Source organism: Curtobacterium sp. MMLR14_006, from assembly GCF_001864985.1.
Classification (GTDB): Bacteria; Actinomycetota; Actinomycetes; order Actinomycetales; family Microbacteriaceae; genus Curtobacterium.
Window position 1 is genome coordinate 1 of the sequence record NZ_MJGU01000002.1, and the last position, 57671, is coordinate 57671.

A 57671-nucleotide genomic window follows, 5' to 3' on the forward strand; every position below is an offset into this window, starting at 1 on the left:
CTTGACCGGATCGTCCCCCTGATCGACGACGTCCCACCCCGACGGTCGCGCCATCATTCCTCCCCAGGTCGGCCCGAGCACCTCGTTCTCCACAGGTGCGCGGGTGTGACCATATCAGGGGACAACGCAGAGGTCGACTGGGTAGTACGGCGACGACCGCAACGCCGTGTCATCCAGCCCCCGCGCCACGACGAGCCCGGCAGCCTCCCACGCCCAGTACCCGAAGTACTTCGCGAACCGGTCACCCTGCACCGCCTGCAGTGCGGGCGCCCACCAGATGAACGAGATGTTCTTCTCCCACGACTGCACGTACCGCAGCAACGCCGCCTCCGCACGAGCGGGCTCCCCCACCGCAGCCGTCAACAGGTTCTGGAAGGGCCGCTTGTGCCACACCGAATCCCGCACAGGCTCGATCCCCAACAACACCCCCAGCACCGGATCCGCTCCACCAGCAGCAGCGACCACCTCGACCAGCCGATCCATCAGAACCGACTCGACCCCCACGCACCGGGCCACCGACGCCAACCACAACGCGTTGTAGTAGGTCGACTTGTTGTCGAACTCCAAGGGATCCAACGGGAACCCCGCATCTGGTACCGCCGCGTACCGGTTCCAGGTCTCCCACACCGTCACCACCGACTCGACATCCACCGCCAGCGCAGCAACCGGCACACCCGCCGAGTACCGCGCCCCCGACAGTGAAAGCGCGCTGTTGAAGTTGGTGGTCGTCCGCATGATCCCGGCCCGCACGTCATCGGAGCGGAACGCATGACTGAACGGACGGAACTGCTCGACGTTGCGCGACAGGATCCGCAGCGCGTCGTCCCAGTACGCGGCACTCACCCGACGGTCACGCGGCTGCATGCGGCTCAACGTAGGGGAAGGCCCAACGAGCGGCTGCGCTCAGAGCGCGCCGCGGACCGCCTCGAGGTCCGGGAACCCGCGGAGCCGGTAGCGCGTCGGGCGCACCTCGAGTTGCTCGATCAGCTCGGATGCCAGCTCCCGCAGCCGACCGAACGGCACGGGCTGCGTCTGTCCGTCGAGGGTGACGAGCACCACGGTGTCGACCGCGGCGACGACGGTGTCGACGTCCTCGGTCCACGACGAGTACGAGAAGGCCGGGTCGTCCACGGCGAGCCGCGCGACCGAGACCATCCCGACGTGGACGTCCTCACCCCGACGGTCGAACGAGGCCTGCAGCGCCTCCTGCTGCAGGTTGGCGGCTGTCGCCGTCCACAGCGCCCGGACGGTGCGGAGCTCCCCGTCGAGCGCGGCGTCCTCGTACGGGCGCCAACCGTCTGCGCGAAGGACCATCGGCGGGCCGCTGAGGACCTCGCCCTCGTCGTCGCCGAGGATCTGCTGGGCGACCCCGACCGCAGTCGCGAGGCCGTCCTGGTCCTCGTCGCCCGTGACGATGAAGGTCGTCGGTGCCACCGGGAAGACGACCGGGGCACCCCGGAACTCGATGCCCCCGAGCGTCTGCGGCGCGAGGACGAGCAGCACGGCGAGGTCGGGGTCCTGGATGACGATCGTGCCGGGCTGGATCACCGCCACGTCACCGCCGGCCTGCGCTTGTGCAGCCGCAGCGGCAGCCTGCAGCACGTCGTCGTCGGCCCAGCCCATCTCACGCAGGGCCGGTGCGGTCAGGATCGCGCCGGTCTCGTCCGCCAGGATCACGCCGAGGTCGGGCGCCACCGGCACGACGTGTGGCAGCCGGTCGGCTGTGCCGTCCGCCTGCGCGTGCAGCGTGCGGATGCCCGCGGTGTCGAGTCCGACGATCCGTGCCGTGGTGACAGTCATGCTCCGACCCTACGCAACGGGGCGCCGCCGGACGACCGGCGACGCCCCGAGGAGACGGACAGGGGTCCTGCTCAGAACCACTTCTCCGCACGGTGGTCCGCCTGGATCCGGCGGATCGTGTTCGAGCGGGAACGGAGCACGAGCGAGTCCGTGTGGATGACGCCGCGCGACCGGCGGACGCCGTCGACGAGCACGCCGTCGGTGACGCCGGTGGCGACGAAGAACGTGTTGTCGCCGGTGACCAGGTCGTCCTGGTCGAGGACCTTGTCCAGGTCGTGGCCGGCGGCGATCGCGCGCTCGCGCTCCTCGTCGTCCTTCGGCTGGAGCTTGCCGAGGATCACGCCGCCGAGCGCTTTGATCGCGCACGCGGTGATGATGCCCTCGGGGGTACCGCCGACACCGACGCACATGTCGATGTTCGAGCCGGGCAGGGCCGCCGCGATGCCACCGGCGACGTCACCGTCGAGCAGGAGTCGCGTGCCGGCACCGGTCGCACGGATGGCGCGGATCAGTTCGTCGTGGCGCGGACGGTCGAGCACGGCGACGACCATGTCCTCGAGGTCCTTGCCCTTGGCCTTCGCCAGCGCGCGGATGTTGTCGCCGATCGGCTTCTCGAGGTCCAGGACGCCGCGACCCTCGGGGCCGGCGGCGATCTTGTCCATGTAGAAGACGGCGGAGGGGTCGTACATCGAGCCGCGGTCCGAGACGGCCATGACGGAGATGGCGTTCTGCCGGCCGGCGGCGGTGAGCGAGGTGCCGTCGATCGGGTCGACCGCGATGTCGCAGGCCGGGCCGTGACCGTTGCCGACGTGCTCGCCGTTGTAGAGCATCGGGGCGTTGTCCTTCTCGCCCTCACCGATGACGACGACGCCGTCGAAGTTCACCGTGCCGAGGAACTTGCGCATCGCGTCGACCGCGGCACCGTCGGCGAGGTTCTTCTCACCACGGCCGACCCACGGCTGCGCACGGATCGCGGCGGCCTCCGTCGCACGCACGAGCTCGAGCGCCAGGTTGCGGTCGGGCTGGAGGAACAGGGAGCCGGTTTCCGTCGTAGGAGTCACGACCCGAGCGTACCGGCCGGCGGTCGATCCGCGGTCCGGACGCGGGGGCCGTGAACGCACGTGCACACCGGGAGTGAGCGAACCGCCCAGCCCGCACCGCGCCTCCAGAGCTTCTGACTACGATCGGCGGGGACACCACCGAAGTCGAAGGAGATCCACGTGCCCATCGCAACGCCGGAACAGTACGCCGAGATGATCGAACGCGCGAAGGCGGGCAAGTTCGCGTACCCCGCGGTCAACGTGTCCTCGTCCCAGACCATCAACGCGGTCCTGCAGGGGCTGCAGGAGGCCGGTTCGGACGGCATCCTCCAGGTCACGACGGGTGGTGCCGACTACTTCGCCGGGCAGACGATCAAGAACCGTGCCGCCGGTGCCCTCGCGATGGCGAAGTTCGCGCACGAGGTCGCGAAGAACTACGACATCACGGTCGCCCTGCACACCGACCACTGCCCGAAGGACGCCCTCGACGGCTTCGTCCTGCCGCTCATCGCCGCGAGCGAGGAAGAGGTCCGTCAGGGCCGCAACCCGATCTTCCAGTCGCACATGTGGGACGGTTCGGCTGTGCCGCTCGACGAGAACATCGAGATCGCGAAGACGATGATCGAGAAGACGCGGAACATCAACGCGATCCTCGAGGTCGAGATCGGCGTCGTCGGCGGCGAAGAGGACGGCGTCGAGCACGAGGGCACGAACGACGCCCTGTACACGACCCCGAACGACGTCGAGAAGGTCGTCGACGCACTCGGCCTCGGTGACAAGGGCCGCTGGATCGCGGCGCTCACCTTCGGCAACGTGCACGGCGTCTACAAGCCGGGCAACGTCAAGCTCCGCCCCGAGCTCCTCGGCGAGATCCAGGCGTCGGTCGCGGCGAAGCACGGCACCGGCGAGAACCCCCTCGACCTCGTCTTCCACGGCGGCTCCGGTTCGACCGACGACGAGATCCACGAGGCCGTCCGCAACGGCGTCATCAAGATGAACATCGACACGGACACGCAGTACGCGTTCACGCGCTCGATCGCCGACTCGATGTTCCGGAACTACGAGGGCGTCCTGAAGATCGACGGCGAGGTCGGCAACAAGAAGCAGTACGACCCCCGCGCCTGGGGCAAGATCGCCGAGACCGCCATGGCGGCTCGCGTGGGCGAGGCCGCGAAGGTACTCGGCTCCGCCGGTCACACCCAGGGCTGAGCAGGTCAGTCCGGTCGGGTTCGCCAGCCGGGAGGAACGGGGCGCGTCCGACGGACGCGCCCCGTTCTGCGTCGGGTCGCCTCCGCCGCGTGCCACGATGGAAGGGTGACCGTCGACGCCATCGCCTCCGAGTTCGCCCAGTTCGTCACCGACTCCCCCACCGCGTTCCACGCGGCAGCGGCGGCTCGTGACCGACTCGTCGCCGCCGGGTTCACCGAGCTGTCCGAGCTCGACGCCTGGCCGTCCGAGGCCGGCGCGTACGTCGTCGTCCGCGACGGGGCGGTCATCGCGTGGCGACTGCCGGGCGGTGCCGGTCCGACGACGCCGTTCCGCATCCTCGGCGCCCACACCGACTCCCCCGGCTTCCGCGTGAAGCCGAACCCCGGCGTGCGCACCGGCGGCTGGGAACAGCTCAACGTCGAGGTCTACGGCGGCGCACTCCTGTCCACCTGGTTCGACCGCGACCTGCGGATCGCCGGCCGGGTCGTCGACGCCGACGGCTCCGTCCGACTCGTCGCCACCGACGCCGTCGCCCGCATCCCGAACCTCGCCATCCACCTGGACCGCGGGGTGAACGACGGCAAGGAGATCGACCGCCAGCGGCACACCCTGCCCGTTGTCGGGGTTGACGGCGACGCCGGTGGGACCTCTGTCATGGAGTGGCTGCTCGCCCGGCTCGGCGAGGGCGCCGTGTCGTGGGACCTGTTCCTCGCCGACACCCAGGCACCGTCGCGCATCGGCATCGACCGGGAGTTCCTGGCGTCCGGCCGGATGGACAACCTGACGAGCGTGCACGCCGGGCTCCGGGGCATCGTCGACGCCCCGGCCGACGGCGACCACATCCCGGTGTTCGCGGCGTTCGACCACGAGGAGATCGGCTCCTCGACCCCGTCCGGTGCCGGCGGCCCCTTCCTCGAGGACGTCCTCGGCCGTGTGCAGGAGGGCCTCGGCGCCACCCGCTCCGAGGCGGCCCGGGCGTTCCGCGCCTCGTGGCTGCTGTCGAGCGACGCCGGTCACCTGGTGCACCCGAACCAGCCGGAGAAGCACGACCCGACCAACCGTCCGCGCCCCGGGGCCGGACCGCTGCTGAAGATCAGCGCGAACCAGCGCTACATGACCGAGGCGAAGGGCGAGGCCGTCTGGGCCGCCGCCTGCGAGACCGCCGGCGTGCCGTGGCAGCCGTTCGTCAACGTGAACACGATCCCCGGCGGCTCGACCATCGGCCCGATCGCGGCGACCCGGCTCGGGATCCCGACGATCGACATCGGCGTCGGCCTGCTGTCGATGCACTCGATCCGCGAGCTCGTGCACGTCGAGGACCTGGCATCGCTGCACGACGCGGTCGCGGCGTTCCTGGCCGGCTGAGCCGGCTGAGCCGCGGGGCTCGCGACCACCGGCCGAGTCTGGGCCGGATGCGGGCCGGGGTTCGAGCCCGGTGCTGGCCGGCCGGGGTCGGGCCGGCGTCGACGGAGGACGACAACGTCGACGTCGCACGACGTCGATCATGTCGCACAGCAACGCCGACGGGGATCCGCTGGCCAGCGGCACGAGACCGGTGCCGAGCCGACCGGGTCACCGCCGCCGTAGGACGACAACGTCGCCGTCGCACGACGTCGATCATGTCGCACAGCAGCGCCGACGGGGATCCGCTGGCCAGCGGCAGGAGACCGGTCACCGCCCGCACCAGGCCGCCACCGCCGCCGTACGACGAAAGCGACGAGAGCGACGACAACGTCGCCGTCGCGCGACGTCGATCATGTCGCCGAGCGCCCGCCGGGACCCCGGGACCCCTGGCCGCTCGTGGGGCAGCGCGGACCGGACTCAGGCGCCGCCGGCCTGGCGCAGCATGAACTCGACGAAGTGCGGGTCCTGGAACACGACGACGACGAACGCGATCGTGCTGACGAGCGTGGCCACCACGGCGCCGAGCAGCGGCACCCAGAACGTCCGGCGGCGGGCGCGGAGCCGGCGGACGGACCACCACGCCACGAGCACGAAGACCACCAGGTTCGTCAACGCCCCGACGACCGCCGCGACGCCGAGGCCGCTCGGGTCGGTGAGCGCGGTGTACTGCGTCTCGAGGGTCCGTCGCACGGTGGCCGCGACGTCGCGCACGGCGAGGGACTGCAGCACCGAGACCAGCCCGAACGCGAGCAGCGCGACGGTGGCGATGAAGTCGCCTGGGGTCTTGCCGAACCGGCTCGCCGGCGCGGTGCGCGGTGCGCCCCCGGTCGACGGCTCCGCACCCTGGTCGTGCCGCCCCGCGGGTCCGACGTCGGACGGGGTGCGGCTGCCGGCACCCCGGATCGTGTGACCGCCGCGGACGGCCTCGGCCGCGGCCTGCTCGCGGAGTGCACGGGAGCGCTCTTCGCGCTCCTGGCGTTCCTGTTCGACGAGCACCGGGTTCACCCAGCCCTCCGGTGCGTACTCGCCGTAGTGCGGCGCGGGCCGACCGTGCACCCGGCCGTCGCGGCGGGTGGAGGTGTCACCGTCCGCGCGACCGGCGGCCGACGTCGGGGACGCACCCCGGGCCTCCTGGCCGGAGGGGTCGTCGACCGGACCGGACTCGCGTCGCGGCACCGAGGACCAGCCGTCCGTCCCGCTCACGACCGACGCCCGCCGAGCGCACGCGTCGCCTTGCCGGACGCGTCGGTGCGGAGCTCCTTGGGGAGCGAGAACATCAGGTCCTCGTGGGCGGTGACGACCTCTTCCACAGAGCCGTACCCGGCGTCGGCGAGCTGTTCGAGGACCTCGGCCACGAGTTCCTCGGGCACGGAGGCGCCGCTCGTGACGCCCACGGTCTGCACGCCGTCGAGCCACTCCTGCTGGATCTCCGCGGCGTAGTCGACCCGGTGGGCGGATCGTGCACCGTGCTCGAGCGCGACCTCGACCAGGCGGACGCTGTTCGACGAGTTCGCCGAACCGACGACGATCACCAGGTCGGCGGCGGGCGCGACCTTCTTGATCGCGACCTGGCGGTTCTGGGTGGCGTAGCAGATGTCGTCCGACGGCGGGTTCTCGATCGCGGGGAACTTCTCGCGCAGCAGCCGGACGGTCTCCATCGTCTCGTCGACGCTCAGGGTCGTCTGCGAGAGCCAGACGAGGTTGTCGGGGTCCGGGACCTCGAGCGCGGCGACGTCCTCGGGGCCGTTGACCAGGATCGTGCGCTCGGGGGCGTGGCCCATCGTGCCCTCGACCTCTTCGTGGCCGGCGTGCCCGATGAGGATGATGGTGCGCTCGGCGCGGGCGAAGCGCGTGGCCTCGCGGTGGACCTTCGTGACGAGCGGGCAGGTGGCGTCGATGGCGTGCAGGTCGCGGTCGGCGGCGCCGGCGACGACGGCCGGCGAGACGCCGTGCGCGCTGAAGACGACGTGCGAGCCGCGCGGGACCTCGGCGACGTCGTCGACGAAGACCGCACCGCGCTGCTCGAGGGTGGAGACGACGTGGACGTTGTGGACGATCTGCTTGCGGACGTAGACCGGCTCGCCGTACTGCTCGAGGGCCTGCTCGACCGCGACCACCGCGCGGTCGACACCGGCGCAGTAGCCGCGAGGTGCCGCGAGCAGCACCTTCTTGGTGCCGGCGACCGGCTCGTCGCGCAGCCGCCCGCGGGCCGCGAGGACGCGCGGCGGGGCGAGCGGGACCGAGTGGCCGTTGGTGATCGTCACGTCCCCGATGATAGGTGAGCGCGACGCGCGCGACCTGGGCGCGCGGCACGCCTGTGGACGACGCGTCCGACGGCCGCTGTCACCGGGCTCGGGCACGATGGACCCACCGCACGACAAGGAGCGACATGGCGATCGAACAGGGCCCGCCGACGGCCGACAACCCGTGGCCCGTCGCGCTGCTCGGCGCGAAGATCCGCGACTGGATCGACCGCCTCGGCACCGCCTGGGTCGAGGGCGAGATCACCCAGTGGAACGTCGCCGGCGGCAACGTCTACGGCAAGCTCAAGGACGTCGAGGTCGACGCGACGGTGTCCTTCTCGATCTGGTCGAGCGTGCGCTCCCGGGTGCCGTCGGACATCAAGCAGGGCGACCGGGTCGTCGCGGCCGTCAAGCCGAACTACTGGGTCAAGGGCGGCTCGCTGACCATGCAGGTCGTCGAGATGAAGCACGTCGGCCTCGGCGACCTGCTCGAACGGCTGGAGCGGCTCCGGCGCACCCTGGCCGACGAGGGACTGTTCGACCCGGCACGCAAGAAGCGCCTGCCGTTCCTGCCGCACCGCATCGGACTCATCACCGGCAAGGACTCCGACGCCGAGAAGGACGTCAAGCGCAACGCGCAGCTCCGGTGGCCGCAGGTCGAGTTCCGCACCGTGCACACCGCGGTGCAGGGCGAGCGCACGGTGGCCGAGGTCACCGCCGCCATCCTCGAGCTCGACGCCGACCCGTCCGTCGACGTGATCGTCATCGCCCGGGGCGGCGGCGACTTCCAGAACCTGCTCGGCTTCAGCGACGAAGGGCTCGTCCGGGCCGCTGCGGCCGCCGCGACCCCGATCGTCTCCGCGATCGGGCACGAGGCCGACCGCCCCATCCTCGACGAGGTCGCCGACCTGCGGGCGTCGACGCCCACCGACGCCGCGAAGCGCGTGGTGCCCGACGTCGCCGAGGAGCTCGCGAACGTGCGGCAGGCCCGCGCCCGGCTCGGCCTCCGGCTGTCCCACACGCTGTCGGTCGAGGCCGACCGGATCGCCGCGCTGCGGTCCCGTCCGGCGCTGGCCTCGACCGCGTGGCTCGTCGACACCCGTGCGGAGGAGGTCGCGCGCGACCTGTCCCGGGCGCGCGAGCTGCTCGACCGTCGCCTCGAGCGCGGGCACGCCGAGGTCGGACACCTGACCGCCCGGCTCCGGGCGCTGTCACCCCGGGACACCCTGCGTCGCGGCTACGCGATCGTGCAGCGCGCCGACGGGGGCGTGGTGCGGGCCGCCGACGACCTGACCGGCCCGACGCCGGTGCGGGTGACGCTCGGCGTGGGAACCGCGACCGGCACGCTCGAGCAGGACGGCACCGGGCCCGACGGCGCCTGAGCCCGGAACGCGGGGCCGAGACCGCGGCGCACCCGTTCTCCACAGGTCCTGCCGGGGCGACCGCGCGTCGGTGGGCGCTCGGTAGGATCGAGTCGTGCCATCCCAGCAGGAACCCGAGCAGACCGACGTCCAGTCGCTGAGCTACGAAGCGGCCCGCGACGAACTCGTCCGCGTCGTGAGCGAACTCGAACAGGGGTCCGCCACGCTCGAGCGTTCGCTGGCGCTCTGGGAGCGCGGCGAGCTCCTGGCCGGCCGGTGCGAGGAGTGGTTGGTCGGCGCGCGCGCCCGCCTCGACGCCGCCCGCGCGACGACCACCGAGGACGGCTCCGCCCGATGACCGACGCAGACGGCCGCCCGATCGTCGCCGAGCTCGGTCGTGCCGAGACGGCGGAGGAGACCTGGGCGCGCAAGGACGCCGCACGCACCGCCCGTCGGCAGCACCAGACGGCGTTCAACCTCGTCATCGCGCTCATCGCCTCGCTCGGCATCGTGCTCTTCCTCGTCGCCGTGGTCGTCCGTCCGGACACCACCGTCGACCGCTCCGTCGACTACCAGCAGATCGCGGCGAAGGCACACGTCGACGGCGTGACGCTGGCGGCGCCGACCCTGCCGGACGGGTACACCGCGAACCGGGCGGACTTCTCCGACAAGACCTCGGACGGCGTCGACGTCTGGACGCTGGGCCTGCTGACCCCGGACAAGCAGTTCATCCGCGTGCAGCAGGGCATCTCGGCGAACGGCACCTGGGTGTCGAACCAGCTCGACCAGCGCGCCTCGACCGGCTCCCGCACGATCGACGACACGAAGTGGACCGTGTACGACCGCCGCTCCGAGGGGCGTGACGCCGGCAACCTGTCCTACGCGCTCGTCACGACGATGGGCACGAACACGATCGTGCTCTCCGGCACCGCCGACGACCGGTCGTTCCGCACGGTCGCCACCGCCGTCGCCGAGCAGCTCGACCGGTAGCGGCCGGCCGCACCCCGAACCAGACCGACCCGAAACGACCCGACCCCACCCGAGGAACCCATGCCCGACCGCGCCGCCGCCACCCCGTCCGAGGCCCTCCGACTGCTCGTCGAGGGCAACGCCCGCTTCGCCGCCGACAAGCGCCGCATGGGCCGCGTCGACCCGGACCGCCGCACCGAGCTCGAGGGCTCGCAGGCGCCGTTCGCCACCGTCCTCGGATGCTCCGACTCGCGCGTGCCGTTCGAGCACGTCTTCGACGCCGGCATCGGCGACCTGTTCGCCATCCGCAACGCCGGCCAGATCGTCGACGACGTCGTGCTCGGGTCCATCGAGTTCGCCGTCGTCGCCCTCGGCACCCCGCTCGTCGTCGTCCTGCGGCACACCCGCTGCGGCGCCGTGGCGGCCGCCCGCTCCGGCGAGCCGGTGCCGGCCCCGCACCTGCAGGCCCTCGTCGACGCCATCGCCCCGAGTGTCGAGAAGGTCCGCCGGACCGACGCCGAACTGCCACAAGAGGCAGTCGGCGCCGCACACCTCGAGGCCACGCTCGCCCAGGTGATCGAGCGCTCCGGCGCCGTCTCCGACGCGGTGGCCGAGGGTAGATTGGCCGTCGTCGGGGCGACCTACGACCTCGCCACCGGAGAGGTCACCATCGACACCGTCGTCGGACAGGCCTGACCGACCCCGATGACGCCCGCCCCGGCGACCCCGGGGCACCCGCACGGGCCGGCGCGACCGCGACCGGCGAGCACCCAGGAAGGACCACGACGACGTGACCGACACCACTGCGACCGACACCGCCGAGACCGAGTTCCGCATCGAGCACGACACCATGGGCGAGGTCCGGGTGCCGAGGTCGGCGCTCTACCGGGCCCAGACGCAGCGCGCCGTCGAGAACTTCCCGATCTCGGGCACCGGGCTCGAGTCGGCGCAGATCGTGGCGCTCGCCCGCATCAAGCGCGCCGCGGCGATCGTGAACGGCGAACTCGGCATCGTCGAGCCGGCCGTCGCCGATGCCATCGCCGGTGCGTCCGACCTGATCATCGGCGGGCAGCACCACGACCAGTTCCCCGTCGACGTCTACCAGACCGGCAGCGGTACCTCGTCGAACATGAACATGAACGAGGTCCTGGCGACGCTGGCGTCGGACATCGCCGGCTCGGCGGTGCACCCGAACGACCACGTCAACGCGTCGCAGTCCTCGAACGACGTCTTCCCGACCTCGGTCCACGTCGCCGTGACCGAGGCGCTGCTCCGCACCCTCGTGCCCGCGCTCGAGCACCTCGCCGAGTCGCTCGAGGCGAAGGCCACCCTGTGGGCCGACGCGGTGAAGTCCGGCCGCACGCACCTGATGGACGCGACCCCGGTCACCCTCGGCCAGGAGTTCGGCGGCTACGCGCGCCAGATCCGCCTCGGCATCGAGCGCGTGCAGGCGACGCTCCCCCGCGTCGCCGAGGTCCCGCTCGGCGGCACCGCGGTCGGCACCGGCATCAACACCCCGACGGGGTTCCCGCAGCGGGTGATCGCCCAGCTCGCGAGCGACACCGACCTGCCGATCACCGAGGCGGTCGACCACTTCGAGGCGCAAGGAGCACGCGACGCCCTGGTCGAGGCGTCGGGTGCGCTCAAGGTGCTCGCGGTCAGCCTGACGAAGATCAACAACGACCTGCGGTGGATGGGCTCCGGGCCGAACACGGGCCTCGGCGAGCTGCACATCCCCGACCTGCAGCCGGGTTCGTCGATCATGCCCGGCAAGGTGAACCCGGTGATCCCCGAGGCCACCCTGATGGTCGGCGCGCGGGTCATCGGCAACGACGCCACGATCGCCTGGGCCGGCGCGTCTGGTGCCTTCGAGCTCAACGTCGCGATCCCGGTCATGGGCACGGCGCTGCTCGAGTCGATCCGCCTGCTCGCGAACAGCTCGCGGGTGCTCGCCGACAAGACCATCGACGGGCTCCAGGCGAACCTCGAGCGGGCGCGGGCCTTCGCCGAGTCCTCGCCGTCGATCGTGACCCCGCTCAACCGCGTGATCGGTTACGAGGCCGCCGCCAAGGTCGCGAAGTACGCGGTCGCCGAGGGCATCACCGTGCGCGAGGCCGTCGTCGCCCTCGGGCACGTCGAGCGCGGCGAGGTCACCGAGGCGCAGCTCGACGAAGCCCTCGACGTCCTGAGCATGACCCACCCGAGCTGACGCAGCGAGACGTCACGACGGACGGGAGGCGCGGTGCCAGCTGGCACCGCGCCTCCCGTCCGTCGCGACCGCGGCAGACCGCGGCCGAACCACGGCGCACCCGCTGCGGAACCACGGAACGGACACAGCACCGCGGACGTCCGCGGTGCTGTGTCCGGAACCTGGTTCCGAAGCCGGCCGGAGCCGAGGCCGGCCGGAGCCGGAGCCCGGGCCGGGCCCCTACACGAGGTCGGGCGAGTCGAGCAGGTCGGTCACGAGCGCGGCGATGGCCGAGCGCTCGGACCGGGTCAGCGTGACGTGGGCGAACAGGGGATGCCCCTTCAGCCGCTCGATGACCGAGGCGATGCCGTCGTGCCGGCCGACCCGCAGGTTGTCCCGCTGTGCGACGTCGTGGGTGAGCACCACCCGCGAGTTCTGTCCGATGCGGGACAGCATCGTGAGCAGCACGTTGCGCTCGAGGGACTGGGCCTCGTCCACGATGACGAACGCGTCGTGCAGGGACCGTCCGCGGATGTGCGTGAGCGGGAGCACCTCGAGCATGCCCCGCTCGACGACCTCGTCGAGGACGTTGTCCGACACCAGGGCGCCGAGGGTGTCGTAGACCGCCTGCGCCCACGGGTTCATCTTCTCCGAGGCGTCGCCCGGCAGGAACCCGAGCTCCTGGCCGCCCACGGCGTAGAGCGGGCGGAAGACCATGATCTTCTTGTGCTGCTGGCGTTCGAGCACCGCCTCGAGCCCGGCGCACAGGGCGAGCGCCGACTTGCCCGTGCCGGCGCTGCCGCCGAGCGAGACGATGCCGATCTCGGGGTCGAGCAGCGCGTCGATCGCGAGCCGCTGCTCCGCCGACCGGCCGCGGAGGCCGAAGACCTCGCGGTCCCCGCGCACGAGCGCGACGGCGCCCGCGGTGTGCACGCGGCCGAGTGCCGAGCCCCGCTCCGAGTGGATGACGACGCCGGTGTTCACGGGGACGTCCGCCAGGTCGGCGGAGCGGATCTCCTCCTTGTCGTAGAGGTCCGCCATCTGGTCGCCGGACACCTGCAGGTCGGTGATGCCGGTGTAGCCGGAGTCGACCGCGAGTTCGGCGCGGTACTCCTCGGCCGCCATGCCGATCGACGAGGCCTTGACCCGGAGCGGCAGGTCCTTCGACACGACGACGACGTCGAGGCCGTCGTTCTTGAGGTTCGACGCGACGGCGAGGATCCGGGAGTCGTTGTCCCCGAGCTGCAGACCCGACGGCAGCACGGACTGGTTGGAGTGGTTCAGCTCGACGCGGAAGGAGCCGCCGTCACCGATCGCGATCGGGAAGTCGAGTCGTTCGTGCTCGATGCGCAGCTCGTCGAGGAGCCGGAGGGCCTGCCGCGCGAAGTACCCGATCTCGGGGTCGGCGCGCTTCGCCTCGAGTTCACTGACGACCACGACGGGCAGCACGACGGCGTGCTCGGCGAAGCGGAACAACGCCCGCGGATCGCTGAGGAGCACCGAGGTGTCGAGCACGTACGTGCGCTGGGCGACCGGTGCGGACGAGTCCGCGGTGCGCTGCTGGGAGGTACCGCGTGAGACGTTCTGAGAGGTCACGACCACTCCATCCCCGGGCCGCGTTCGGCCCGGTCCATGTCCTCGAACGCGGCCGTGGAGCGGGTCTGCGAAGCACCGACTGTGGCCGCTTCGATCGGGCGCGGTGCCCGATGGGGACAAGCTACGTCCGGCCCCCGACAGTGCGCCAGCGACACGCGGTCCGCGCAGTGACGCCCACGTGAACAACGCGGCGCGTGGCGCGCGACGCGGTCGGGCTGATCGGCCGACTGGTCACGAACTGTCGGCTGCGGCCGCTCCGGCCGACGAGTGATGACCACCCGGCGGACGTGAGCGGCGTGTGGTGACCGCTCGCCTGCTGCGGACGGGAGGCCCGTGGCGGCCTGGCACCGCGCCTCCAGTCCGTCCGTTGGTCGCGACTCGTCGCGCGGGGTGCCCGGACCGGTCACGAACTGTCGGGTGGGACGGTGCCGGCCGACAGGTGGTGACCACCCGGCGGACGTGAGCGGGGTGTCGTGACCGCTCGCCTGCCCCGGACGGGCGGGACGCGACGCTGCTACCGCAGCGTCGCGTACGAGACGCAGGCGTCCCGGAACATGTCGAGCGTCTCGTCGGTGGTCGAGGCGAAGACCGACACGCGCGCGACCCCGAGCCGCGTCGTCGCGGTGACGCCGTGGTTGTGCAGCGCCGCCGACAGCGCGGTCAACCCACCCTGCGGCGGGCGGAGCACGACGATGCCGGCACGCTCGGCGGGGTCGCGGCTCGACTCGACCTCGAGGCCGAACTCGTCCGCGATGTCGAACACCCGCTCGACGCGCTCGGCGACCCGCTGCTGCACGGTCGCGGTGCCGACCTCGGTCAGGCGGTCGAGCGACACCGCGAGCCGCGCCTGGGCGACGGGGTCCGTGCGGGTCATCTGGTAGCCGGCGGCCCCCGGGCGGACCGACGGCACCTCGAGCGGCCACCCGGTCGTGCCGTGCGGGCCGGAGAGCGCGGGACGCAGCCGGTTCAGGGCGCGGTCGCTGAACGCCGCGAAGCCGGTGCCCCAACCGGCGTGCAGCCACTTCTGGCCACCGGTCGCGACGACGTCGGCGAGTTCGTACGGGGCGTCGACCACGCCGAAGCCCTGGATGGCGTCGAGGACGAGCAGACGGTCGCCGATGACGTCGCGGATGCCGGCGAGGTCCGCCAGGTAGCCGGTGCGCCAGTCGACCAGGGACACCGCGACTGCGGTGACGTCGTCGGTCAGGCGCTCGCGGATGAGCGACGGGGTCATCCAGCCGGCACCGGACTCGATGACGACGGGCTGCACCCGGCCGCCCGTCGCCGACGCGGCGCTGGCCAGCGCGAGGGGCAGCGACGGGTACTCGTCGGCGGACACGAGCACACCGCCGGTCATGCCGAAGGCGGCGTGCAGCAGGCCGGGCGTGGTCGCGGTCTGCGAGACGACCTGGTCCTCGCGGCGGCCGACGAGCCGGGCGGCGACCGTGCGGACGCGGGCGTCCTGCTCGTCGAGGGTCTCCATCGCACCGAAGCGCATGTGGGCCTGGATGGTGCCGAGGACGCGCTGTTCCTCGAGCACGGCGGTCTGCACGGGGCCGAACGCGGCGTGGTCGAGGTAGCCGGGGTCCTCGGAGAAACCGGCGGCGTACTCGTCGATGTTCACAGGGGCGCACCTTTCGCAGGACAACCCGGTGAGCTTACTGGGAGCCGGTTCCGACCGACGAACCGGGGTGCGCCGAGTGGCCTGCCCGTCGGCGACGCGGCGGTGGGGATCCGGCCGCGCTCAGCCGCCGAAGCGCCGCGACCGCAGCCCGAAGTCGCGCACGGCGCGCAGGAAGTCGACCTCGCGCAGGTCAGGGTAGAGCGCCTCGACGAAGTAGAACTCGCTGTGCGCGCTCTGCCAGAGCATGAAGTCGGACAGCCGCTGCTCGCCGGAGGTGCGGATGACGAGGTCGGGGTCCGGCTGCCCCTGGGTGTACAGGTGGTCGCCGATGAGCTCCGGCGTCAGGACCTCGGCCAGGGTGTCGATCGTGCCGCCGCCGGCGCCGTGGGCCTGCACGATGCTGCGCATGGCGTCGGCGATCTCACGGCGTCCGCCGTACCCGACCGCCAGGTTGACGTGCAGCCCGGTGCGTCCGGTGGTGCGGGCCTCGGCCCGTTCGAGCGCGGCGACGAGCGGGGCGGGCAGCCCCTCGTTCGAGCCGACGTGCTGCACACGCCAGTCCCGGTTGTCGGCGAGCACCCCGGCGAGGTCGGCGATGATGCCGACGAGCTCCTCGAGCTCGCGGCCGCCGCGGCCGGTCAGGTTGTCGGCGGAGAGCAGGTAGAGCGTCACGACCTCGATGCCGAGGTCGTCGCACCACGTCAGGAACTCCGGGATCTTCGCGGCCCCGGCGCGGTGGCCGTGCGCGGCGGACTCGAGCCCGAGCTGCTTCGCCCAGCGACGGTTGCCGTCGACGATCATGGCGACGTGCTTCGGCTTCGCGGAGCCGTCGATCCGACGCCGGATGCGGCTCTGGTAGGCGCGGTAGAGGATCCCTCGTCCTGCCCATCCCAGCCTGCCGGTCACGGCACCGAGCGTAGTGCACCCCCGCACGGCACGTCCCGAGTGCCAGCCGACGTCCCGTCGGTCCCCCGCCGACTCGGGGCGGGCGTCCGGCCGCTGGCCCTAGGGTCGGACCATGCAGGACGAGCACGACACGACGACACTCCCCCACGTCCCGTTCACCGACGAGGCCGCGTCGGCCGGTCCGGTCGCCGACGAACCGCGGCCCGCCTGGCGCGGCTGGATCCACCTCGGCGCGTTCCCGTTCGCCGTCGCGATGGGGATCGTGCTCATCGTGCTGGCCGACAGCACCGCCGCGAAGGTCGGCAGTGCCGTCTTCATGGCGACGTCGCTGGCGATGTTCGGGGTGTCGGCGACCTACCACCGGTTCCCGTGGGGGCCGACGGTCAAGCGGGTGCTCAAGCGCATCGACCACACGAACATCCTGCTGCTCATCTCGGGTACGTACACGCCGATCGCGATCTGCGCCCTGCCCCACGGTCTCATGGTGGGCGTGCTCTGGGTGATGTGGTCCGGCGCAGCGCTCGGCATCGCGTTCCGGGTGCTCTGGGTCGACGCACCGCGGTGGCTGTACGTGCCGATCTACCTCGTGCTCGGGTGCGCGGCGCTCGGGCTGCTGCCGCAGTTCTTCGCGGCCAGCGTGCCGATGACCGTGCTGGTGCTCTCGGGCGGGCTCGCCTACGTCATCGGGGCCGTCGTGTACGGCTTCAAGCGGCCGGACCCGGCCCCGACGGTGTTCGGCTTCCACGAGGTCTTCCACGCGCTGACCGTGGTGGCCTTCGCCGCGCAGTGGGCGGGCGTCCTCATCGTCGCCCTCGACCCGGTGCGCTGAGCACCTCGCCCGGCGCGCTCCGCGCGCTCGCCCCGGGTCGTCGTGCAGTGGCGGCTAGCCGCGCTCGGTGTCGTCCCCGACGTCGGCGCGCCCGTCCTCGGTGGCCCGGCGCTCCGGCTCGTCCGTCGCGGCACCGCCCTCGGCGGACCCGTTGACCGCCGCCTCGAGCCGCTCGCGCACCTCGGCGCGGTAGCGGGTCCGGCGGATGCGCCGCGTCATGTCGACGACGAGCAGGATCGTCACGATCGCGACGAGGGCGATCGCGACGAAGCCGACGACACCGGGGGTGACGTCGACGTCCGGGACGACCGACGGGCTGGGGCTGGGGGTGGCGGCGAGTGCCGCCGCGATGGTGCTCACGCGGTCGTTTCCTTGTCGGCAGGGATCCCGGCGAACAGGTCGGTCTCCGGGAGGTCGGTCGGCACTCGCGACTCGACGAGCTGGTAGTCCTCGGTCGGCCACACCGTCGCGAGCAGGTCGTTCGGCCAGTAGAAGAAGGCGCTGTCCGGCGGCACCTGGCTGGCGTGCGCACGCAGCGCGGCGTCGCGGGCGTCGAAGTGCTCGTGCACGTCGACGTGCGTGGTGGCGAGGTCCGGCCGGTCCGCGAACCGCTCGACCCACTCGCGCAGCTGCTCGACGGCGGGGCTGTCCGGGTCGCGGTCGCGCAGCGCCTCGAAGATCGTGCGGAACCGACGCGGGTTCATGGTGCGCTCGTAGTAGAGCTTCGCGATCGACCACGGCGCACCGGCGTCCGGGTACGCCGAGGGGTCGGCGGCGGCGCTCCACGCGGCCATCGAGACCTCGTGCGTGCGGATGTGGTCGGGGTGCGGGTAGCCGCCGTTCTCGTCGTAGGTGACGAGCACGTGCGGGCGGAACCGCCGGACCACACGGACGAGTGCCTCGGTCGAGTACTCGAGCGGGACCGTCGAGAACGTGCCGGGGCGCACGGTCTCGCCCTTCTCGGCGTCCGGCAGTCCGGAGTCGTGGTAACCGAGCCACAGGTGGTCGATGCCGAGCGCGGCCTGGGCGGCGGCCATCTCGGTGCGACGGAACCCGGCCATGTCGCGGTGGGCACGGCTCGTGGCGGGTTCGCCGAGCTGGTCGTTGAGGATGTCGCCGGCCTCACCACCGGTGCAGGAGACGACGAGGACCTGGTGGCCGTCGGCGACGTACTTCGCGGCGGTCGCCGCACCCTTGCTCGACTCGTCGTCGGGGTGGGCGTGGACGGCCAGCAGGCGGTACGGCACAGGACTTCCTCACGTGGCTGAGCGGGCTGGGCAGGGGACGAGCAGCGAGGGCGCGGAGCGGGGACCCCGCGCGCGGGCAGCGCACAGCGACACGTGAACTACCCTGGGATCAGGATAATCACCCCGGGAGCCCCGAACTGTCCGATCAGCTGCACACCGCCACCCTCGACGAGCGCTACGGCCGCACCCCGGCCCGGGCCCGTCGCAGCAAGGTCGTCGCGATCGCCGCCGCGATCGGCGTCGTGGTGGTGTTCGGCGCCTGGGTGGTCTGGGCCGGCCTCGACCAGTCCGACCGCGGGCTCACCGACGACGTCATCGGGTACGAGGTCCTGTCCGACCACAGCACGGTCGTGCACTCGCAGGTCTCGGTCGACCCGGGCGTCGAGGCGAAGTGCGCCGTGCAGGTCCTGGACAAGAGCTACTCGATCGTGGGGTGGAAGGAGATCACCCTCCCCGCCTCGGACCAGCGCACCCGCAGCGTCAGCACCGAGGTCACGACCACGATCCGTGGCGTCACCGGCTTGATCCACGACTGCTGGGTTCCCTAGACTGTCGTGATTCGCCCCTCGAGACCGACCACTCGGCCGGTCTCGTTTTTTCTTGGTCGAAGGGACTGAAGATGAGCAACGACACGCAGGTCACCTGGCTGACCCAAGAGGCGCACGACCGCCTCCAGGCGGAGCTCGACGAGCTGAGCGGCGAGGGCCGCGCCGAGATCGCGCGCCGCATCGAGGCCGCCCGCGAAGAAGGCGACCTCAAGGAGAACGGCGGCTACCACGCCGCGAAGGACGAGCAGGGCAAGATCGAGGCACGCATCCGCGTCCTCACCGACCTGCTCAAGCACGCCACCGTCAGCGAGGCCACGTTCGACGGCACCGTCGAACCCGGCACCGTGGTGACCGCGGTCATCGCCGGCGACGAGTCGACGTTCCTGGTCGGCAGCCGCGAGATCGTCGCCGAGGGCTCCGACCTCACCGTCTACAGCCCGGTCAGCCCCGTCGGCGCCGCCATCGTCGGACTGAAGGCCGGCGACGAGGCGACCTACACGGCGCCGAACGGCAAGGAGATCGCCGTCAAGGTGGTCGCCATCGAGCGTTACGAGCCGTAGACCCGGCCCACTGCAGACAGGAGGCCCGTGGCGACACCGCCACGGGCCTCCTGTCCGTCTGCCGGTCGCGTCCACGCGACACGGTGGACGTCGTACGACAGCGATGTCGTCGCGGACCCGCCGCTGGGCAGCCCGCACCGCACCCGCGCGACAAAGTGGACGTCGTACGACAGCCATGTCGTCGCGGACCCGCCGGGGGCAGCCCGCACCGTTTCCGCGCGACAAAGTGGACGTCGTACGACAGCCATGTCGTCGCGGACACCGGTTCGCGGGGCCGAGGCGACCGTCGCGAGCTAGTGCTCGAGCAGCTCCGGACGGAACCCGACCTCGTGCAGGCGCTGCATGACCTCCTGCGCGTGCTCCGGGCCGCGTGACTCGATCGACAGGTCGAGCGCGACCTCGTTGATGACGAGCCCCTGGCCGTGGCGGGTGTGCAGCACCTCGACCACGTTGGCGCCGGCGTCGGAGATGACCTGCGCGACCCGTGCGAGCTGCCCCGGACGGTCCGGCAGCATGATCCGGATGCCGATGTAGCGCGACGCGGCGACGAGCCCGCGGGTGATCACGCGCTCCATCATGAGCGGGTCGATGTTGCCCCCGCTCAGCAGCACCACCGTGCGACCGGTGTCGCGGACGGCACCGGACATGATGGCCGCGACCCCGACGGCCCCGGCGGCCTCGACCACGAGCTTCGCCCGTTCGAGCAGGACGAGCAGCGCGCGGGCGGTCTCGTCGTCGGAGACCGTGACGATGTCGTCGACCAGGTCGCGGATGATCGGGAAGTTCCAGTCGCCGGGTCGCGCGACCGCGATGCCGTCGGCGATCGTCGGCGTCGTCGTGATGGTGACCGGCTCGCCCGCGCGGATCGACGACGGGTAGGCGGCGGCGTTCTCGGCCTGCACCCCGATGACCTTGATCTCACGGCCGAGGCGCTCGGCCATGCCCTTGACGGCCAGCGCGATGCCGGAGATCACGCCGCCGCCGCCGATCGGCACGACGACCGTGTCGACGTCGGGCACCTGGTCGATGATCTCGAGTCCGAGCGTGCCCTGGCCGGCGATGACCGCGGGGTGGTCGAACGGCGGGATGAAGACGGCCCCGGTGTGCGCGGCGAAGTCCTTCGCGGCGCTCAGTGCCTCTTCCACGGAGTGCCCGCGCAGCACGACGTCGGCGCCGTAGTGCCGCGTGGCCTGGAGCTTCGGCAGGGCGACGCCGACCGGCGTGAAGATCGTGGCGGGGATGCCGAGCTCGCGGGCCGCGAGCGCGACGCCCTGGGCGTGGTTGCCGGCGCTGGCCGCGACGACGCCCTTCGCCCGCTGCTCGGCGGACAGGGTGGACAACCGGTTGTAGGCGCCGCGGACCTTGTACGCGCCGGTGCGCTGCAGGTTCTCGCACTTCAGGTGCACCGGGGAACCGAGGACCTCGGCGAGGAACTGCGAGGTCTCCATCGGGGTGACCCTGGCGACACCGGCGATGGTCCGCTGCGCTGCCTCGATGTCCGCCAGGGTGGGGGTCGCGGCGAGGGTCTGCGGCGCGGGGCTCGTGTCGGTCACGGGACCATCATCGTCGTTCCCGGCCGCCGCGGCGAACTCGTGACGGCAGCTCAGCCCGCGGTGCCCTTCTCCGCGGTCGGCTGCTGGTCCGAGCCGGGCGGCGGGACGTCGCCGTTGCGACGTCGGAGCTTGAGGACCCGGCGGCGGCGCTTCGAGGCGACGTTCGCGTCGTGGGCGTCGCGCTTGGCCTCGAGCACGTGGTCGGAGTCCATCGTGCGCCACCGCCCGCTCGAGATCGTCGTGACCATCGAGTTGACGGTCGCGATGAGCGGCACGGCGAAGAACGCCCCTGCGATGCCCGCGATCCCGGACGCCGCCGTGACGCCGAGGACGACGGCGAGCGGGTGCACCTTGACCGCGCTGCCCATGACGAGCGGCTGCAGGATGTGCCCCTCGACCTGCTGCACGATGAGGATGACGAGCAGCATCCAGACGGCGGCCGCCCACCCGTTGAAGACGAGGGCGACGAAGACGGCCAGGAACCCGGTGACGATCGCACCGACGACCGGGATGAACGAGCCGAGGAACACGAACACGGCGATCGGGACGACGAGCGGGAGCTGCAGGATCGCGGCGCCGAGGCCGATGCCGACCGCGTCGACGAACGCGACGAAGATCTGCACGCGGATGAAGCTCGTCAGTGTCGTCCAGCCGGCGACGCCCGCGCCGTCGATCGCGCTCCTGGCGTTCTTCGGGAACAGCCGGACGGTCCACCGCCAGACGTTCTTGCCGTCGATGAGCAGGAAGATCACGGTGAAGATGACGATGAACAGGCCGGTCAGCAGGTGCGTCAGCGACGACCCGGCGCTCGCGACCCCGGACAGGATCGAACCGGAGTTGCTCTGCAGCCAGTCGGTCGCCTGGTTCAGGTACGAGTTCAGGTCCTTCTGGCTGATGCCGAGGCCCGAGTCGAGGACGAACCGCCGGATGTTGTCGTACTGCGAGAGCGTGCGGTCGCGGAGCGAGGGGTAGGCCGCGGCGATCTGGTCGACGACGAGCCAGACGAGGGCGCCCACGGCGGCGATGCCCCCGACCAGGCTGACGACGACCGCGATCCACTTCGGCACGTGGTGGCGCTGCATCCAGTTCGACAGCGGCACCAGGAGCGCGGCGACGACGATCCCGATGAGGAAGGGGATGAGGATCTCGCTGAACAGCGTCACCAGGTAGACGAACACCGCGACGACCCCGACCACGACGAGCACGCGCCAGGACCACGCCCCGGCGATCCGCATGCCGGCGGGTACCGCGTCGTCGACCACGACCGGTTCGGTTTGCGTCTTCTTGCCCCATGCCATGCGGCCGAGCCTACTGGCGTGCAGCCGGTCGGGTACCGGGAGCGGCATGGACGCCCCGGCGGGGCTGTCGGCGCGACCCGGTACCGTCGGGGCATGGTCAGGACGACGCTCTCCGCTGCCGAGGCACGACGGGTCGCACTCGCCGCGCAGGGCTTCGGACGGCCCCCGTCGACGGACGTCCCGACCCGGTCGGTGAACGTCGCGATCGCGCGGCTCGGGCTGCTGCAGATCGATTCGGTCAACGTCTTCGAGCGCAGTCACTACCTGCCGCTCTTCGCCCGGCTCGGTGCCTACGACCGGTCGACGCTCGACCGGCTGACCCTCGGCCGCACCGGGCCGTACACGGAGTACTGGGCGCACGAGGCCGCCTTCATCCCGCGCGACGACCTGCGGCTGTTCCGCTGGCGGATGGACGCGTTCCGCGAACGCGACGCCGGACCGACCCGGGCCGAGGGCGTCGCCCGCACCGAGTCCGTCCGGCACGAACTCCGCGCGCTCCTGCGCGCCGAGGGTCCGATGCGTGCCAGCGCCGTCGAGCACGAGTCGAACGTGCGACGCGGGCCCTGGTGGGGGTGGAGCGACGTCAAGACCGGGCTCGAGCAGATGTTCCGCTGGGGCGAGGTCGTCAGCGCCGGCCGCTCCGGCTTTGAACGGGTCTACGCGCTGCCCGAGCAGGTGCTGCCCGCCGGGTTCCTCGAGACCGCCCCGCCGCGCGCCGAGGCGGTGCGCGACCTCGTCCGGCAGGCCACCCGGGCGCTCGGCGTCGGCACCCGTGCGGACGTCGCCGACTACTACCGGTTGCGGGCGGACGACACCGCGACCGCCATCGCCGAGCTCACCGCCGCCGGGGAGCTCCTGCCGGTCACGGTCGAGGGGTGGCGCGAGCGGGCCTGGCTGCACCCCGGCGCAGCGGTCCCCCGGCGGGTGCGCGCCGACGCCGTCCTGAGCCCCTTCGACCCCGTCGTCTGGTTCCGCCGACGTGCCGAGCGGATGTACGGGTTCCACTACCGGATCGAGATCTACACGCCGGCGCCGAAGCGGGTGTTCGGCTACTACGTGCTGCCGGTGCTGCAGGACGACCGGCTGGTGGGTCGCATCGACCTGAAGAGCGACCGGCAGCGCGGGCTCCTGCGGGTGCGCACGGCCTGGCAGGAGCCGGGCGAGCACCTCGACCCCGACCGCCTGGCGGACACCCTCCGCCGCACCGCCGCCTGGCAGGGCCTCGACGGCCTCGAGGTCACCGACCGCGGGACCGCTGCCGCGCCGCTCGCCGCAGCCCTCGGCCTCGCGCTCGTGCCGCACGAGGTCACCGACGACACCGACGCACCGGCCCCGGAGACGACGGCCGACGGCGATTGAACGCGCGGCGACGTCGGCCGCTCGTCAGCGCCGACCCGGACGTCAGTGTCCGTCCGTCAGAACTGGACGCGCGGGGGTTCCGCGATGGCCGCCGGCTCGGCGGTCTCGAAGAACGTGGCCTCAGCGAAGCCGCGCTTCTTCGCGATGGTCGAGTTCGGGAAGACGCGGATCTTCGTGTTGAGCTCCCGGACACCGCCGTTGTACGAGCGCCGTGCCGACTGGATCTTGTCCTCGGTGTCGACCAGCTCGGACTGCAGCTGCAGGAAGCCCTGGCTCGACTGCAGCTGCGGGTACCCCTCGGCCACGGTGAAGACGCTCTTCAGCGCCTTCTGCATGTGCCCCTCGGCCGCCGACGCGGCGGAGGCGTCCCCGGCGTCGAGGGTCTCGGTGCGGGCCCGGCTGACGTCGTCGAAGACGGACTTCTCGTGGCTCGCGTACCCCTGCACCGTGTCGACGATCGTCGGGATCAGTTCGGCTCGCTCCTGCACGTGCACGGCGATGTCGCTCCAGGCCTGGTCGACGCGGCCCTTGAGCGAGACGAGCGCGTTGTACGTCACCCAGAGGTAGATCCCGATGATCACCAGGACGACCACCACCACTCCGACGACGATGAGCGTCGTGACGAGTCCGGTGTCCATGAGGGCGTACTCCTTTGCGCGTCGGGATCCGCGGTGCTGCGAGGCCGGAACGGCCAACGAGGAGTCTATCGACGCCCGGCCGGCCCTCTCGCCCGCCCCCGGGGTTCACGGTCGATTCCCGCGTCACGCACACCCGGCGTTCGGACAGCGGCCCGCCGCGGACGGTTGCCGGACATCATCCGTCAGGTGTATTGACCCGACGCGCCACATCCCGTGGGATGGAGGCAGTGAGCACACGCGGGGAGAACGTGGACGAACGGGCCGTCGGGGGCGACGGCCCTCGTCGTCGTCCCCGGGTGACCGTCGTCGCGGCGGCCACGGCGACCCTCGTCGCCGTGCTGCTCGGTCTCGCGGTCGCCCCGGCAGCGGCGTCCGCGTCGGCCTCGCACGCCGTGGGGTCCTCGGTGTCGACGGCGACCCCGCAGCCCCCGCCCGTCCGGGTGGCCCCGCCGCCGTCCGCCCGACCCGTCGTGCCGACGCCGACGCCGTCCGGCGGGACGGTCGCCGCACCCACCGTCGCCGACCCCGGCGACGTCACGAGCAGCACGGCGCGCTTCCACGGCACCGGCGTCCCCGGCCACCGGGTCCGGGTCGGCGGTCCCGCGTCGACCGGCTCCGCCGGGTGCACCGCCGTGGTGTCGGCCAGCGGCGGCTGGTCGTGCTTCGCGACCCTCCGGTCCGGGCCGCAGCAGGTCTTCACGGTGCACGACGTCACCGACCCCGCGCTCCCGCCGTCGAGTGCCCCGGCCGCCGACGTCATCGTCCCGCCGACGGTCACCGGCGACCGGGTCACGAGCGGCACGGTCGCCGGCACCGGGTTCCCGGGGTCCGACGTGACCGTCTCCGTCACCGGGTCGTCGGTGCAGGCCACCGGCGTCGTCGGGTCCGACGGTCGCTGGGTCGTCGCGCTGCCCGCCGGGTCCGACTCCCGGCTCACCGTGACGGCCACGCAGACCGCCAGCACCGCCCGCGGCTACCGCTCCGACCTGCGCAGCGCCTCGTCCGCCCCGGTGGTGCTCACCGTCGACCGCTCCGCGCCGGCGGCGCCGCGGATCACCTCGCCCGGCACCGGCGAGCGGGTCGGTACCCGTGCGACCACGGTGCGCGGGACCGGTGAGCCCGGCGCCGGCGTCACCGTCTACGTCGACCGTGCCCCCGTCTGCCGGACCGACGTCGGACCGGACGGTTCGTGGTCCTGCTCGACGGCGGGTTCCACCCTGCACCAGGGCGTGCACGACCTCACGGCGACGCAGCACGACGCCGCCGGCAACTACTCGCGGTCGTCCACGGCGGTCCGGATCCTGGTCGCCGGGGCGGCCGGCCTGCCGACCGGCCCGTCCGGCACGACCGACGACCCGACGAGCGGCGCCTCCACCCCCACCGACGGGGAGCAGCACGGGACTCCCGGCGCGAGCAGCCGACCGACGGACACCGCCGGCACCCCGGGTCCGGGACGGCCGACGAGTCCCGGTGGCACCGGAACGCCGGGGAGCACCGGCAGCGCCGGCGGGGTCGGCGCGGTCAGTGGCGGCGGGACGGGCGGTCCCGGCGGCGCGGTCACCGGCGGCCGGCCGGACTGGACGGGCACGGCGGGCGACTGGACCGCGACCACCACCTACGACCGCACCGTCCCCCCGATCCAGGCGGTGTTCTCGTGGCGGACGGTCCTCGTCGCGACGGCCGTCGCCGCAGGCTTCCTGCTGCTCGTCGCGGCGCCGCTCGCCCTCGCCGCCGGGGTCGCCCGCGGGCGCATCCGATCGCCCTTCGCCGGGCTGCTCGGCCGCAACCGCGCCCGTTCCGACCGCTCCCGCGCCGACGACGTCCTGCCGACCCGGGCCTCCATCGCGATCGCGGTCGCGGTCGCCTCGCTCGTCGCGCTGCTCGGCGTCGGGGTGTCCCTCGAGGCACGCTACGTCCGGCTCGCGGTCGCCGTCCTGCTCGGCACCGCCGTCCTCACCGCGGCCGTCGTGCTCGTGACCCGCTGGGCGGCCGGACCGGAGCACCGCACCGTCGGGTTCCGGGTCTCGCCGTGGCTCGTCCTCGCCGCGCTCGTCGCGTGCGGGGTCACCCGGGCCGCCGACCTGTCCCCCGCGCTCGTCGTCGGCATGGTGCTCGTGCCGACCGGGCGCCCCGACCTCGGCACCGGGCCGCTCCGCCTCGGCTCCGGCATCGCGGCGAGCGCCCGGAGCGCCGTGTGGCGCACGGTCGCGCTCCTCGGACTCGCGGCCGCCGGGTGGGTCGTGCACAGCCTGACCGTGAGCGACGGCTTCTGGACGGCACTCGTCTCCGAGGTCGCCACGACGCTCTGCCTCGGCGGCGTCGGGGCCGTCGTCGCCACGGTGCTGCCCGTCGCCGGGTCCGCCGGCAGCGCACTGCTCGCGACCTCGCGGACCGGGTACGCCGCCCTCGCCGTCGTCGCCGTCGCCCTGACGGCGGCGGTCTACTCGGGCACCGGCGGCACGCCGGTCCCGCCGGTCCTGCTCGCGACGGCAGCCGCAGCCTGCGTGGCGGCGGCGATCGTCGCGGTGGTCTGGGCGCGCACCACGCGGCCGGACGCGCACGCCTGAGCCGCACCGGGCCTCCCGTCCGTCCAGCGCGGGTGCCGCACCGCGCACGCGACCACGTGGCTAGTGTGACGATCTGCGCACGTGCGAAGGAGTGACGATGAGCGAGCACCGATCCGACTACGACCCCACCCGCTTCCGCGAGGTCTTCGAAGGCAGCTACACCTACGCGAACGGCTTCGCGCGGAACACCCACCGCTTCGCCGGGCGGCCCGCGCTCCGCGACCCGGACACGGGTCGCTCGTTGACCTACGCCGAGCTCGGCGACGCCGTCGACCGCGTCGGCGGGTGGCTGCTCCGACACGGCGCCGGGCGCGGCTCGGTCGTCATGGTCGAGCTGTTCAACTCCCCCGAGTTCGCGGTGCTCTACCTGGCGTGCCACCGCATCGGCGCGGTGTTCTCGCCGACCAACTTCCGGCTCGCCGCCGACGAGGTCGCGTTCATCGTCGACGACTCCGGGCCCGTCGTGCTCGTTCACGACGCCGTGCGGAACGGCGAGATCGTCGCTGCGCTCGAGTCGGCGACGCACCGGCCCGCCCACGTCGTGACCGTCGGCGGGGCGCACGACGACTTCGCCGAACTGCTCGCAGCCGACCCCGTCACCGCGGACGAGCTCGCCGCGACCGAGCCGCGCAGCACCTACGACGAGACGACGCGGCTGTACACGAGCGGGACGACCGGGCGGCCGAAGGCGGTCCCGCTGCCGAGCCTGGTCGAGGTGCTCAGCGCCCACGACGTGGTCATGCACTTCCCACTGACGCCGTTCGACAAGACGCTCAACATGTCGCCGCTGTTCCACCGCGGCGGCCTGTACTCCGGCGGGCCGAACCCGGTGTTCTACGTCGGCGCCGAGCTGACGACCCTGCGGCACTTCGACGCCGACCGCGTGCTCGACCTGGTGGCGTCCGAACGGCTGACCTTCCTCATCGGAGCGCCGCCGAACCTCGTGCAGCTCGCCGACGCGCAAGAGGCGCGACCCCGCGACCTGTCCTCGCTGCACGGCATCGTCACGATGGGCGCCCCGCTCGACCGTGCCGCCGCGCTCCGCTACCAGGAGCTGCTGTCCCCGCGGATCTTCAACGGGTACGGCACGACCGAGACCTTCTGGAACACCTTCCTGCGCCCTGAGGACTTCCCCGACGGCGCCGGATCCACCGGGCGCGCCTCGACCGACGACGACGTCGCGGTGGTGCGGGTCCTCGAGGGCCGGCTCGCCGACCCGACCGACACGGTCCGGAAGGACGGCACCGAGATCGGCGAGTTCGCGGTGCGCACCGTGAAGTCCGGCTACTCGTACCGGAACCCGGCCCTCGAGGCGGAGAAGTTCGCGAACGGCTGGTTCTACCCGGGCGACCTCGCGACGTGGGACGAGCACGAGCGGGTCACCATCGTCGGCCGCAAGGACGACATGATCATCTCGGGCGGCGAGAACGTCCACCCCGTGCAGGTCGAGGCGGCACTGCAGGAGCACGCGGGCGTCGCGGACTCGATCGTGGTCGGCGTGCCCGACGAGCGCTGGGGCCAGGTCGTCACGGCCTACGTCGTCCGGGCCCGCGACGGCCTGCCGTCGTCCGACGAGGCCGCCGTGGCCGCGCTCGAGGAGTGGACCGGCTCGCACCCCGGCCTCGCCCGGTACAAGCGGCCGCGGCTGTACCGCTTCGTCGACGAGCTGCCCTACAACGCCACGGGCAAGAAGGTGCACTACGTCGCCCAGGCCTCGGCGGAGTCCGACCTGGCGGCGGGGCTGCTGCTCGCGCCGTAGGGGTGGCGCGGGGCGGGGTGCTGGGTGCTGTTTCGCGCGTGGGGGGTCGTTTCGCGCGTGGGAGGCCGATCCGCGCGTGGGGAGCAGGTTCTTCCTGCCTCGTACGCGCGGAACCTCTTCCCACGTCGGGCGCGATGGGACGGAACGTGCGGGCTGACGGACGGGAGGCCCGGGTCGCGACACCATGGGCCTCCTGCCCGCCTCCGGTCCCGTCACGAGCTGCGCTGCCCACTGCACGCGGAAGGCTGCGTGCCGTGCGCCCGGACGGTCCTGCCCATTGCGCGCGAGATGGGAAGCAGTTCCGCGCGTGGGAGGTCAGGCGGCGAGGCCACCGATGCGCGAAAGGACTCCTCACGCGCGAAAGGACTCCTCACGCGCGAAAGGACCTCCTGCGCGCGAAACTGCACCTCACGCGCGGAACAGCACCCCACGCGCGGAACAGCACCTCACGCGCGGAACAGCCCCGACGCGCGGGCCTGCTCAGGCGTGCGACGGCGCGGAACGCGCGAAGAGGCCGGGCAGCAGGCCGCCGATCTTCGTCCCGATGCACAGGCTGACGAAGGTCGCGAGCGGGGTCGCGAGGGCATCGGGGTCGAAGGTGGCGACCGCGACGAGCCCGACCGTCCCGGGCACGAGCAGCAGGAACGCCGGGAAGAACGACACCGTCGCCGGGATCACCGGGACGAGCCGCTCCAACAGCCGGGTCGCGACGAACAGCAGTGCGGCCGTGGCACCGGTGGCGACGACGCTCCCCCACAGCGGTGTCGTGCCGCTCACCAGGGCGTAGGCGGTGACCATGACCGCGATCGACACGACGGTCAGCCGCCACCCGGAGCGGAAGACCAGGCCGAGGCCGACGGCCAGGCCGACGACGGCGACCCACGAGACCCAGTAGGACGGCACCGCCTCCCACCCGCCGCGGTCGGTCCCGACGGCGGCGACCTCGCCGACGAGTGCCGCCGACGACGGATCGACGCGCAGGCCGGTCAGTGCGCTGCCCGCGGCGATGCCGGCGGCCATGAAGCCGAGCATGATGAGGCCCTGCACGAGCCGCGACGCACCGGTGACGATGTCCGCCGCGGTGAGCTCGAGCAGCGCGTTCGTGATGAGCGCGCCCGGCACGAACACCGCCACGGGGGCGCACACCGCGAAGAGCGGGACGTGGTCGAACCCGGTGCCGGCGGCGACGAGTCCGACGATCGTGGTCGACACGAAGGCGGCGAGGAACGGGATGATCGCCACGGCCTCGCGGAAACGACGGAGCACGAGACCGATCACGCCGACGAGGGCGCCGACCGCGAGCGCGACGAGGATCGCCCACCAGGGGCAGCGGAACACGACGGCGAGTCCGGCCGAGGTCAGGGCGTTGCCGACGATCCAGGGCAGTGCGGGCGGCGGGACGGTGCCGGCACGGATGGCACGGACGCGTGCCGGGATCTCGGCGAGGGCGATCGAGCCGCTCTCCAGTCCGAGGACGAGCCGGTTCGCGCGGGCTGCCTGCCGGCTCGAGAGCTCGACGCCCTCGGCGTTGACGATCGTGGCGGCGCCGGTCGCCGTCTCGCTGACCATGACGAGCGCCGGGAGCACTCCGACGGCGAGCGTCGGTCCGACCCCGGCTGCGTCGCGGGCCTTCTCGAGGGCCGAGCGGACGTCGGTGACGGAGCTGCCGGCGTCGAGGAGCAGCGCGCCGAGCGTGCCGAGCAGCATCCCGACGGGGACGGTCTCGCCGTCGACGACCTCGACGTGGGCCTCGGGCCCGCGGAGGGCGTTCCGCAGGTTCGCGAGCGCGCTTCCGAGTCCGACCACCCGAGCATCGTACTGGCGCACGCGAACCGATCGCTGGCGGAGCCGACCGGACGAGCCCGCCACAGCACGGACGCCTCCGGCAGATCGTCCGATCTGCCGGAGGCGTCCCGCAGCGTCGGCTACTGGCAGTAGATCCCGCCGTCAGGGCTGAACGCCTTGAGCGTCTTGGACGTCGTGGGTCCGCTGATGACGACTCCCGTGTCGCGGTACGTCGTCGACCGGAGCTTGTACGAGTACGTCTTGCCGGTCGGGTACGCCGTCCAGTGCTCGCCCTTCTTCAGCTTCGGGCTGGTGCACGACACCTGGACCGAGACGGAGTTCGACGCGCTGACGTTGAGCTTGCCCGCGACCTCGGCCCGCGAGAAACCGAGATCGACCGCGATGCTGCGCGTGGCGGTCGTCGTCTTCGCGACGGAACACGTCGCGTTGTCACGCGCGACGACGCAGTAGGTCAGCTTCTGCGATCCGTGACCCGATTTGCTCGTCTTGTTGATCATCTCGTGCTTGGTGTACGTGCCGATGTCCGAATTCACGTGAGCAGGAACAGCCGAAGCAGCCTGCGTCCCCGCCAACACGAAACCCGCCGCCATCGCAGCCCCCACGACCGCTTTCAGTGCCTTGTTCATGATTCCCCTGTCTCGATGATCTCGATGCACGTCCAGCGAAGGTCCGAGCGGTGATCACGAAGCGGACGACGATCACCGTCGCTCGCCGTGCCGCCGTTCCGCGCAGGTACGTCGCGCGTCGATGCACGACGTCGTCCTGTGCATTTCGGAGCATGCGTGACGAATGCACGGGCACTCGGCACACTGCAGAATGTCGCCAGCATCCCGGAACAATGTCCCGGAGCGCGACCGACCCCGATTCTCGTTCCCCTCGAAGAATGTGCTCCGATGAAGTTAGCACTGCCGGAGCGGCGGAATGTCGAAGCTGAATCACGCTTCAGCCTCGACGCTCCCCGATCTCGTCGAGGCCGTTCCGCAGGTCCACGTTCGCCTTCGAGTCGGAAGACCGCAGCACCGGACCGGCACGAGCGGCGGCACGAGCGCGGCTAGCGGTACCGACGACCCCCTCCGCCGTCGCCGCCGTCACCGTCGGACCGCGCGCGCACGTCGGTGTCCTTGCCGGACGCCACCAGTGCCGCGACCCAGGCTGCGGCGAAGACGAGCAGGCTGGTGACGAAGAGCGGCCCACTGCCGGCCCAACCAGGGAGCCCCCACCACTGCGTGGCGTAGGACGCGGAGGACGACACGTCGCCGCTGCCGTCGAGGAACACCGGCGGCAGCCACGCGACGACCCACAGGAGCGGGACCGCCCACGCCGACGCCCGGGACACCGCGAGCACCTGCCGGTTCACCCGGTTCCGGGCCGAGATCAGCGCGGTGATCGCCACCGCGATGGCAGCCAGGCTCCCGAACAGCATCATGCCGAGGGCGTTCCACCCCGGGTCGCCGGCACCCGGGGCCCGCACCCACCAGATCGGGATCGCGACGACGGGCACCCACTGTGCCCAGTAGACGAACTTCTGCCAACCCTCCACGGCGATGCCCCTCCCTGCGTGGCGTGACGTCGGTCACGGCGTCGTGCCGGCGTCGTGCGCACTCCGGTGCCGACCGGTCGTACCCCCGGTGGGACTCGAACCCACAACTCGACGATTTTAAGTCGCATGCCTCTACCGATTGGGCCACGGGGGCGGGCCGGACCAGCCTACCGAGACGACGAGAGGCGGCCGCCCCAAGGGGACGACCGCCTCTCGGAGCGGGGGTGTGCTGCTACTTGGCGTCCGCCTTCACGGGCTCGGCCTCGTTGGAGACGTCCTTCGCGGGCTCGCCGTACGCGGGACCGGCGGCACCGGCGGGCTGGCCCTCCGGAGCGGCAGGAGCAGCGGCGGCCGGGGCAGCGGCGTCCGCAGCGGGCTTCGGTCGCGACGCGAACGCCTCGAACGCGGCACGCGGGGTCTCGCGGTCGTCGAGCGACACGGTGTCGCGGCCGAGGAAGAAGCCACCCACCCAGTCGCCGATGACGCGCCACTTGCGCTCCCACGACGGCATGGCCAGGCCGTGGTAGCCGCGGTGAGCACCCCAGGCCAGGAAACCCTTCATCGCGAACTTGCCGGACTGGAACACACCGGTGCCGAGTCCGAGGCCCGCGACGGCGCCGAGGTTCTCGTGCTTGTAGTCGGTCGTCGCCTCGCCGCGGATGGTCGCGACGAGGTTCTTCGCGAGCTGCTTGGCCTGGCGGACCGCGTGCTGGGCGTTCGGCACGCAGAAGCCGCCGACGCCGCCACCGGTCAGGTCCGGCACGGCCGCGACGTCACCGCAGGCCCACGCGTCGGCGATCACGCCGTTGTCGTCGACGACCCGGAGGTCGGGCTGCACGCGGATGCGGCCGCGCTGCTCGAGCGGGAAGTCGGTGCCCTTGACCATCGGGTTCGCCATGACGCCGGCGGTCCAGATGATGAGGTCGGACTCGATGGTCTCGATCGAGTCGTCCTTGGCCTTGAGCTGGCAGACGCCACCCTCGGCCGAGGCGAGCTGCGTGTCGAGGTGCACGACGGCACCGCGCGACGCGAGGTTCTCGAGCACCCAGTGCGACGTCTCGAGGGAGACCTCGGGCATGATGCGCCCCATGGCCTCGACCAGGTGGAAGTGCGTCTCGTCGAAGGACAGTTCGGGGTAGCTCTTCAGCAGGTCCGAGGCGAACGAGCGGAGCTCGGCGAAGACCTCGATGCCGGCGAAGCCGCCACCCACGACGACGACCGTCAGCAGGCGCTCCCGCTCGGGGCCGGCCGGCAGGTTCGCGGCCTTGTGGAAGTTGGTGAGGATCTTGTCGCGGATCGCCGCGGCTTCCTCGATGGTCTTGAGGCCGATGGCCTCGTCCGCGACGCCCGGGATCGGGAACGTACGCGACACGGCGCCGGCCGTCATGACGATCTGGTCGTAGGACTCTTCCCACGCAGCGCCCTCGGTCGGCGTGATGGTCGCCGTCTTCGTCGCGTGGTCGACCCCGGTGACCTTCGCGGTGACGACGCGCGTGTTCTTGAGGTGGCGGCGGTGCGAGACCACGGCGTGACGCGGCTCGATGGAACCGGCGGCGACCTCGGGCAGGAACGGCTGGTACGTCATGTACGGCAGCGGGTCCACCATCACGACCTCGGCTTCGCCCTGGCGAAGGTGCTTCTCGAGCTTCCATGCGGTGTAGAAGCCGGCGTAACCGCCGCCGACGACGAGGATCTTGGGCACGGGGAATGTTCTCCTTGGGTGGGGGTGCGGGAGTCGAGTCAGACTTCGCCGCCACCCGCCCCGACTCCAGCGTCTGCACCGTCATCATACGCCCGGCACTCACACCGGGCGGGCGACCAGTCCGCGCGCTCGAGCGCGAGGTCGCCGATGGGGTTGACGCCGGGACCGGCGGCGAGGGCGTGACCGACGAGGGCGTGCAGGCACTTCACGCGGGTGGGCATGCCACCGGCGCTGATGCCGACGATCTCGTCGACGTGCTCGATCGACTCACGATCGGCCAGGTAGGACTCGTGTGCTGCGCGGTACTGCGCAGCGACGTCGGGGTCCTCGAGCAGGGCTGCCAGCTCGGGCATCACCTGGTTGGCCTCGAGGGTGCTCACCGCGGCGGTCGCTGCCGGGTGGCAGAGGTAGTAGAACGTCGGGAACGGCGTGCCGTTCGACAGCCGGGGCTTCGTCGAGACGACGGTCGGGTTGCCGCAGACGCACCGCGCCGCGATCCCGATGACGTCACGCGCCGGTCGGCCGAGCTGCGCCGACACGACCCGGACGTCGCGGTCGGAGGGCGGGTCGAAGGGAGGGGTCGTCACGGGAACGTGAGCCTACCGGAGTCGCGCAGCCGCGCGCACCGTCCCGTCGGACGGCTACTTGCTCTCGCCGGTGCCGGACACGTCCGGCGCGACGAGGTCCGCCGCGGTCTCGTCGCTCAGCCCGGACTGCAGCACGGAGGACAGCATGGCCTGCACCCAGTCCACCTTCGGCGTCTGGACCTTCGCGCTCACCGGGGTCCCCGAGTCGGTCGTCGGGGTCGTCGCCGCGCTGCGGGACGAGCTGCGGCCCTCGGCACCCATGACGAGGTAGCTCTCCTCGCCGGGGTAGACGTAGAGCAACCGGTCGCGGGCCTGGGCCTCGATGTACGCGGGGTCGTCCCAGCGCGCGACGTCCTTCTTCTTCTGCGCCACGTCGGCCTTCTGGGCCGCCACGTCGTGCTGCTGCTGGGCGATCTGCTCCTGCTGCTGGATCAGCGTGCGCAGGGAGGGCGCGAGCACGACGACGAACAGCACGATGATCGCGAGCATCAGCAGGCTGAAGCCCGAGAAGTGGATCGAGCGGTACCACGGCTGCTCGGTGGTGCCGCCGTCGGGCATCGCCACGGGGACGCGGCGCACACGGGGTTTCTGGCTGGGCACCGTCCGACGATAACCCGCCGGCGGGGCTGCGCGTGGTCGGCACGCGGCCGTTCGGTGCCCTCTCAGCGTTGCCGACCCGGGAGGCACGGCCCGACCCCGGCACGCGACCCGCGCCCGCCCCGTGGCCGGGTCCACCAGGTCGGCGCGGTGCGCCGAGGTCGCCGCGGGCGGCCGAGGTCGCAGTACCGGTCGCTTCCGCCCGGGCGGAGCGGCCGTTCGTGCGACCTCGACGTCCGGCGCACGGCGGGTCGTGCGACCAGGCTGGCGAAGCCGTCGCGGGCAGGGCCCCCGAGACGACGAGACGCCGCCCTCCCGGAGGAGGACGGCGTCTCGTGGAAGGCGCTGCCTAGAGCGCGGCGGCCCGCGGGAAGGCCGAGCGACCGGCGTACACCGCGGCGTCGCCGAGCTCTTCCTCGATGCGGAGGAGCTGGTTGTACTTCGCGACGCGGTCCGAACGGGCCGGTGCGCCGGTCTTGATCTGACCACCGTCGACCGCGACCGCGATGTCCGCGATCGTGGTGTCCTCGGTCTCGCCGGAGCGGTGCGACAGGATCGAGGTCAGGCCGTGACGGTGCGCGAGCGAGACGGCGTCGAGCGTCTCGGTGAGCGTGCCGATCTGGTTGACCTTCACGAGGATCGAGTTCGCGGCGCGCTCGTCGATGCCGCGCTGCAGACGCTTCGGGTTCGTGACGAACAGGTCGTCGCCGACGATCTGGACCTTGTCGCCGAGCTCGGCGGTCAGGTGCGACCAGCCCTCCCAGTCGTCCTCGGCCAGCGGGTCCTCGATGGTCACGAGCGGGTAGTTCGCGACGAGCTCGGCGAAGTACGAGGTGAACTCCTGGCTCGAGAGCTGCTTGCCCTCGAACGAGTACTTGCCGTCGTGGAAGAACTCGGTGGAGGCGACGTCGAGGCCGACGGCGATGTCCTTGCCCGGGGTGTAGCCGGCCTTCTCGATCGCGGTCAGCAGGAAGTCGAGCGCCGCGCGGTTCGAGGCGAGCTCCGGCGCGAAGCCGCCCTCGTCGCCGAGGCCGGTCGCGAGGCCCTGCTTCTTCAGCTCGCCCTTGAGGGCGTGGTAGGTCTCGACGCCCCAACGGAGTGCCTCGGAGAAGGACTCGGCGCCGTAGGGCACGAGGAAGAACTCCTGGATGTCGACGTTGGTGTCCGCGTGGGCACCGCCGTTGACGACGTTCATGAGCGGCACGGGGAGCGTGTGCGCGTTCGGGCCGCCGAGGTAACGGAACAGCGGCAGGTCGGCCGAGTCCGCGGCGGCGCGGGCGACGGCCAGCGAGGCGCCGAGGATCGCGTTCGCGCCGAGGCGGGACTTGTTCTCGGTGCCGTCGAGCTCGATGAGCGCGGCGTCGACGAGGCGCTGGTCGGTGGCGTCGAAGCCCTCGAGCGCCGGGCCGATCTCGTCGAGGACGGCGTCGACGGCCTTGAGGACGCCCTTGCCGCCGTAGCGCGAGGCATCGCCGTCGCGCAGCTCGTACGCTTCGAACGCGCCGGTGGAGGCACCGGAGGGGACGAGCGCGCGGGACACGACGCCGTCGTCGAGGAGGACCTCGACCTCGACCGTCGGGTTGCCTCGGGAATCGAGGACTTCGCGTGCGCCTACGGCATCGATCAGGGCCACGGGGTACTCCCTACACATTGGTTGTGGTGATTGCGGAGTCGATCCTAGCGAGCCGCGGTGGACGCCAGGTCGGCTGTGACGGACGGTGTGGAGAACTCAGTCGAGCGGGCGGAACTCGACGCCCTGCAGCGAGTCGGTGTCGGCACCGACCGTCGCGAACGCCGAGAAGCCCTGCGCGGAGAGCCCGGCGAGCAGGTTCTTCATGTTCTTGGTACGCCGTTCGAGTCGGACGCGCCGGTGGGAGGCGAGGGCCTCGGTCTTCAGCGCGGCGAGCCGGACCGGGTCGACGTCCTTGTCGTGGACGAGCACGACCGCGTCGGACTCCGCCGACTCGGGCAGGGTGACGAGGTCGACGAGCCGCTCGAAGCCGAGCGAGAAGCCGACCGCCGGGACGTCCTGGCCGAGGAAGCGGCCGATCATGCCGTCGTACCGGCCGCCACCGCCCAGGCTGTAGCCGAAGTCGGGGTGTGCCACCTCGAAGATGGTCCCCGTGTAGTACCCCATGCCGCGCACGAGCGTCGGGTCGAACCGCAGGTCCACGCCGGGCAGCGCAGTACGCAGGCGCAGCAGGTCGGCGTAGGCGTCCGCGTCGAGCCAGGTCGCGCCCTCGACCGAGGACCAGTCGGCGGTCTCGAGCGCGCGGATGGTGTCCTCGAGCCCCGGCAGTTCCTGGCCCACGGTGCCGCGGAGCTCCGCAGCGACGCCGTCGGGACCGATCTTGTCGAGCTTGTCGATCGTGATGAGCGCGCGGTCGGCGGCCTGCGGCTCGCTGATGCCCCACGAGGCGAGCAGTGAGAGCAGGATGCGTCGGTCGTTGATCCGGATCGTCGTCCCGGTGACGCCGAGCGCGTCGAGGGCGGCCGTCGTCGCGCGGATGAGCTCGATCTCGGCGAGCTGCCCGGGTTCGCCGAGGACGTCGATGTCGCACTGCACGAACTGGCGGTAGCGACCCTTCTGCGGCCGCTCGGCGCGCCACACGGGGGCGATCTGTACCGAGCGGAACACGCTCGGCAGCTCGGCTCGGTGCGACGCGTAGAACCGTGCGAGCGGCACGGTGAGGTCGAAGCGCAGGCCCAGGTCGGCGAGGTCGAGGGGCGCTTCGGCGGCGCGGAGGTCCTCGACACCGAGGCCGCGCTTCATCACCGCGAACGCGAGCTTCTCGTTGTCGCCGCCGAGCCCAGAGTGCAGACGGTCGGCGTCCTCCACCACCGGCGTCTCGATCTCGTCGAAGCCGTGCCGCGCGTAGACGTCGCGCACCACGCCGAGCACGTGCTCACGCCGCGCCTTGTCGGCCGGGAGGAAGTCACGCATGCCACGAGGAGCCGTCACGGAGGTCGCCATGCGGCAATTCTGGCAGACGGGACCACAGCACTTGCGCCGCCTCCGAACCACTGGTATTCTGCATCCAGAACGTCGGTTCGGAGAGTGCCTGATCCACTCCCCGAACCGATCGCGAGGGCATCGTGCTGCAGTGTGCCCCGCGGTTCGAGCGGGTTTCCAAGGCAGCACCTCTCCCTGGGGGTGCGGCCACCCGCTCACGGGCGCCCTCCTTTTTTCGGGTTGGGAGGGCGCCCGTTCCTCGTCCCCACACCCGGGCGTGCCCCTTGCCCCGGCATCTCGGCACCAGGGACCCGTCGCCCCGGCAGCCCGGCGGCCCACTCGCCGACAACCTCGGTTCCCCGGCAGCCAGCAGCCCAGCGGCCCACCCGCCGAGACCTCGGCTCCCCGGCAGCCAGCAGCCAGCAGCCAGCAGCCCGGCGGCCCACCCGCCCGACACCTCGGCTCACCGGCAGCCAGCAGCCCCGGCGGCCCGACATCCCAGTCCACCCGGAACCCCGTCACCACCGCGCCCCTGCTCCGCGGCACCCGGCGCCCGGCGCCTCACTCCGACCGGCGGCCCGCCTCCTCGAGCGCCGTCACAGCCGCGCGCAGGCTGGCGACCGGGTCGATGCCGTCCCGCACCGCGGACGCGACCTGTCCGAGCACGGCACTCCCCCACGCGGTGTCGACCGCACCCGCGTCCGACGCGACCGGCGGGGTCGACGCGCCCCGGACCTTCCGGCCGACCGGCGCGACCGACGCGACCGACGGGGCCGACGGGGCCGACGCGGCCGACGCGACCGACGCGACCACGGCGTCGGCGTCACCGCGCTCGTCGAGCCGTTCGAGCAGCTTCACCGCCCGCTCGAGGGGCGGCATCGCCCGCGGCACGCCGTCGAAGGCGCTCCGCCGCGCGGACTTCTCGGTGGCCTTCGCCGCGCGCCAGACGCGGACGACCTCGTCCACGGTGTCCGCCGTCTCGTCGCCGAACACGTGCGGGTGTCGCCGGGTCATCTTGTCGCGGACGCCGGCGGCGACGTCCTCGAGGGTGAAGTCGCCGGCGCGGGCGGCGATGCCGGCGTGCAACACCACCTGGTACAGGAGGTCGCCGAGTTCCTCGCGGACGTCCTCGGGGTCGCCGTCGTCGATCGCGTCGACGAGTTCGTACGACTCCTCGACGGCGTAGCGGGCGAGTGACGCGTGGGTCTGCGCGCGGTTCCAGACGCAGCCTCCGTCCTCGGCGAGCAGGCGGTCGACGACGGTGACGAGGTCCGGTACGGCGGTCATGCCGCCATCGTCGCACTCGCGTAGGCTGGTCGCTGGTGTGTCGGGAAGTCTGGTCGACGGACACTCACCCGACCCCTCGAGACGGAGATCCATGTCGTCCCTCGTCCGCTCCCCTCGCTTCAGCGCCGTCGCGCTCCTCACCGCCGCCGTGCTCGGCCTGGTGGTCGCGAACTCGCCCGTCGGTCCCGGCCTCGAACAGCTGCTCGACGCGCACCTGCCGCTCGGCGCCGTCGGACTCGACCTGTCGGTCGCGCACTGGATCAGCGACGGGCTGCTCGCGGTGTTCTTCCTGCTCGTCGCCATCGAGCTGAAGCAGGAACTCGTCGACGGCGAGCTGTCGAACCCGAAGACCGCGATCGTGCCCGCCATCGCGGCGGTCGGTGGGGTGCTCGTGCCGGCGGGGGTGTTCCTGGCCGTCACCGCGGGGACGCCCTTCACGCACGGCTGGCCGATCCCCACGGCGACGGACATCGCGTTCGCGCTCGGGGTCCTGGCGATGTTCGGCCGGGGGCTGCCGTCCGGCATCCGGGTGTTCCTGCTCGCTCTGGCCGTGCTCGACGACCTCATCGCGATCGTCATCATCGCGGTCGTCTTCGCACACGACACCGACTTCCTGGCCCTCGCCGGCGCGGTCATCACCCTCGCGGTGTTCTGGCTGCTCGGTCGGGTGCTCCGCCCGGGCCGCACCGGTCAGACGGCGGTCATCGTGGCGATGGTGCTGGTCGGCCTCGTCACGTGGTGGCTCGTGTACCACTCCGGTGTGCACGCCACGATCGCCGGCGTCGCGCTCGGCCTCGTGCTCCCCCGCCGCCCCGGCCACACCCTGCACGAGAACGTCGAGCCGTGGTCGAACGCGGTCGTGCTGCCGGTGTTCGCGTTCGCCTCGGCCGCGGTCGTCATCCCAGCGGTCGGCATCGGCGAGCTCTCGCCGACGTTCTGGGCGGTCGTCCTCGCCCTGCCGGTCGGCAAGGTGGTCGGCATCACGCTGTTCGGCGCGGTGGCCACGCGGGTCTTCCGCTCGCCCGGCCGCTCATCGCTGTCGTTCTTCTCGATCATCACCGTCGGCGTGCTCGGCGGCATCGGCTTCACGGTGTCGCTGCTCATGAACGAGCTCGCCTTCGCCCGCGACCCGGAGGTGCTCGACGAGGGCGTCCTCGCCGTCCTCGTCGGCTCGGGCATCGCGATCGTCGCCTCGGCGGTCGTGGTCACGCTGCGGGCGCGGGCGTACCGCGGCCGTCGCGAGCTGTCCGAGGCCGAGGCGACCGAGTAGCCGGTCCGCGTCACGGCACGCATCGTTCGACGCGTGGTCCGTCGCGGACGGCGTGTGCGCTGTGGACGCGGCCACGGACGGACGGGAGGCACGGTGCCAGCTGGCACCGTGCCTCCCGTCCGTCGACCGCTCGCGTCTACGCGGCCGGCGCCTCCGCCGGAGTCGTCGCGCCGTAGACGGCGGTGAGGATGCTCTCCACCCACCGGATGAGGGCGTCGTCCGGCAGTGCCTGGTCGTGCGGGCGCGGCATCGGGATGCTCGTCGCGTTCTGCTGCGGGAACCAGCGCGCACCCGGGAACATGCGCTTGAGGCGCACCTGTGACGAGTCGGCGAGCTCCTTGCCGGCGACCCGCAGGTTCGAGCCCATCACGACGACGTCGGACAGGCCGACCTGCTGCGCCATCCGGCGGAGGCGGGAGACCTCGACCAGGGTCTGCACGGCCTGCGGCGGCTGCCCGTAACGGTCGGTGAGCTCGTCGAGCACCATGTCGATCGCGTCCGGCTGCGCCGTCGGGGCCGAGGCCGCCGAGAGCTTCTGGTACGCCTCGAGCCGGAGTCGCTCGGACTCGACGTAGTCCTCGGGGATGTGCGCGTCGACGGGGATCTCGAGCCGGAGCTCGGTCTGCCCCTCAGCGACGTCGCCGCGGAACTGCGACACCGCCTCGCCGATCATCCGCAGGTACAGGTCGAACCCGACGCCCGCGATGTGGCCGGACTGCTCCCCGCCGAGCAGGTTGCCGGCGCCGCGGATCTCGAGGTCCTTCATGGCGACCTGCATGCCCGCGCCGAGCTCGTTGTTCGCGGCGATGGTCTCGAGGCGGTCCTGCGCGGTCTCGGACAGCGGCTTCTCGGAGTCGTAGAGGAAGTACGCGTACCCGCGCTCCCGCCCACGGCCGACACGACCGCGCAGCTGGTGGAGCTGGGACAGGCCGTACTTGTCCGCCTTGTCGATGATGAGGGTGTTCGCGTTCGCGATGTCGAGGCCGGTCTCGATGATCGTCGTCGAGACGAGGACGTCGAAGCGGCGCTCCCAGAAGTCGACCATGACCTGCTCGAGGGTGCTCTCCGACATCTGCCCGTGCGCCACGGCGATGCGGGCGTCCGGCACGATCTCGGCCAGGTGCGCGGCGACCGACTGGATGTCCTTCACGCGGTTGTGCACGTAGAACACCTGGCCCTCGCGCAGCAGCTCGCGGCGGATCGCCGCCGCCACCTGCAGGTCGGACTGCGGGCCGACGAAGGTCAGGATCGGGTGGCGGTCCTCCGGCGGGGTGGCGAGCGTCGACATCTCGCGGATGCCCGTCACCGCCATCTCGAGCGAGCGCGGGATCGGGGTCGCCGACATCGCCAGGACGTCGACGTTCGTCTTGAACTTCTTGAGCTGGTCCTTGTGCTCGACACCGAACCGCTGTTCCTCGTCGATGATGACGAGTCCGACGTCCTTGAAGGTGATGCCCTGCGACAGGATCCGGTGGGTCGCGATGACGATGTCGACCGTGCCGTCGGCGAGCCCGGCGATGGTCTCCTTCGACTCCTTCTCGGTCTGGAACCGGCTGAGCGCGCGAAGGTGCACGGGGAACCCGGCGAAGCGCTCCTGGAACGTCTCCATGTGCTGGCGGACGAGCAGCGTCGTCGGGACGAGCATGACGACCTGCTTGCCGTCCTGCACCGCCTTGAACGCGGCACGGATCGCAACCTCGGTCTTGCCGTAGCCGACGTCGCCGGACAGCAGGCGGTCCATCGGGATCGGCCGCTCCATGTCGCGCTTGATCTCGTCGATCGTGGTGAGCTGGTCGGCGGTCTCGGCGAACGGGAACGCCTCCTCCAGCTCGCGCTGCCACGGGGTGTCCGGGCCGAACGCGTGTCCCTTCGACGCCATCCGCGCCGAGTACAGCTTCACCAGGTCGACGGCGATGTCGCGGACCGCCTTGCGCGCCTTCGACTTCGCGGCGGACCAGTCCGAGCCGCCCATCTTCGACAGGGTCGGGGACTCGCCGCCGACGTACCGCGACAGCTGGTCGAGCTGGTCGGTCGGAACGAAGAGCTTGTCGCCCGGGTAGTTGCGCTTCGACGGCGCGTACTCGAGCACGAGGTACTCGCGCTGCGTCTTCACGGCGTTGCGGCCGCCGCTCGAGACCTCGCGGCTGACGAGTTCGACGAACTTGCCGATGCCGTGCGTCGCGTGCACGACGACGTCGCCCGGCTTGAGCTGCAGCGGGTCGACGACGTTCTTGCGCCGACTCGCGAGCTTCTTGACGGTGCGGGCGCCCTGCTGGACGCTGCGGCCGTAGAACTCGGCCTCGCTGAGCACCACGATGCGCGGGTCCGGGACGGCGAACCCGTGCTCGACCGCGGCGGTCGTCACGACGGCGACCCCCGGCTCCGGCGGCGCCGTCACGGCCTCGGCACGCGCCGCGACCCCCGCGTCGGCGAGGACCTGCACGGCACGCTCGACCAGGCCCTGGCCCTGCGCGGTCACGACGACCGCCCACCCGTCGTCGGTCAGCGCCTTGACGTGCGCGATCGCACCGTCGGCGCTGCCGGCGAAGCTCGGCACGGACTCGGCCCGGACGCGGATGTACTCGCCGGCCTCGTCCGCGGCTTCGGCGTCGGTGAGGACCCGGTCGCGGTCGCCCTCGTCGAGCCCGGAGTCGAACGGCGACACGGTCCACCAGGTGCGCTGCCCGCGGGTGTTCTTGAGCTGCTGCACCGTCAGGAAGTTGCCCGCGTCGAGGTCGATCGGGGCCTGCGCACCGGCGACCGCGGCGGTCCACGCGGCCTGCAGGAACTCGGTGTTCGTCTCGGCCAGGCTGTTCGCGCGACCGTTCACCCGCTCGGGCGAGAACACCGCGATGGTGGCGTCCTCCGGCAGGTAGGAGGTCATCGGCACGAGGTCCTGCACGAGCGCGGGGGCGAGCGACTCCATGCCCTCGACCGGGATGCCCTCGGCGATCTTCGCGAGCATCTGCGACAGGTTCGGGAACTCGTGCAGCATCTCGCGGGCGCGCTGCTTGACGTCGTCGCTCAGCAGGAGCTCGCGGGACGCGGTCAGCTCGACCGAGCCGAGGTCGTCCTCGGTCGTGCGCTGGTCGGCCACGGAGAACGCCTTGATGGCCTCGATCTCGTCGCCGAAGAAGTCGACGCGCACCGGGTGGTCGGCCGTCGGCGGGAAGACGTCGAGGATGCCACCGCGGACCGCGAACTCACCGCGGCGGGTGACGAGGTCGACCCGCGCGTACGCCATGTCGACGAGCTGTGCCGCGATGGCGGCGAGGTCGTTGCCGCGCGAGTCCGTCCGGAGGACGACCGGGGCGAGCGAGGTCAGGTTGCCGGCGATCGGCTGGAGGGCCGCGCGGACGCTCGCCACGACGACGGTGGTGCGCCGGTCGGCCGCGCTCGCGTCGGACCACGCGGCGAGCTTCCGGAGCGTCGCGATGCGCGTCCCCACGGTCTGCGCGCTCGGGCTGAGGCGCTCGTGCGGCAGGGTCTCCCACGCCGGGAACTCGAGGACGTCGGCGTCGGGCACGTAGGCGGCGAGGGCGTCGCGGACCGCCTCGGCCTCGCGCCCCGTGGCGGTGATCACGAGGACGCACTGCGGGCCGGTGCGCTCGGCGATGAGGGCGCCGAGCAGGGGGACGCGCAACCCGTCGACGACCGAGAAGTCGGCGTCACGAGGCGCGGCGCGGAGCACGCGATCGAACGCGGAAGCGCGCGAGAGCGCAGGGATGATGCCCGAGATCGTCACTCAGGACATGGTACCGGGGAGGTCCGACAGCGGTCGCGGTGTGCGCAGCGGGCGAACACCGGTCAGCGGGTCGGCCGTCGGCCGGCCGGTCGCGAGCCGTCCACGCGCTGAGCACGGTTCCTGCGGCTCGTGCGGACCAGCAGCACGGTGCCGAGCGCGAGGGCGACGACCGCGGCGACCATGGGCAGGGCCACCGACGCTCCGGTGGCCGCGAGGGAGCCACCCGGAGCGGGTGCGTCCGAGGGCGTCGCGAACGGGGTCGAGGTCGGGGTCGGGGTCGTCGACGGGGCCTCCGGGGCAGCGGATCCGGTGGGGGTGGTCGGTGCGGTCGGGGTGATCGGTGCGGTCGCCGTCGCCGTCGGTTCCGGCAGCGTGGTCGGCGCGGGTACCGAGGGCGTGGTCGGCGCCGTCGTCGGCTGTGGGACCGGTGCCGCCGTCGGTGCCGGCGCCGTCGTCGGCTCCGGTGCCGTGGTCGGAGCGGGTCCCTGGTCGGGGCCCGGGTCGGTGGTCGGTACCGGTTCCGTCGTCGGTTCCGGTTCCGTCGTCGGCTCCGGCGCCGTCGTCGGCTCCGGCGCCGTCGTCGGATCCGGCGCCGTCGTCGGATCCGGCGCCGTCGTCGGATCCGGCGCCGTCGTCGGCTCCGGTGCCGGTGCCGGTGCGGTGGTGGGCGCCGCGGTCGACTCCGGCTCCGGCCCGGTCGTCGGCGCAGACGTGGGCACCGACGTGGGCACCGATGTGTCGGACGCACTCGGCACCGGAGCGGGCGCGACCGCCCCCTCGCGTGTCGCCGTGACCACCCGGCGCCGGTTGTAGTCCGCGACGGCCATCTCGGTCCCCGCGTGCACGGAGACCGCGGTCGGGTTCGCCAGCGAGGAGCCGTCCGGTGCCGCGTCGAGCGCCACCGACCAGTCCGATCCTTCGAGCGCCCACACCCGGCCACCGGTGTTGTCGACGACGAAGACCGAGCCGTCGTCCCCCACGGCGACGCCGAGCAACCGGACCGGCGCGGTCTGCGGGAAGCCGAGGGACGTCGGAACGCCGCCTGCACGGTCGACGCGCCAGACGTCGTCGGCCTGGGCGTCGCTCACGATGAGCGCTCCGCCGTCCGGGGTCACGGCGACACCGCCCGGGTCGGTCCAGGGCCCGTCGACGGCGCTCCAGTCCCCGGTGCGGACGTCGGCGGTCCAGAGGGCGCCGGTGCCCGGGGCAGCCGCCCACACCGTCGAGCCGACGACCGCCAGCTCGGAGACCGCTCGCCGCGTGGGCGGGGCCGGGATCCGGCTGACCGCGCCGCCGTCGAGGACGGCGACCGTGCGGCGCCCGGCCTCGGCGACGACGAAACGGCCGTCGGGCAGTGCCTGGACGGCCGACGGGTTCCACATGGCGCGGGCTTCGGTGCCGAAGGGTGCGATGGTCTCCCACGTGCCGTCCGCTCCGCGGCGGAGCACCCCGTTCGCTGCGAGGTCCGCCACGACGAGTCGACCGGCGGCGTCGTGCTCGACGTCGTTCGGGGCGACGAAGGCCTCGGCGACGGGCGGTGCCGCGGTGTCGGCGCGCTGCGGGAGCCACACCGGCGGACCGGCGACGGCGGCCGAGGTGGTCACGCCGCCGACCACGCCGACGGCGACCAACGCGGCCACGACTGCCCCGATCGCGATCGGCAGGACGTCCGGTCGTGGTGCTCGCCCTGCCATCGGTACCCCCGGTCCTCGTCGCGGGGCGGCCGCCCCGACGGCGAACCTACCGGCGCGGGGTACGCCGGTGGTCCCCCAGTTCGGGGACGGACCAGCTCCGTCGCGCGAGCGGGTCCGCGCTCAGCGGTCGCCGGGCTCGAGGTCGCGGGCTGCTGCGGCGTGGTGGTGTGGTCGTCCTGCTGTCGCAGGGACCGCCACACCAGGAGGCGCACCCCGACGGCGAACGTCATCCCGATGACGACCACGACGATGAGCGCGACCGTCTGCACCGGGGTGCTGGCGGCCAGCAGGACGGCGCTCACAGCAGGCATCAGGACGGAGCGTGCACGCGCTGCTGCGCGGCGAGCAGGCCGACCTCGGCGATCGCCTCGACCGCGTCCGCGGCGTCGGCCAGCAGGATCGGCAGGGTCTTCTTCTCGGCGGCGGCGAAGTCGCGCAGCACGTAGTCGGCGGGGTCCTGCCGACCGGGCGGCCGACCGATGCCGACCCGCACGCGGGTGAACTCGTTCGTGCCGGTGGCCTTGATGATGTCCCGCAGGCCGTTGTGCCCGCCGTGTCCGCCGCTGCCCTTGAGACGGACGGTGTCGAACGGCAGGTCGAGCTCGTCGTGCACGACGACGAGGTCGGCCGGGGTGGCGCTGTAGAACCCGAGCACCGAGGAGACCGGCCCGCCCGAGGTGTTCATGAACGACGCGGGCTTCGCCAGCACGAGTCGCGTGCCGCCGGGCACCAGGCGCCCCTCGGCGACCTGGTTCGGCGTCTTGTGCTTCTTGAACGTCGCACCCATGCGGGACGCGAGTTCGTCGAGGACCATCTGGCCGACGTTGTGGCGGTTGCCGGCGTAGCCGGGCCCGGGGTTCCCGAGCCCGACCACGACGAGCGTCTCGCCCGTCATCAGCACGCCGCCATCAGCGTCGACCAGATGCCCACGAGGTGGGTGTTACTCGGAGACCGGCTCGGAGCCGCCCTCGGCACCGGCTTCGGCGCCGGCCTCGGCCGAGGCCTCGTCGGCGGCGTCGTCGTCGGCGGTGCCGCGCGGGGTGACGATCTGGACGACGAGCGCCTCGCCGTCGGTCTCGAGCTCGGCGCCCTCGGGGAGCTCGAGCTGGGCGGCGGTGATCTGCGCGCCGTCCTCGAGGCCCTCGACGTCCACGGTGACGTGCTCCGGGATGTCCGTGGCGAGCACGAGCAGCGAGACCGTGTTGAGGTCCTGCACGTGGATGGTGCCGGAGAAGGACTCGCCCTCGACGACGACGGGCACGTCGACCGTGACCTTCTCGCCGCGGCGCAGGACCACGAGGTCGATGTGCTCGATGATCTGGCGCACCGGGTCACGCTGGACGTCCTTGACGAGGGCGAGCTGCGCGGTGCCCTCGATGTCGAGGTCGACGACCGCGTTCGCGGTACGGACGAGCAGCATGGTCTCGTGGCCGGGCAGCGAGATGTGCTTCGGCTCGGTGCCGTGGCCGTAGACGACGGCGGGGATCTTGTCGGCGGCGCGGAGCTTGCGCGCAGCACCCTTGCCGAACTTGGTGCGGACGTCCGCTGCGAGCTTGGTGTAGTCGGCCATGGTGCCTCCTGGTCTCGGGGGTCGACACCGGCGGTCCGGCATCGTGGGGGTCTGTGGTGTTGCAACTCGAACGCGTGCACGCGTGAGGAACGTTCCCTGGGCTGGGCCGGGTCTCCCACCGCGTCGATCACGGCCGCTTGCGCGGCCCTCGCCGAAGTCAATCCCCGAGTCTAGCAGGACGCCCTGTGGTGCGCTGTTCCGCGCGGGGAGAGCCGTTCCGCGCGTACGGAGCTGTTCCGCGCGTGGTGAGACGTTCCGCGCGTAGGAAGCCGTTCCTTCCGCCTGCCGACGCGCGGAACAGCTTCCTACTGCGCGTGCGATGGGACGGAACGGTCAGCGGCCGAGGGTCCGACGGTGCTCCTGGGCCGCCGCGAGCACCTCGCGGGCACGGTCGCTCGCGGCCTCGGCGTCGTCGCGCGCCTGTCCGAGGTGTTCGACCTCGGCCTCGGCCCGCTCGAGCGCGTGCCGCAGCTCGGCGCGGCGGTCCTCAGCGGCATCGAGCTCCTCCGACGCCGCGTCGAGCGCCGCGTCGGCGTCGCGCGAGTCGGTCCGCGCCGCCGTCTCCGCCCGGCGTGCGGCCTTCCGCTCCGCGGCGAGGTCGCGCTCCGGCTCCGGCTGCGGCTCGTCGACCTCGGGACCGTCCGGCTCCGGTCGCGACTGCCGGGAGGCTCGACTCACCTTCCGCGCACCCCTCGCGCTGGCGATCGGGATGGGCGGGGCTCCGCTGCCGGACCAGGCGTCGGGCACCGCGTCGGGATCCGCGAGCACCCCGTCGAGGTCGACCGCGTCGAACCCCACGCTCTCCAGCGGCGCGACGAGCAGCCCCGAGCGGACGGCGGCGCCCGCGTGCGGGTCGGCCATCGCCGCCTCGATCGTGGCGCGGACCTGGGCGAGCACCGCTGGCGTGACGGGGTGCCCGGCGTCCGCGGCGAGGTCCGCCCCGGCCCGGGCGAGCGCGTCGACGACCTCGGTCCGCTGCCGTCGGAGCGTCCGGATGACGTCGGGGTCGGCGTCGGCCTGGGCCTTCCGGAGCGCCGGCCCGAGGTCGACCGCGTCGTCGAGCGCGCCGTCGGCGGCGAGCAGGTCGATCACCCACGCGGCGGGGGCGGGCTTGCGGAGTCCGCCGATCGCCGTGGCGAGGTCGCGGTCCTCCGTGCGGACCGCCCGCTGCCGCGCCGTCCGCTCGGCGACGAAGTCCGTGGGCGCGACGAGGAGCAGTGCCCTCGCCTCGTCCGCGAACCCCATGCGGACCAGCTTGCCCGCTACCAGTCGTGGACGGTGCCGTCGGCGAGGCGGTTGAACGGCAGGTACGCCTGCTCGTAGGGGTACTTGCCGGCCTCGTCGGTGTCGAGCGAGACCCCGAGGCCCGGCTCGTCGCCCGGGTGCAGCAGCCCGTCGGTGAAGGTGAACGTCTGCCGGAACACCTGGTTGGTCTGCGGTCCGTGCTGCATGTACTCCTGGATGCCGAAGTTGTGGATCGCCAGGCCGAGGTGCATCTGCGCCGCGAGACCCACCGGCGAGATGTCGGTCGGACCGTGGAACCCGGACTTGACCTGGTACAGCGCGGCGTAGTCCATCGTCTTCTTGAGCGGGGAGATGCCGCCCATGTGCGTGACGGCGCCGCGGACGTAGTCGATGAGCTGGTCGCGGATGATGTCCTTGAAGTCCCAGATGGTGTTGAAGACCTCGCCGATCGCGAGCGGCGTCGTGGTGTGCTGCCGGACGAGCTTGAGGGCCTCCTGGTTCTCGGCCGGGGTGCAGTCCTCGAGCCAGAACAGGTCGTACGGCTCGAGCGACTTGCCGAGCTTGGCGGCCTGCAGCGGGGTCATCCGGTGGTGGCCGTCGTGCAGCAGCGGCAGCTCGGGGCCGAACTCGTTGCGGACGGCCTCGAACACGGTGGGCACGTGGCGCAGGTAGGCGCGGGTGTCCCAGTCCTCCATGGCGGGGAACGCGCCGCGCTGCGCGGGCTCGAAGTCGTAGCGGACGCCCTCGTTGCCCGACGTCGTCTTGTTCGACGCGATGCCGTAGATGCTCTCGAGGCCGGGGACACCGGTCTGCACGCGGATCGAGCGGTAGCCCTCCTCCTGGTGCTCGCGGATCGAGTCGAACAGCTCGGGCAGTTCCTTGCCGGAGGCGTGCCCGTACGCCATCAGCCCGGTGCGGGAGGCACCGCCGAGCAGCTGGTACAGCGGCATCCCGGCGACCTTCGCCTTGATGTCCCAGAGCGCCATGTCGACCGCGGCGATCGCGGCCATGGTGACGGGCCCGCGGCGCCAGTACGACGAGCGGTACAGGAACTGCCAGGCGTCCTCGATGCGGCTGGCGTCGCGGCCGACGAGCAGCGGGACGACGTGCTCGGACAGGTACGCGGAGACGGCGAGCTCGCGGCCGTTCAGCGTCGCGTCGCCGAGGCCGGTGACGCCGTCGGCGGTGGTGATCTTGAGCGTCACGAAGTTGCGGTTCGGGCTCGTGACGATGACCTCGGCACGGTCGATGAGCTGCCCGCGGTCCGCCGAGGCCCACGTGTCCGGACGCCCGGCGGTCGGGTCGGTCGCGGCGCCGGCGTCGGTCGCGCCCGGCACCGGGGCCGCGGGGTTCGTGGTGGTGTCGGTCATGCGGTGACTCCTTCGTCGGTGCTCGTACGGTCGGTGGCGGTCGCGGATGCGGATGCGGTGCTCGTGGCCCGGATGCGGTCGCGCGCTCCGGTGTCCGCGGCCCGGATGCGGTCGGCCGCCGCGGTGATCGCGGCGACCACGGGGGTGGTGTCGAGGTCGGGGGCGACGACGCGCAGGACGTCGTGCACGTCCGAGTCTGCCCCGGGCGCTCCGACGTCGTCCACGAGGTCGGGCTGCGTGGTGACGTGGAGCCACCACGCGGCGAGCGCCGTCGCGGCGCCGGGTCCGATGCCGGCGGACGGGTCACGGGCGAGCCGGTGGCGGAGCACGTCGACGACCCGGACGGGCAGCTTCTGCGACCCGCCGGACGCGATCTGCCGGAGGGTGTGCCGGATGCGCGGGTTGCGGAACCGCTCGACCAGGGCCGTCCGGGCCGCGTCGACCTCGGGGCCGGGCAGCGGGAGCTCGGCCGCGGCCTCGTCCCACAGCTCCTCGACGGCGGTGCGGCAGGTCGGGTCGTCGATCGCGGCGGCGACGGTGTCGTGTCCGCGCAGCAAGCCGAGGTACGCGAGCAGCGAGTGCGACCCGTTGAGCAGCCAGAGCTTCCGCTGCTCGAACGGGGTGACGTCGTCGACGATGCGCACGCCGGCGGTCTCCCAGGCCGGGCGGTCGAGCCCTGCGAACGCGTCCTCGAGGACCCACTCGGCGAACGGCTCGGTGACCACGGGCACCCGGTCGCCGTCGAGCGCACCGGGGAGGTCCGCCAGGGCCGTCACGTCGTCGTCGGTCGTGGCCGGGGTGATCCGGTCGACCATCGACGAGGGGAACGCGACGTTCGCGTCGATCCAGTCCTGCAGCGCCGGGTGGGACACGGCGGACGCCACCGCGTCACGGAGGACGTCGCCGTTGTGGGTCAGGTTGTCGAGGCTGACCAGCGCGATGCGCCCCGCCCCGGCGGCACGCCGGGCGTCGAGCCCCGCGGCCAGCCGGGCGGGGACGTCGGACCCGGACCGGTAGCCCTGCTCGGTGACCGTCAGCGTGACGACGGTCGTCTCCGGGGACGCGACCGCGTGCCTCCAGGCCGCCTCGTCGCTGCCCGGGTGGGCGGCCACGATCGTGTCGACCACCTCGGCCTCGTCGCCCGAGGCGGCGCGGGTGACGAGCGTGTAGCGGCATTCCTGGGCGCCCAGGGCGTCCGCCGCCGTGGCAGAACGGCCGGTGAAGGCCGTGATGCCCCACGGCTCCCCCGTCGAGTGGGCGGTGTACCAGGCGAGGTGGGCGCGCGCGAACGCGCCCACCCCCAGGTGGACGATGCCGGGTCGGCGGTCGGTCATGCCGTCACCGGCACGAGGGACCGCAGGTACGCCAGGTTGTCGGCGGTGCGGGCTGCGAGCGGCAGGTCGGTGGAGAAGTCCTCGATCGTGACCCAGCCGTCGTAGCCCACCTGGCGGAGGGCGTCGAGGTACTCGGAGACCGAGGCCTGTCCGGTGCGCAGGGGTGCCCACTCGTTCCGCCAGGTGCTGCTGCCGTCGGCCCGGGTCTCGCCGGTGTCGACCCAGCGGGCGTTCTTCACGTGGGCGTGGGCGAGGTACGGGCCGAGGAGCTCGAACGCGGCGAGGTGGTCCTCCTGCCCCTCGATGACGAGGTTGCCGAGGTCGTGGATGACGCCGACGTGCTCCGGGTCGAGGCCGTCGACGAGCCGGAGCGCCGCGGACGCCGAGGGGGTGATCGTCATGTGGTGCAGCTCGACGAGCGCCTTGACGCCGAGTTCGGCCGCGCGCCCGGCGGCCCACTCGAGGTCGGCGCGGGTCCGGTCGAACAGCTGCGGGTACGTCGCACCCGTGCGCTCCTGCTCGCGTCGGTACCACGGCATCGTCACCCGCACCTGGCGGGCGCCGAGCTCCGACGTCACACGGAGCATCGTCTCGGTGCCCTCGTGGTCGGACACCGGCTGGTAGCCGCCGATGCCCGAGTACCCGAGACCGGCGGCCTCCGTGATCCGGGCGATCTCCCCCACCCGGTCGGCGATGCCGGAGAACTGCCAGGTCGACCGGTTGCCGGCCCAGAAGCCGGAGGAGCCGTCCTCGGTGCGGTCGTCGACGACGCGCCACTCGATGCCGTCCCAGCCCTGCTCGGCGAGGGTCTGCGCGGCTTCGGACGGGGTCCAGTCGGGGGTGGAGGCGGTGAACACGGAGAACTTCATCGGGTGGCTCCTCCTGCTGCGTGGGCGGTCGTCGGTGTGCCGACGACGGGGACGACGTCGTCGTACGCACCCTCGATGACGTCGTCGATCCGGACGGGCTTGCCGAGCGTCGCGCTGACGTACAGCCCGCGGACGGTGGCGAGCGACACGAGGGCGGCCTCCACCGTGACGCCGGGCTCGCGGCCCTGCCGGATGGCGTCGACGATGTCGGTGTACTGCCGCGCGTGCCCGGCGGCGAAGTGGTCGGCTTCGGCCGGGCCGCCGACGACGTGCTCCGGCGGGACGACGTCGTCCTTCTGGTCGACCGCCCCCGCGACGGCCGTGGCGTTCGCCGTCGTCGAGGCGGACTCGAGCGTGGCGCTGTCCGGCGCGACGTGGAAGTAGGCGAGCCGGTCGTCGTCGACGACCGCCGACCCCTGCGTGCCGTAGACGGCGTACCGCGCGGAGAGCCCCGGGTAGGCGGCGGTCGTGCAGTGGACGACGCCGAGCGCTCCGCCGGCGAACCGGACGGTGGCGACGGCGGTGTCCTCGACCTCGATGCGGTCGTGTGCCAGGAGTGCGGTCTGCGCGGAGATCTCGACCGGTCGTCCGAGCGCCCACACGAGCAGGTCGACCGTGTGCACGCCCTGGTTCATGACGGCGCCGCCGCCGTCGAGGTCCCAGGTGCCGCGCCAGTCGCCGGAGTCGTAGTAGCCCTGCGACCGGTACCAGGCGACGCTCGCGACACCGGAGGTCACGGTGCCGAACCGGCCGTCGTGCGCTGCCCCGGCGACGACGGCGGAGGCCGGGTCGAACCGGTGCTGGCTGATGACGCTCGTGACGAGTCCCCGGTCGCGAGCGGCGGCGGCGAGCGCCGCGATCTGCCGGGCCCTGGGCATCGTGGTGTCGAGCGGCTTCTCGATGACGACGTGCTTGCCGGCGGCCAGGGCGGCCTCGGCGAGCTGCACGTGCATGCCGGACGGCGAGCAGATCGCGACGACGTCGATGTCGGTCTGCGCGATCGCCTCCTCGATGGTGGACGTCGTGATCGGCCGGGTGACGCCCGTCGCCTCGATCTCGTCGGCGGCGCTCGTGGCGGCGGCGGGGATCGCGTCGACGAGGGCGACGACCTGCAGGTCGGGGTGGTGGACGGCGACCTTCGCGTGGTGGCGTCCGATGACGCCGGCGCCGACGACTGCCAACTTCAGTGGGGTGGTCATCGCAGGGTGACTCCGATCTGGTCGGTGAGGGTGCGGAGGGCACGACCGGCGCGACCGAAGGCCGCGGGGCCGGAGAACCCGCCGAGGGAGGTGACGTCGGCCAGGTGCGGCTCGAGCGAGGCGTAGCCGGAGTACCCGGCGTCGCGCAGGGCGGTGAGGGTCTGCAGCAGTTCGCCGTCGCCCTCCCCCGCGGGGACCACCGACGAGTCGGCGGCGAGCGCGTCCTTGACCTGCAGGTAGTCGACGTAGGGGGCGAGCTGCGCCCACCCGTCGGAGAACGGCCGGACGCCGCACTGGACGTAGTTCGCGTTGTCCCAGGCCAGTCGGAGCGCGGACGAACCGACGCTCTCGACGATGTCGAGCACGCGCGCGGGGACATCGCCGTAGATGTCCTTCTCGTTCTCGTGCAGCAGGGTCACGCCCTCGCGTTCGGCGAGGTCGGCCAGGGCACGCATCCGGACGAGCACGTCGTCGCGGACGGCATCGGGCTGCCGGCCCTCGAAGTAGAACGAGAAGATCCGGATGTTCGAGGTGCCGAGGGCGTGCGCGGCGGCGATCGCGCGGCGGAGTCGTCCGACCTCGTGCTCGACGGGCTCGTCGACGGAGACCTTGCCGATCGGCGACGCGATGGCGGACACCGTCTGGCCGCGCTCGTCGAGCAGGCGGTGCAGCCCGGCGAGCTGGTCCTCGTCGAGGTCGACGACGTTCACGCCCCAGGCACTGCGGACCTCGATGGCGCTCGCGCCGAGCGCCTGCAGGACCGCGACCTGGACGACCGGGTCGGCGTCGATCTCGTCCCCGAAACCGGAGAGTTCCCAACTGGGCTGGGTCATGGCATTCCCTTCGTGCGGTCGGACCGGAGGCGCGTGGCGGGGTCGCACCGCGCCTCCCGTCCGATCGATGGTTGCGTTCGCTACTTGACGGAGCCGGCGGTGAGACCGCCGACCAGGTAGCGCTGGAAGATGAGGTACAGGGCGACGACCGGCACGGCGCAGACGATCGAGGCGGCCATCATCTGGCCGTAGATCGGGACGGCGCCGCCCTCTTGCGCGGTGCCGAGCACCTGCAGGACCACGGCGACGGTGCGTGTGTTCGGGGTCGTCATGATCGTGGAGAACAGGACGTCGTTCCAGCCGAGCAGGAAGGCGAAGATCGCCGAGACGACGATGCCGGGCCAGGAGAGCGGCAGGACGATCTTCGTCAGGATCTTCGTGCTCGAGGCGCCGTCGATGCGCGCCGCTTCCTCGAGTTCCTTCGGCAGGCCGCGCAGGTAGGTGACCATCACCCACGTCGAGAACGGCAGGGCGAACGTCAGGTAGGTGACGAACAGGCCCCAGCGGGTGCCGATGATCTGCACGCCCGTGGCGCTGGCGATGTTCGAGAAGACGACGAACACCGGCAGCAGCAGGAGCGTGCCCGGGATCGACTGCAGCGCGAGCAACCCGCGCAGGATGGTGAGCCGGCCGAGGAACCGGAACCGGACCAGCACGTAGGCGGTGGACACGGCGAGCGCGGCGCTCGCGACGGCCACCGCGCCGGCGGTGAGCATCGAGTTCACCAGGCCCTGCCCGAGGGCGACCGTCGACCAGATGTCGACGTAGTTCGACAGCGTGAACGCTGACGGGAAGTACTCGCCACGGGCGACGGCGACGTCCGAGTTCACCGAGCCGAACACGATGTACAGGACGGGGACGGCGATGAACGCGACGAGGACCGCGATCACCGTGACGAGCAGCCACCGGGGCAGCAGGCGGGTGACGTCGGTGTCGTAGGGGCGCTTGCCGCGGCGCCCGGGTGCCGTGATGCTCTCGGTGAGCGTGGACGTGGATCGGGTGGTCGTCGTGAACGCGCTCATGCTCGTGCTCCGTCGAGGTCTGCGGCCGCGGCCGGGGTTGCTGCCGCGAGCGTGGCGCGGTCGGCGCGCCGTTGCTTCCGGCCGGGTCCGGCGTCGTCACCCGTGTCGAGCTGCACGGCTCGCAGGTAGACGAACAACGGGATGGCGACGATCACGAGCGAGCAGATCGCCATGGCCGCGGACAGCCCGAAGCGGAACGACTGGAAGCTCGCGATGTACGTCAGGACGGGCATCACCTCGACGCTCGACGGCAACGGGTTGCCGAAGAGCACGAACGGCAGGGTGAAGTTGTTGATGTTGTGCAGGATCGAGATGATCACCGCCAGGCTGAGCGGGCCGCGCAGGTACGGGAAGACGATGTACCGCAGCTTCGCCCACCAGGTGACACCGTCGAGTGCGGCGGCCTCGTGCACCTCGTTGTCGACGGCCTGCAGCCCGGCGAGCGACAGCAGGTAGACGAACGGCCAGCTCGTCCAGACCATCACGCCGGCGAGCGCCCAGTACGACGCGGGCCCGTTCAGCCAGAGGACGTCGGTGTGCAGCGTCGCGTTCACCACGCCCTGCGGTTGCAGCATCGTGCGGAAGAAGGTGCCGACGACGAACGCGGGGAGCACGTACGGGATGAGGTAGACCGAGCGGACCAGCCCGCGACCGGGGAACCGGTTCTGGGTGGAGATCGCGGCGGCGACGCCGATCGGCACGGTGACGACGGTGACGAGCACCGACAGGGACACCGAGACCCAGATCGAGTGGAGCAGCGGTGAGTCGGTGAAGGCCTCGGCGAAGTTGGCGAAGCCGACGAACGGGGCGCTGAACCACTGCCGCAGCGTGTACTGGTCGAGGTCGAGCATCGCGATGAACAGGCCCACCAGGAGCGGCACCACGATCACCGCGAGCATGAGGACGCCGCCGGGCAGGAGCATCCAGAGCGGACGCTCCTTCTTGTACAGCGGCGTCGTGCCGTGCGGCCGCACCTGCGGGGCCGGGGTGCGGTCGGTGCGCGGCCGGGTCTGCGTGCTGGTCATCACAGACCTCCGTTCTTCTGGCGGTCGAGGGTGGACTGGGCGTCGCGCTGCGCCGCTGCGAGTCGTGCACGGAGCTGGTCGTCGGTGACCTCGCCGCGCTTCAGCGAGGGGATCGACTGCACGACGACGTCGACGAGCGAGAGCTGGATGTCCGACCAGGCGCCCGTGAAGGCGGTCGGCTTCGACAGTTCGCCTGCGCGGACGATGGGTGCCAGGTCGGGGTTCGCCGTCGCGACCCGGTCGGCGGCCTCGGCGTTCGTCGGTAGTTGGCCGAACAGCTCGAAGTAGCGTTCCTGGGCGGCCGGGGCGGAGACCTGCCGCACGAAGGCGAAGGACAGGTCCTGCTTCGTGCCGTAGTCGGCGACGACGAGGTTGTCACCGGACAGGATGCTGGCGGCCTCGATGCCGTCGGCCGGACGTTCGGTCGCGCCCGGGGGCACGGTGGGCAGCAGCGCGTAGGAGTACTTCCCGTCGACCTTCGAGCCCTGCAGCGAGTTGAGCGAGGTCGTGGTGGTCATCGGGAAGAAGGCCGCCTTGCCGTCGGCGAACTGCGCGAGGGCCTGCGGGTTGTTCCACCCGATCGCGGCCGGGTCGACGACGCCGTCCTTCGTCACCCAGTCGAAGTAGGTGCGGTACGCCTGCTCGACCGCGGTCGTGTCGATCTCGGCCGTCGTCCCGTCGACCAGCGTGTTGCCGGCGTTCTGCGCCATGCCCCAGACGAACTTCCAGGGGTCGAAGCCGTCGGCGTAGGCGATCGCCATGCCGTACGTCCCGTCGCCCGTGGTGGCCTTCGCGTCCGCGGTCAGCTGGTCCCAGGTGGTCGGCGGCTCGGTGATGCCGGCGCGTTCGAGGAGCTCGTCGTTGACGGCCATCACGAACGGACGGCTGGCGAACGGGATGCCGATCTGCTTGCTCGCGCTCGGCCCGGAGATGCCGAGCGAGGCCGGGGAGAACTGGTCCTTCCCACCGACGGCGTCCCACTCGTCGGCGCCCATGTCGACGAAGGCGCCGGTGGCGTACGCGGTCGGGGTGAAGGTCGTGCCGATGGCGTACACGTCCGGGCCCTGCCCGGAGATGACGCTCGTCTGGATGGCGGTCAGTTCCTCCTGCGGGGTGGAGTAGGTCTCCCACTGGATGTCGGCGCCGGTCGTCCGCTTGAACGCGGCAGCGGTCTCCTGCTGCCACTGCTTGCGTTCCTTCGGGTACGTCGTGTCGGCGCCCATCATCACGCGGAGGGTGTCCGGGTCGTCGCCGCTGCCGTCCACCACGGCGCAGCCCTGCAGGGAGAGCGTGGCGAGGGCGATCACCGCGACGGCACCGACGAG

49 protein-coding genes and 1 tRNA gene (1 of these 50 running past the window's edge) are annotated in these 57671 nt (G+C 72.2%); 14 read left to right on the plus strand and 36 right to left on the minus strand.

The window, feature by feature from the left end; translation table 11 throughout:
- Positions 1–114 precede the first annotated feature (114 nt).
- The 3 genes from BIU94_RS00770 to glpX form a co-directional block, all read right to left on the minus strand.
- Complete coding sequence (locus BIU94_RS00770; RefSeq protein ID WP_071253222.1) at positions 115–864, minus strand: PoNe immunity protein domain-containing protein; 750 nt, start codon at positions 862–864, stop codon at positions 115–117.
- A 39-nt stretch (positions 865–903) separates the two neighbouring features.
- Positions 904–1800, minus strand: coding sequence for a hypothetical protein (locus BIU94_RS00775; protein ID WP_071253224.1), 897 nt, complete (start codon positions 1798–1800; stop codon positions 904–906).
- Positions 1801–1871: 71 nt separating this feature from the next.
- A complete protein-coding gene (gene glpX, locus BIU94_RS00780; protein ID WP_071253226.1) occupies positions 1872–2861 on the minus strand; it encodes a class II fructose-bisphosphatase in 990 nt (329 codons plus the stop codon).
- A 159-nt stretch (positions 2862–3020) separates the two neighbouring features.
- On the opposite strand from glpX, the gene fbaA reads away from it, so the two are divergent.
- The gene (gene fbaA, locus BIU94_RS00785) at positions 3021–4049 is read left to right on the plus strand and encodes a class II fructose-bisphosphate aldolase (protein WP_071253227.1); all 1029 of its coding nucleotides are present in this window, start codon (positions 3021–3023) and stop codon (positions 4047–4049) included.
- A gap of 105 nt (positions 4050–4154) precedes the next feature.
- Positions 4155–5414: a M18 family aminopeptidase gene (locus BIU94_RS00790; RefSeq protein WP_071253228.1), complete on the plus strand. Its 1260-nt coding sequence runs from the start codon at positions 4155–4157 to the stop codon at positions 5412–5414.
- A 456-nt stretch (positions 5415–5870) separates the two neighbouring features.
- Here the strand turns inward: BIU94_RS00790 and BIU94_RS00795 are convergent, their stop codons facing one another.
- Both BIU94_RS00795 and BIU94_RS00800 read right to left on the minus strand, forming a co-directional pair.
- Positions 5871–6656 (minus strand): DUF6264 family protein, encoded by a 786-nt coding sequence (locus BIU94_RS00795; protein ID WP_071253229.1) that lies wholly within the window; start codon positions 6654–6656, stop codon positions 5871–5873.
- The gene (locus tag BIU94_RS00800; protein ID WP_071253430.1) at positions 6653–7711 is read right to left on the minus strand and encodes a 4-hydroxy-3-methylbut-2-enyl diphosphate reductase; all 1059 of its coding nucleotides are present in this window, start codon (positions 7709–7711) and stop codon (positions 6653–6655) included. Before BIU94_RS00800 ends, BIU94_RS00795 begins: the two co-directional genes overlap by 4 nt.
- A gap of 131 nt (positions 7712–7842) precedes the next feature.
- On the opposite strand from BIU94_RS00800, the gene xseA reads away from it, so the two are divergent.
- From xseA to BIU94_RS00825, 5 genes are all read left to right on the plus strand, one after another.
- A complete protein-coding gene (xseA, locus tag BIU94_RS00805; protein WP_071253230.1) occupies positions 7843–9078 on the plus strand; it encodes an exodeoxyribonuclease VII large subunit in 1236 nt (411 codons plus the stop codon).
- A gap of 94 nt (positions 9079–9172) precedes the next feature.
- Positions 9173–9415 carry an exodeoxyribonuclease VII small subunit gene (locus tag BIU94_RS00810; protein WP_071253232.1) on the plus strand — a complete coding sequence of 81 codons (243 nt, stop codon included), beginning with the start codon at positions 9173–9175 and terminating at the stop codon, positions 9413–9415.
- Complete coding sequence (locus BIU94_RS00815; protein WP_071253235.1) at positions 9412–10047, plus strand: DUF4245 domain-containing protein; 636 nt, start codon at positions 9412–9414, stop codon at positions 10045–10047. Before BIU94_RS00810 ends, BIU94_RS00815 begins: the two co-directional genes overlap by 4 nt.
- Positions 10048–10107: 60 nt before the next feature.
- Entirely contained in the window at positions 10108–10722 is a 615-nt protein-coding gene (locus BIU94_RS00820) for a carbonic anhydrase (protein ID WP_071253238.1), read from the plus strand.
- A 94-nt stretch (positions 10723–10816) separates the two neighbouring features.
- Positions 10817–12235 carry an aspartate ammonia-lyase gene (locus BIU94_RS00825; protein WP_083404498.1) on the plus strand — a complete coding sequence of 473 codons (1419 nt, stop codon included), beginning with the start codon at positions 10817–10819 and terminating at the stop codon, positions 12233–12235.
- A gap of 219 nt (positions 12236–12454) precedes the next feature.
- Here BIU94_RS00825 and BIU94_RS00830 read toward each other — a convergent pair whose 3' ends face one another.
- The 3 genes from BIU94_RS00830 to BIU94_RS00840 all read right to left on the minus strand — a co-directional run bounded on the left by BIU94_RS00830 (position 12455) and on the right by BIU94_RS00840 (position 16340).
- A complete protein-coding gene (locus BIU94_RS00830; protein WP_175472210.1) occupies positions 12455–13816 on the minus strand; it encodes a PhoH family protein in 1362 nt (453 codons plus the stop codon).
- 508 nt (positions 13817–14324) lie between these two features.
- Complete coding sequence (locus BIU94_RS00835) at positions 14325–15434, minus strand: aminotransferase class V-fold PLP-dependent enzyme (protein ID WP_071253240.1); 1110 nt, start codon at positions 15432–15434, stop codon at positions 14325–14327.
- A 120-nt stretch (positions 15435–15554) separates the two neighbouring features.
- Positions 15555–16340, minus strand: a complete 786-nt coding sequence (locus BIU94_RS00840) for an isoprenyl transferase (RefSeq protein WP_175472211.1) — start codon at positions 16338–16340, stop codon at positions 15555–15557.
- A 112-nt stretch (positions 16341–16452) separates the two neighbouring features.
- Here BIU94_RS00840 and BIU94_RS00845 point away from each other — a divergent pair, with 112 nt between their 5' ends.
- The gene (locus BIU94_RS00845; protein WP_071253242.1) at positions 16453–17169 is read left to right on the plus strand and encodes a hemolysin III family protein; all 717 of its coding nucleotides are present in this window, start codon (positions 16453–16455) and stop codon (positions 17167–17169) included.
- Positions 17170–17223: 54 nt separating this feature from the next.
- On the opposite strand, the gene BIU94_RS00850 is transcribed toward BIU94_RS00845, so the two are convergent.
- Entirely contained in the window at positions 17224–17529 is a 306-nt protein-coding gene (locus BIU94_RS00850; protein ID WP_071253244.1) for a hypothetical protein, read from the minus strand.
- Complete coding sequence (mca, locus tag BIU94_RS00855; RefSeq protein ID WP_139195827.1) at positions 17526–18416, minus strand: mycothiol conjugate amidase Mca; 891 nt, start codon at positions 18414–18416, stop codon at positions 17526–17528. The genes BIU94_RS00850 and mca overlap by 4 nt, the downstream gene beginning before the upstream one ends.
- Positions 18417–18637: 221 nt before the next feature.
- Between mca and BIU94_RS17585 the strand changes: the two genes are divergently transcribed.
- Positions 18638–18964, plus strand: coding sequence for a DUF4307 domain-containing protein (locus BIU94_RS17585; RefSeq protein WP_258369355.1), 327 nt, complete (start codon positions 18638–18640; stop codon positions 18962–18964).
- Positions 18965–19035: 71 nt separating this feature from the next.
- The gene (greA, locus tag BIU94_RS00865; protein WP_071253247.1) at positions 19036–19524 is read left to right on the plus strand and encodes a transcription elongation factor GreA; all 489 of its coding nucleotides are present in this window, start codon (positions 19036–19038) and stop codon (positions 19522–19524) included.
- A 293-nt stretch (positions 19525–19817) separates the two neighbouring features.
- Here the strand turns inward: greA and ilvA are convergent, their stop codons facing one another.
- Complete coding sequence (gene ilvA / locus BIU94_RS00870; protein WP_071253249.1) at positions 19818–21077, minus strand: threonine ammonia-lyase; 1260 nt, start codon at positions 21075–21077, stop codon at positions 19818–19820.
- Positions 21078–21127: 50 nt separating this feature from the next.
- Complete coding sequence (locus BIU94_RS00875; RefSeq protein WP_254782806.1) at positions 21128–22375, minus strand: AI-2E family transporter; 1248 nt, start codon at positions 22373–22375, stop codon at positions 21128–21130.
- Between the two features lie 93 nt (positions 22376–22468).
- On the opposite strand from BIU94_RS00875, the gene BIU94_RS00880 reads away from it, so the two are divergent.
- Positions 22469–23734, plus strand: a complete 1266-nt coding sequence (locus BIU94_RS00880) for a winged helix-turn-helix domain-containing protein (RefSeq protein WP_071253251.1) — start codon at positions 22469–22471, stop codon at positions 23732–23734.
- Positions 23735–23790: 56 nt separating this feature from the next.
- On the opposite strand, the gene BIU94_RS00885 is transcribed toward BIU94_RS00880, so the two are convergent.
- Positions 23791–24372, minus strand: coding sequence for a LemA family protein (locus BIU94_RS00885; RefSeq protein WP_071253254.1), 582 nt, complete (start codon positions 24370–24372; stop codon positions 23791–23793).
- Between the two features lie 227 nt (positions 24373–24599).
- Here BIU94_RS00885 and BIU94_RS00890 point away from each other — a divergent pair, with 227 nt between their 5' ends.
- Both BIU94_RS00890 and BIU94_RS00895 read left to right on the plus strand, forming a co-directional pair.
- A complete protein-coding gene (locus BIU94_RS00890; RefSeq protein ID WP_139195826.1) occupies positions 24600–26939 on the plus strand; it encodes an Ig-like domain-containing protein in 2340 nt (779 codons plus the stop codon).
- A gap of 97 nt (positions 26940–27036) precedes the next feature.
- Positions 27037–28698, plus strand: a complete 1662-nt coding sequence (locus BIU94_RS00895) for a class I adenylate-forming enzyme family protein (protein WP_071253443.1) — start codon at positions 27037–27039, stop codon at positions 28696–28698.
- A 480-nt stretch (positions 28699–29178) separates the two neighbouring features.
- On the opposite strand, the gene BIU94_RS00900 is transcribed toward BIU94_RS00895, so the two are convergent.
- The 10 genes from BIU94_RS00900 to BIU94_RS00945 all read right to left on the minus strand — a co-directional run bounded on the left by BIU94_RS00900 (position 29179) and on the right by BIU94_RS00945 (position 39170).
- On the minus strand, positions 29179–30504 hold the full coding sequence (locus BIU94_RS00900; protein ID WP_175472213.1) for a threonine/serine exporter family protein: 1326 nt from the start codon (positions 30502–30504) through the stop codon (positions 29179–29181).
- Between the two features lie 119 nt (positions 30505–30623).
- A complete protein-coding gene (locus BIU94_RS00905) occupies positions 30624–31037 on the minus strand; it encodes a hypothetical protein (protein ID WP_071253258.1) in 414 nt (137 codons plus the stop codon).
- A 518-nt stretch (positions 31038–31555) separates the two neighbouring features.
- A complete protein-coding gene (locus BIU94_RS00910) occupies positions 31556–32044 on the minus strand; it encodes a hypothetical protein (RefSeq protein ID WP_071253260.1) in 489 nt (162 codons plus the stop codon).
- Between the two features lie 80 nt (positions 32045–32124).
- A tRNA-Leu gene (locus tag BIU94_RS00915) sits at positions 32125–32198 on the minus strand.
- A 78-nt stretch (positions 32199–32276) separates the two neighbouring features.
- Positions 32277–33746: an NAD(P)/FAD-dependent oxidoreductase gene (locus BIU94_RS00920; protein ID WP_071253262.1), complete on the minus strand. Its 1470-nt coding sequence runs from the start codon at positions 33744–33746 to the stop codon at positions 32277–32279.
- A 38-nt stretch (positions 33747–33784) separates the two neighbouring features.
- Positions 33785–34333: a DUF501 domain-containing protein gene (locus BIU94_RS00925; protein WP_071253264.1), complete on the minus strand. Its 549-nt coding sequence runs from the start codon at positions 34331–34333 to the stop codon at positions 33785–33787.
- A 54-nt stretch (positions 34334–34387) separates the two neighbouring features.
- Positions 34388–34933 carry a septum formation initiator family protein gene (locus BIU94_RS00930; RefSeq protein WP_071253265.1) on the minus strand — a complete coding sequence of 182 codons (546 nt, stop codon included), beginning with the start codon at positions 34931–34933 and terminating at the stop codon, positions 34388–34390.
- Between the two features lie 346 nt (positions 34934–35279).
- Positions 35280–36563 (minus strand): phosphopyruvate hydratase, encoded by a 1284-nt coding sequence (eno, locus tag BIU94_RS00935; protein WP_071253267.1) that lies wholly within the window; start codon positions 36561–36563, stop codon positions 35280–35282.
- 96 nt (positions 36564–36659) lie between these two features.
- Positions 36660–37904, minus strand: coding sequence for a histidine--tRNA ligase (gene hisS, locus BIU94_RS00940; protein ID WP_071253269.1), 1245 nt, complete (start codon positions 37902–37904; stop codon positions 36660–36662).
- A gap of 540 nt (positions 37905–38444) precedes the next feature.
- Positions 38445–39170: a MazG family protein gene (locus BIU94_RS00945; protein ID WP_071253271.1), complete on the minus strand. Its 726-nt coding sequence runs from the start codon at positions 39168–39170 to the stop codon at positions 38445–38447.
- A 91-nt stretch (positions 39171–39261) separates the two neighbouring features.
- On the opposite strand from BIU94_RS00945, the gene nhaA reads away from it, so the two are divergent.
- The gene (nhaA, locus tag BIU94_RS00950) at positions 39262–40440 is read left to right on the plus strand and encodes a Na+/H+ antiporter NhaA (protein WP_071253273.1); all 1179 of its coding nucleotides are present in this window, start codon (positions 39262–39264) and stop codon (positions 40438–40440) included.
- A gap of 136 nt (positions 40441–40576) precedes the next feature.
- Here nhaA and mfd read toward each other — a convergent pair whose 3' ends face one another.
- The 13 genes from mfd to BIU94_RS01020 all read right to left on the minus strand — a co-directional run.
- On the minus strand, positions 40577–44185 hold the full coding sequence (mfd, locus tag BIU94_RS00955) for a transcription-repair coupling factor (protein WP_071253275.1): 3609 nt from the start codon (positions 44183–44185) through the stop codon (positions 40577–40579).
- Between the two features lie 62 nt (positions 44186–44247).
- On the minus strand, positions 44248–45879 hold the full coding sequence (locus BIU94_RS18025; protein WP_254784687.1) for a hypothetical protein: 1632 nt from the start codon (positions 45877–45879) through the stop codon (positions 44248–44250).
- A gap of 310 nt (positions 45880–46189) precedes the next feature.
- The gene (pth, locus tag BIU94_RS00970; protein ID WP_071253445.1) at positions 46190–46774 is read right to left on the minus strand and encodes an aminoacyl-tRNA hydrolase; all 585 of its coding nucleotides are present in this window, start codon (positions 46772–46774) and stop codon (positions 46190–46192) included.
- A gap of 45 nt (positions 46775–46819) precedes the next feature.
- Entirely contained in the window at positions 46820–47449 is a 630-nt protein-coding gene (locus BIU94_RS00975; protein WP_071253282.1) for a 50S ribosomal protein L25/general stress protein Ctc, read from the minus strand.
- Positions 47450–47782: 333 nt separating this feature from the next.
- Entirely contained in the window at positions 47783–48694 is a 912-nt protein-coding gene (locus BIU94_RS00980; protein WP_071253283.1) for a hypothetical protein, read from the minus strand.
- A 17-nt stretch (positions 48695–48711) separates the two neighbouring features.
- Positions 48712–50064, minus strand: coding sequence for a D-mannonate dehydratase ManD (manD, locus tag BIU94_RS00985; RefSeq protein WP_254782804.1), 1353 nt, complete (start codon positions 50062–50064; stop codon positions 48712–48714).
- Positions 50061–51398, minus strand: coding sequence for a mannitol dehydrogenase family protein (locus BIU94_RS00990; protein ID WP_071253285.1), 1338 nt, complete (start codon positions 51396–51398; stop codon positions 50061–50063). Before BIU94_RS00990 ends, manD begins: the two co-directional genes overlap by 4 nt.
- Positions 51395–52267 carry a sugar phosphate isomerase/epimerase gene (locus BIU94_RS00995; protein ID WP_071253287.1) on the minus strand — a complete coding sequence of 291 codons (873 nt, stop codon included), beginning with the start codon at positions 52265–52267 and terminating at the stop codon, positions 51395–51397. The genes BIU94_RS00990 and BIU94_RS00995 overlap by 4 nt, the downstream gene beginning before the upstream one ends.
- Positions 52264–53466: a Gfo/Idh/MocA family protein gene (locus BIU94_RS01000; RefSeq protein WP_071253289.1), complete on the minus strand. Its 1203-nt coding sequence runs from the start codon at positions 53464–53466 to the stop codon at positions 52264–52266. The genes BIU94_RS00995 and BIU94_RS01000 overlap by 4 nt, the downstream gene beginning before the upstream one ends.
- On the minus strand, positions 53463–54299 hold the full coding sequence (locus tag BIU94_RS01005; RefSeq protein WP_071253291.1) for a sugar phosphate isomerase/epimerase: 837 nt from the start codon (positions 54297–54299) through the stop codon (positions 53463–53465). Before BIU94_RS01005 ends, BIU94_RS01000 begins: the two co-directional genes overlap by 4 nt.
- An 80-nt stretch (positions 54300–54379) precedes the next feature.
- Positions 54380–55321 (minus strand): carbohydrate ABC transporter permease, encoded by a 942-nt coding sequence (locus BIU94_RS01010; RefSeq protein WP_071253292.1) that lies wholly within the window; start codon positions 55319–55321, stop codon positions 54380–54382.
- Entirely contained in the window at positions 55318–56346 is a 1029-nt protein-coding gene (locus BIU94_RS01015) for a carbohydrate ABC transporter permease (RefSeq protein ID WP_071253293.1), read from the minus strand. Before BIU94_RS01015 ends, BIU94_RS01010 begins: the two co-directional genes overlap by 4 nt.
- Positions 56346–57671: the 3' portion of an ABC transporter substrate-binding protein gene (locus tag BIU94_RS01020; RefSeq protein ID WP_083404501.1), read on the minus strand. The gene runs 30 nt beyond the window's last position; 1326 of the gene's 1356 nt are visible here — the last part of the coding sequence; its start codon lies off the right edge, out of view; the stop codon is at positions 56346–56348. The genes BIU94_RS01015 and BIU94_RS01020 overlap by 1 nt, the downstream gene beginning before the upstream one ends.

Excerpts from the sequence above, each read along its gene's own strand:
- BIU94_RS00975 (WP_071253282.1), bottom strand. The coding sequence starts at position 47,449 with ATGGCCGACTACACCAAGCTCGCAGCGGACGTCCGCACCAAGTTCGGC.
- BIU94_RS00880 (WP_071253251.1), top strand. The coding sequence starts at position 22,469 with ATGGTCAGGACGACGCTCTCCGCTGCCGAGGCACGACGGGTCGCACTC.
- BIU94_RS01000 (WP_071253289.1), bottom strand. The coding sequence starts at position 53,466 with ATGACCACCCCACTGAAGTTGGCAGTCGTCGGCGCCGGCGTCATCGGA.
- BIU94_RS00895 (WP_071253443.1), top strand. The coding sequence starts at position 27,037 with ATGAGCGAGCACCGATCCGACTACGACCCCACCCGCTTCCGCGAGGTC.
- xseA (WP_071253230.1), top strand. The coding sequence starts at position 7,843 with ATGGCGATCGAACAGGGCCCGCCGACGGCCGACAACCCGTGGCCCGTC.
- hisS (WP_071253269.1), bottom strand. The coding sequence starts at position 37,904 with ATGGCGACCTCCGTGACGGCTCCTCGTGGCATGCGTGACTTCCTCCCG.
- BIU94_RS00845 (WP_071253242.1), top strand. The coding sequence starts at position 16,453 with ATGCAGGACGAGCACGACACGACGACACTCCCCCACGTCCCGTTCACC.
- manD (WP_254782804.1), bottom strand. The coding sequence starts at position 50,064 with ATGACCGACACCACCACGAACCCCGCGGCCCCGGTGCCGGGCGCGACC.
- BIU94_RS00945 (WP_071253271.1), bottom strand. The coding sequence starts at position 39,170 with ATGACCGCCGTACCGGACCTCGTCACCGTCGTCGACCGCCTGCTCGCC.
- BIU94_RS00990 (WP_071253285.1), bottom strand. The coding sequence starts at position 51,398 with ATGACCGACCGCCGACCCGGCATCGTCCACCTGGGGGTGGGCGCGTTC.
- BIU94_RS00775 (WP_071253224.1), bottom strand. The coding sequence starts at position 1,800 with ATGACTGTCACCACGGCACGGATCGTCGGACTCGACACCGCGGGCATC.
- BIU94_RS00980 (WP_071253283.1), bottom strand. The coding sequence starts at position 48,694 with ATGGGGTTCGCGGACGAGGCGAGGGCACTGCTCCTCGTCGCGCCCACG.
- BIU94_RS00820 (WP_071253238.1), top strand. The coding sequence starts at position 10,108 with ATGCCCGACCGCGCCGCCGCCACCCCGTCCGAGGCCCTCCGACTGCTC.
- nhaA (WP_071253273.1), top strand. The coding sequence starts at position 39,262 with ATGTCGTCCCTCGTCCGCTCCCCTCGCTTCAGCGCCGTCGCGCTCCTC.
- BIU94_RS01005 (WP_071253291.1), bottom strand. The coding sequence starts at position 54,299 with ATGACCCAGCCCAGTTGGGAACTCTCCGGTTTCGGGGACGAGATCGAC.
- BIU94_RS00815 (WP_071253235.1), top strand. The coding sequence starts at position 9,412 with ATGACCGACGCAGACGGCCGCCCGATCGTCGCCGAGCTCGGTCGTGCC.
- BIU94_RS00995 (WP_071253287.1), bottom strand. The coding sequence starts at position 52,267 with ATGAAGTTCTCCGTGTTCACCGCCTCCACCCCCGACTGGACCCCGTCC.
- BIU94_RS00885 (WP_071253254.1), bottom strand. The coding sequence starts at position 24,372 with ATGGACACCGGACTCGTCACGACGCTCATCGTCGTCGGAGTGGTGGTG.
- BIU94_RS01015 (WP_071253293.1), bottom strand. The coding sequence starts at position 56,346 with ATGACCAGCACGCAGACCCGGCCGCGCACCGACCGCACCCCGGCCCCG.
- BIU94_RS00875 (WP_254782806.1), bottom strand. The coding sequence starts at position 22,375 with ATGGCATGGGGCAAGAAGACGCAAACCGAACCGGTCGTGGTCGACGAC.
- BIU94_RS18025 (WP_254784687.1), bottom strand. The coding sequence starts at position 45,879 with ATGGCAGGGCGAGCACCACGACCGGACGTCCTGCCGATCGCGATCGGG.
- greA (WP_071253247.1), top strand. The coding sequence starts at position 19,036 with ATGAGCAACGACACGCAGGTCACCTGGCTGACCCAAGAGGCGCACGAC.
- BIU94_RS01010 (WP_071253292.1), bottom strand. The coding sequence starts at position 55,321 with ATGAGCGCGTTCACGACGACCACCCGATCCACGTCCACGCTCACCGAG.
- BIU94_RS00770 (WP_071253222.1), bottom strand. The coding sequence starts at position 864 with ATGCAGCCGCGTGACCGTCGGGTGAGTGCCGCGTACTGGGACGACGCG.
- pth (WP_071253445.1), bottom strand. The coding sequence starts at position 46,774 with ATGACGGGCGAGACGCTCGTCGTGGTCGGGCTCGGGAACCCCGGGCCC.